Origin of the sequence: Brevibacillus sp. MER 51, assembly GCF_023714195.1 — a bacterium.
GTDB lineage: Bacteria > Bacillota > Bacilli > Brevibacillales > Brevibacillaceae > Brevibacillus.
Genome location: NZ_JAMAUS010000028.1, coordinates 1 through 42,025, shown reverse-complemented (window position 1 = coordinate 42,025; position 42,025 = coordinate 1). Strand labels below are relative to the sequence as shown.

Genomic DNA, 42,025 nt, shown 5'->3' with positions numbered 1-42,025 from the left:
ATACTAATCGGTCGAGGACTTATCCACACACTCTTAGCAATCATGCGTATTCAGTTTTGAAGGAATGAGATGAAAAGCTGTATTCCCGATTACTTGTAAAAGTAATGGAGAATGCAGCTTTTTTTGTTGTGTCATAGGTGTAACCGCGCAGATCGAATGCACGGTTTTTTGTTTTCTTTTTTTGTCCCTCTATTCTCCCTTACGCTACAAACAATGGAAGGAGGGGGAGAATGTCAATACATCCGTTACGACTGTTGGCTATATTGCTTTTCGCTACATGTATAGGTGTAGCGACCTACATCATTTTGAAGCCGCATCAAGTGACCTATATACAATTGCGTTCAACAGTGGAGAAAGAAAGTGGTCAATTACTTGAAGCAAGAGATATGGAGCCATTAACACTGAGACTGGGAGGGATCTTTCAACAACCCATTGCCCCAATTCCAGGCTTGATTCCATGGGAAGAAGGACAGAGTCTCGTCGGTTTAGCATTCACCCGTCAAGTGAAAGGAGGTCGACCATTATTGCAAAGTGATTTGGAGCAAACCAGTAATCCGCAAGACAGCGGAGTCATCACAGAAAAAATGACAGGTATGAGCATTCCCGTGGACAATGTTGCAGGAGTTTCACCGCATGTATCAAGCGGAGAAAGAGTGCATGTCTATGCTTCCTTTGAAGATGAGTCAGGAGCACATTCTGGACTTCTGTTGCAAAACATGCCGATCATTGGCATTCAACGCGAAATGGAAGGAGATCATCCCAATCTGGTAGCAGTGACTCTCTCCCTGACACGTGATGAGGCTGTTCTGCTAACACACGCACTTCATTATGGAAAAATCAGATTGGGCTTGGCTGCAGTGAAGGATGAGGGGAATCCAGGAATAGGAGACGCAAGATTCGCTTCAGAGCTAATGAAGACGAAAACACGCTGGGGTATTAAAAAGGAGGAGCATGAGTGAAAAGGCGTTTGCTCATAGTAGATGATGATCAAGAATCAGTTCGTTTGTTAACGGCGCAACTTGTAAATAGCAGATGGATCGAAGTGTGTGGGGAAGCACTCGGAGTGGAAGAGGCATGGGCAAAATTACAGGCAAACCAACCCCATTTGGTGTTGCTGGGTGGTATAAAGGGAACGGAAAGAGGTGTGTTGTGTCAGCAATTTCGGCTAGCCTTTCCTCATCTTTCGTTTATTGCTGCTTGCTCAAGCAATGAATTGATGTGGGAGCCTTTTTTCCGGAACTTAGGCTTATGGGTTATTGCCAAGCCAATTGAACCAGGGCAGATCGAAGCGTTAGCTATGATGATACAACCTTCAGGAATGGTAGCAGAATCTGCGCCACAACAACACCAGTATGTAATCCAGGAACAGACCAAGAGCTATCCGAGCCAGCCTCCTTCATTCTCCGAGCCGATTACAGGTAGTTTAGTTCCTGAAATGACTCGTCCCAAACAGCTTATAACTGTTTACGGTCCCAAAGGTGGCGTAGGAAAAACATTTATTTCTCGTGAGCTAGCGATTTTCTTTTCTACGCAAAAAAACGAGGGGGTCCCATTGCGGGTAATCGCTGTTGACTTCAATCTTGATCTCGGTACATTTGCGACTACTTTGAATCTCCCCCGTACCCCGAATCTTTTTACGTGGGTAAAGGATCTTGATGCTCAGTTGCATTCGTATATTCAGGGTCAAGGAAAAGACCCGTATTCCATTAGTAGTGAGGAATGGCAGGAATATGCACAAGCCTTGCCGTTATCTCCTCAACAAATCGAGAAATATGTGGTTGTTCATTCCGATACGGGATTGCATGTAATTACCTCCCCCCGTGATATTCGGCAAAGCTTTGAAATCCGTGACTATCATTTATATTTGATTCTCGAAACGTTAAAACAAAGCAACTACGACGTCGTTCTTATCGATACGGCTCCGGATACAACAGATGCAACGATTCAAGCTCTGTTTTTTGCAGAACATGTTGTGATGGTGGGAAATCCGGTAGTGGACTCCATTGAAAATATTCAACGATTGCTAAAACTGTTGAGAGAAGCAGAGTACCCTGAAGAGCGCATTCAAATTTGCATGAATCGTTTGCAGAGGAAAGAAATGTTTACTTTAGATGAAATTCGTGCCTATTTCCAGCTTCACCCTAGCAAAAAAATCTTCTCAATACCTGACGATGTGGAAGTGAAAAAGTCGATTAATACCGGAACGCCAGTCATGCTCCAGTCAGGGAGAATTCCGGCCAAGGAAGCCATTGAGACATTAGGAAAAGCACTGTTCCCCGTAGATGGAGAGCAAATGAAGGCTGCTGAAAAAGAGAAACCAAAAGAGAAAACATCTCTCTTCAAGTGGTTGTGGGGATAAGGGAGGGTGTCATGTTCGATAAAAAACAGTTACTAGGCATTACTAATCAAGTTCGCCCTGCGCAAGAATTACGATCAGCGGGCAGGGGAATGGCGGGAGTTCCTTCGACGCTTCACGAAAAAATGCAAGCCCCCGATCACGCGCGGACGAATGAAAAATGGGTCGGGGCAGATCGAGAAACGTCGATTCGTACCCAGATTGTTGAGAAATACGGAAAGCGATTATGGGAGGAAAAGCATTCTTCACTCTTTTTAGATGAGCTGACGACAGATATTCGAATGCTGCTGGAGTCGCAAACCACCCTAACGTCCATACAAATGGATGCAGAAGTAAAACGACTGCTGCATTCTTTGACGGGTTGGGGCCCATTAGACGCCTTATTAGAGGATAACGACATCACGGAGATTCTTTTTCATCGCTATAACTATCTCGTCATTGAAAGAAAAAGTACTGGTCGTCTTGAATCTCCGGACATTGCTGTTTTTCGTGATGAGGAAGAGCTGCTGCGCCTATTGGAACAAATTGCAGCGACAATGGGACGTGAATTTAATGAAACAAAAGCAGAGTTGCATACACAGCTTCCGGACGGTTCCCGGGTTGCTGCTACGCATCGCTCGATTTCTCCCGATGGACATATGCTCACGATCAGAAAACACCGCGAGCTACTCAGTGAGTCCGATTATTTGCGGTACGGTTCTATTTGCGAGCCGATGCTTCTCTTTTTAAACAGAGCCGTCGGTTTATCTCGTGCATCTGGCATTGTCAGTGGAGGAACAGGCTCAGGCAAGACACACATGCTCAATCTCATCTCCCAATATGTACCTGATCATTTGAGTATTATTACGATCGAGGATGTTTTGGAGATGAAGCTTCAGCATCCTTTTGTACGCAGATTTTTAGCGAAACCTGCAAATTACGAGGGGAAGGGTGGGTTTTCGATCAAGGATTGTGTTCGCTTGTCCTTGCGAAAAAGGCCGGATGTCATTATGGTCGGTGAGACACGAGGGGGAGAAATCGTAGATATGCTTTGGGCGATGAATACGGACCATCCTGGCAGCTGGAGCACAGCACATGCAAACTCACCGCGTGCTTTGATAGATTCAACATTGCCCATTTTATTTGGAAAAGCAGATGAAGGGTATAGTGCGGAAGAGCGCAATTTAATGATCGGTTCGGCACTGGACCTGATTGTTCAAGTAAAACGTTTTGAAGAAGATGGCAGTCGCAAGGTGGTAGCGATAACGGAGGTAGTGGGGACGGGTCAATCACATGAAGAATGGATAAAACGAGCTTGCAACATTAAACAGGTTCTCCCTGATCGGGTGTATTTGCAGGATATATACGTGTACGAAGCAACAGGCGTGGAGAATGGGAGAGTAAAGGGTCACTTCAAATGGACAGGCTACCGGCCAGAGCGACTGATTAAACGATGGCTAGAGAAAGGTTTGTCCCGAGAGGAGATTGAGCAAGTCTTTTTCACCACACCAATACCGCTATAGGAGGAGAAAGTATGGACATTAGCTTACCTGTTGCAATCGGGATGGGGATGGCCATCCTGTTATTGATCTTGCCCAACAAATTGTATATGCGAGAACCGACGGGGAAGCACGAAATCGTAGAAGTGTTGCAACAGGACAGGAAAACTATTTGGAAGCAGTTTGAGGAGAGGTTGGAAAAATCGCGCTCAGGGTGGGGGGTAAACCAGTATGTGACCCTCTCTTTTTTATTGGGAATCGCGTCCTTTGGTGTGAGTAGTCAGATCTTGCAGTCTTGGTGGATGTCATTGCCTGCTTTGCTGGCAGGGATTATGTTTACCGAACGATTAGTGAGTGTATGGGGGGCTCGTCGAAAGGACGAGTTCGAAGCAGGCAATGTAAAAGCAATTCGTCTTATGGCCAGTTCTTTACGTACCTCTCCATCGTATTTGCATGCGTTTGAACAGGTAGCAACTAGTCCATTCTTATCGGAAATCGTTTTAGAGGAATACAGGCGTATTGTAGAGCTATTGCGGGCACAAGTCCCGTTGGAGCACGTAATGAATCGATTCTTTGAACGCACAGGATCAGCGGATGTCAAATATTTAGCGACTATTGTCCACATTCAACGTGAGATGGGCGGAGATATGGCCAAAACGCTCGATTTGGCTGCCTCTTCAATATTGCGGCGCAGACAGTCGCTCCGTAGACAAAAAGCAGCTATGGCACAGATCGTGGCACAGGTGAATTTACTAAGTGTCATGCCGTTTGTTTTTGTCATTGCGTTGTATGTAAATAATCCCAATCATTTCGACCCATTAACGGCCACAATCGGGGGACGGTTTCTTATTTTGGGAAGCCTGACCTCTATTTTGATTGGGGGAGAAGCAATTCGTTATGTTGCGCATAAAAGCATAAGCAGGGGAGCATAGGAGAGGGTGCAATGTTCGTTCTCGTTCTTAGTCTATTGGTGAGTGTTGCTATATTTCTGTACGGCTTGCCGTCTTGTGTGAGTAAGGGAGAACCAATCTCGGCCACCCTTTTGGGCAGGATTGACTCCGTGAAACAAGCCAAGCTTGAGAAATCGTTTCAACAACGACGAAAAAGGTGGACACTGGTTCAAAGCTTGGAGAAAAACCAGGTACTGCTACAGCACTTCTACAAATTGACGGGTGTCGATAAGAAAAAAATAGAGGAAAGATTGGTGCGTTTGGGAATCGATATAAGCCTGACTGAGATTGTCTTGTTCCGGCTCATCAGCATGTGTTTCATCGTTTCATCTCTAGCTTCATTGTCGATAAGCATGGTTAATGGGGAAAAAATCGGAACGATGAATGGGCTTCCCTTAACAATTAGCTTATTTTTGTACTTGCTGCCGAACATGCTGCTAGATCGGGCGGACAAGCGAGCAAAAGCTGAAATTCGAGAGCAGGTCCCTATCTTTTTTAGCATTGTACAGTCATTGGTGGATGCTGGCATGCCATTGCAACAGGCTGTAAAGCAGACAGCGAGGCGTTTTGATGCCAGACTTGGCAGAGAACTCGCGAGCCTGGAAATGGGAGAAAAAAGGCATGGAAACTGGCGAAAGGCGCTTGAAGAGTTGGCCTTTCGGTGGGAGGTAGATTCGTTGACTACCATTGCGCTGGAGATGAACGAGGCGATGAAAAAAGGGGTTAGCATATCGCAAATGTTGTCTGTCCAAGTAGAGGAGCAAGTGAGACAACAAGAAGACGAGGCTGCTACCCATATGAATCGGTTAAATATTAGGTTATTGCCTTTTGTCATTTTATTAATGGGACTACCGTTGCTGTTTTTGGTGATGGGCCCTGCATTCATCGGCATCGGAGAAAGCTTGTAGCAAAATTAGCGCATGTAAATATTTTTGCGAGAGGCACTGTCTTTTGGCAGAGTGAAAATAGAACCAAAATCTCAATGAGGAGTGAATGGAATGGGAGCCATCGCAGATTATTTCAACCGTTTTTGGTATGAGGAGGACGGTGTCACGATCGTAGAAATGGTCATTATCATTGCCGTCATCTTGATTGTGCTTATTCCGACACTGACACAACTAGGTACTGCCGAAGACGAGAAGCTGAAGGAACTGCAAGAAAAAATAAGCAAATGACTAACGTAATCTTGCTAGGCGTATTAGGAGCGGCCGCATGGATGGATTGGAGACAAAGGAAAATACCGAATACTCTTGTTTTTCCGGCGATTGCTGTCGGCTTATGGTATCAGTGGGAAGGTGAATTTTTAGGAGGAGCCTTACTAGGTGTGGCTGGAGCCTTTTTGTTGACAGTTGGTCCCGTAATCTTAAAAGGGATGGGGATGGGTGATCAAAAGCTACTAATGGCTGTTGGGGCTTGGACGAGTTGGAGTGTGGTGTATTCTTTGTTTTTGCATTCTATCATCTTATGCCTTGTTGTGATGGTGTTCTATCCGCAAAATTGGGCTCGCCTTTGCAACAATCTTCAAATCATAGCAGCCGGATGGACAGCACATCGACAAGTTTGGCTTCCAGACAGGGCAAAAACAGCCTTTTCATTCCCCTACGCCGTATATTTGCTGGGTGCTTTTGTGTTCCAATCCGTACGAGATGTCATCGGAGCAATCGGATGATTACACGCTTGGGACGAGTGATACGTGCGAGGATGAAAGATGAGCGAGGCAGCCAGATGATTGAGTTTATTTTGGTGTTTCCTTTAGTTTGGATCTTGATCGTATTCTCCTTTGACCAATTCAGCATGATGTACAACAAGCAAAAGGCATTGGCGGCTGCGTATGAGGCAGGGAGAATTGCTGCAGTGCAGCCCAATTTCGGTTTGGCCAAATTCCATGCGAAAGAGCGAGGCACATCGGAATTAGCACAAGGTATTGGAGTCCTTCACAAAGATGTCCAGCTGGAGCTTGATGGGAACGGCTGGAGAAAGGGCAGTCATGTAAAAGCTGAAGCAACAGTTTCATTTCGGCTTCTCGCCACGGGAGAATTATTCGAGATAACTGAAAGCTATCACATGATGGTCGAAAATGCGGAGGAGAAGCAATGAATGATTCGTTGCATCATTTTTTGAATCGAGTGAAGGAAGAGCGCGGGGCAACTATGATTACTGTGCTCTTCTTTCTCTTCTGCTTGGGCAGTCTGCTTTCTATCCTGTTATTTTTGGAACAGACAGATTATCTAAAAATGAAGATGCAACATACAGCGGATTTGATTACTAAGGGAGCACGTGCGGCTGGAAAATGGGAGTACGTGGATACAAACGGTGATAAGCAAATCAGATTGTTTGCGACAACAGAAGAAGCGGAACGGCGTGATGCGGATATCATTCGCGGAGCACGTGAAGAAGCGGGGATTCTTTGGAGATTAAACAGGGGGAATCTGGAGGGAACAAGTGATGAGGTCTCTGTTATTCACCAAAAAGGTGAACGACCTTATTTGTACTTGCAAGGAATCTATCATTTAGAAGTAAAGCTTGAAAAGGACATACCTGTATTTTGGGATGAGCTTTTTGTAAAAATGAACAGAGTCTCCCAGTCTGGGGTCTATGAATAAAGTCACAATTTTGAACAAAGGTACTGTTATTTTTGTCCTAATCCCGCGTGGTAATTTAGTAGTATATTCCAAAAATGGGGATAGGAGTGATATGACAGTGCCCTCAAAAATAGTCGATCGGTACAAACGGATTCTTAGCGGAGAGCAAAAGCGTTTTTCCCCGTATGAGTTCGAAGATGTGCAGTACCGGAAGCAAAAAGTCCAATTAGTTGTTAGATATGCGATTGAAAATGTAAAAAGATGGACTCCTGAGCAGGCGAGACGTGAATTGAGCTTGCAGGATGTCAAAGAACTGAAGCTGCATTTGGTGAGAGAATTTATTGAGCCGCCTATCGAGGCAAAGGCTGAGGATGTGTATTACTTCGTCGAATTCGCTTATCCGTATTTACCTCGACTTTCAGAAGAACAACGAGTGTTATGGGTTTACCAAGAAGTGCTTTCAGGCATAAGACGTCATTTTCCCCCAGCTTATTTTCAGAGCATAAAGGGGGAGGAACGGGCAAAAATATGCGTCGACTATATGTGCAAGCATCTGCTAAAGCTGGCAGATTTGCGTCAACTGCCAAGTATTTTCAGCAAAACAGAGAGAGCCTATACGCTCCTGAAAACATATAAACTCAAGATTCTCGTCGATACGCTCTACTTTTCACCATTTGATATGGTCACTGAAATGTATCCCGAGCTTAGTGATCCCTCGTATTGGGACGAGTTATAAAAATATTTGCACAACCCTGCTGTCTTTTTTTACGGTAGAGATAGTTTCATAGGCTTATAAGCAGATGAAACGGCCGTACTCTACAGGTGAGAGAAGGAGGCGTTGCGTATGGCAACAGTAGAGGCTCACCAGAAATGCTCTGCATCCGTGGAGCAGCTTCTAGGGCGACAAGTATGCTACCAGAAGCACAAACCCGGCAGACATCTTTCAGTGGAAAGAGTTCCGCAGGGAGCGTTCCAGATCGAATCCGTACTTCGATTTGGAGACAGAGTAGTACTCAATGACGGGCTAATTGTAATGGAGAATGCTCCAACCGTCATGGAGCGCGCGGGAAGGATTGCTCTTCTTTTCGCGACCGGAGAAGAACTTTACTTTGTAACTGAGTAGGTTCTCTTAATCGCCTTGCACGGTTGCGTGTGAGGCGACCCATAAAGCGAACTGCCTGGTTTATCAGGCTAAATAAGATTCGACGAGTCGAGAATGCTGTTGGAGAATATCAATCGTTCTATAAAAAGGAAAATGGGGGTATTTTGACGTGTTGGCAAAGAGTGCAATCGAATTAGTCAACCGCTGCTATGAGGAGACAAACAAGCTGACATTGTTGTCATTGGAAGAGTTTAAGGAATCCTTTATTGCTTTTGTTTTTGGAGATTACCAGGAAGAGTTTATGGTTCAGTATGATCTGGAAGAGTTTTATGAGCATTTGAATCAGCTTCAGTTATCGAATTGCCGGAGAGATTTTGATCGGGCAGTTGAGGAATGGTACATCACAGAGTATGGAAGCGGGTATAAAGGCGTCAATTATCATGACATTTTGTTTACGCTAGTAAAGGAAGCAGTCGTTCAATACCAATCGCCAAATCGGATAGCACTCATCCGAGACGTAACCAAACTCCTAACTATGCCAAATGGATTTCTCGCCCGATGGCAAAATGGGCAGATACGTGAACGTCCCATCCCCACATATTTTAAATACTTGATGAAGCTCGGAGTACGTACACATGAAGATATTGAAACGCTGGTAGACATGTGGCTGGTAGAGTACCCAAACGCATTTAATAAAAAACAGCAGGAGCTCTTTGCTAATCCACCTAGAAGAGGAAGACCTAACAACGTCGAGCTTGCTCTATTAATCGAGCTAGCCATGAAAGTGAGACCAGAAATGACAGCTCAGGAAAGGGAGCGATTGCGCAAAATATACTATTATCACCGCAAGTCCCTCACTGTTCGAGAGATGGTTGAAAAATTTGAGAAATACATCGCCAGTAAAAATAAATCAAATGATTCCCAGGTGGGATAATCATGTTTCACCAAATGAGCCGCTTTGTCTCCAGGTTCCGTGATTTGGAGCAGCAGGAGTTTTCACATTCTATTGAGGAAGAGCGGCAATGGAAAGTACTTAAAGAAAAGCTTGCTTCTCCACAAATAGTTGAGCAACAGGAGTCGTATCAGCGTAAATGTATTGTCGTTATGAGTTTGTACGCACAGGCTGGAGCTAGTTTTCTTGCAAGTAACCTAGCGTATGCATGGTCAGGAAAAGGCATTCCTGTTACCCTTTCCGAGTTGCCAAAAGTAACATCCTATTATTATTTTGCTCTTGATTTTGAACGTCGAGCTCGAAAGACATCATTGCTCCTCATGCAAAATAACCATCTTCGCATCCAGATAGAATCCCCAGCACAAATTCAGCATGAATCTTCTCAAACAGATACAGCCAACTGGTTACTACGGATTTGTAAGGATAGTCCCATTGTTGTCATTGATGTTTCTTCCTACTGGAATGATATCCACTCCAAACAAATTTTTGAGCATGCCGACGAAATATGGGTAGTTTTTGATGCCGATTTGGCTAGACTAACCCGTTTGTTCCTGCTAGAGCCAGTCCCTGCTTGGTGGAGGACAGAAAGAAGAAAAATAAAAATGATAGCAAACAAGTGGAATAGCCAATTGTCTCGGACAAGCATCATGAAAAAAGTAGAAGGAACGCTCTCCCTATGGGATCAGCAGCCTGTAGCTGCACGGGTAACTAACATGATTCCGTTGATGGATGGAGAGAAAACAGCAATGGCAAGCGCCAAAGCCAATCTACTTTTGGAGCTTTTCCCCGAGGAAGAGAGTGAATTTCAGTCATTGATTCATGCTTATAAAGGAAGGATGTTATGAAGAAGCAAACATTGCTTGTCATTTGCTTAATTTCGTTTCTGCTAGCAGGATCGTCCTTTTATGCAGCGACTCAATATATTGACGCGATGGCTGCGGAAAAGCTGTTTGCCCCAGTCGTAAAGGTAGCTGCAGGGAAAGAAATATCAGCCTTCGAGCCGATTACACAAAACGACGTGATACTTGTACAGGAAGAGGTAGATGAAATTCTTCCAGGTTCAGCGCGTGATTTGGATACCGTTCTGGGGAAAAGGAGCACGCAGACTATATACGAAGGCGAGCAATTATTATTGGAAAAGCTGACAGATTCACAGCTTTTACCGGAAAAAGGGGAGGCGCGTTACGAGTTCCCCCTACTATCCATTTATCCTTTAACGGAATTACGCAAAGGTGATCATGTGAAAATTTGGGTCAAATACAAGAATCCCTCGGAGCTGCAAGGCTATCCTGCACCACTGCATTTTCAAAAAACGAATGATACGGCAGATTTGTTATTTGAAAGTCAGCTTGCAAGCGTGAGGGATAGTAATGGTATTGAGATCTATACATTAAAGCCTAGCTTGTTGCCATCGCCTGATCAGATGGATTCCATCTTTCATGGATCACGAGAAAAGCTGTTGCAGAATGGCGAAAAGCGATATCGTGACTACCGAGTTCAGCCAACAGCACTACCTGCTTTTATCGGCTTTAATTTGACAGACGAGGAGTATGTGATAGTGAGCGAGGCAATGTCATATGGGATGCTTCAGGTTGGTCATATCATGGGTTCGAAGGAGCAAGCGTCATGAAAATTTTAGTTTGTTATCCGATGAAGTCACTCGCCAAAACGTATATGCCTATGTACAGTGATGTGCTGGTAGCCGAGTCGGCGGAGGAGTTTTCACGGCTTGTGCAGCTTTATATGCCAGAAGCTTCCGTGATATTTTCCGAAATGTTCAACACTCCCGTTTGGGAATGGCTGCCGGCACTGAAAGCACAACTCCCGTCCAACTCACCGTTAATTATTGTTCCCCTCTATCGGGATGAGAAGATGATTGAGAAGGTAGCTGAGGAGTCCGGGCTAGAGGACGTATACCTGTTATCAGCCCATTTATCCCAAGAAGAAATACGCCATCAAATCAGTCTGATTCTAGGCTTCGTGCAAGAGTGTTCAAATATTGGATCGTCAAAAGAAAAGGGGCTCGTCTACGCTTTACTGAGCTACGGTGCTTCTGGCATCACTACTTTTTGTATTAATTATCCCGTCATACTAGGGAGGCAGCATCCTGAAAAGCGAATTGTTGTACTTGATATGAATGACGCTAAGCCCGATTTATCACGATTCTTCAAACTCCAACAACATCAATTATCTTTATTTCGTCCTGACTTTATCGATATTCAAACAACTGCCAAGCGTAACTGGAGCAATGTCTGCAAACAGAGCGCGCACTTGCCTAATCTGTATTACGCACATGCTGCTAGCAAATGGAAAAGCTCAGAATTAAGCAATCTAATTAGTGTGTTTCGCATGCAATTTGACTATGTATACATCGATTGGGGTTACTGCTTTCCTGAGTCTGAGACTCTACAGCGGTTGCTTCATACTGTTGACCGCAATCTGTTATTCGTGAGAGCTGATCCCTTTAGTATCGATAGTGCTAGAGAGTGGCTGCATTACTGGAGAGAAAGAGGAGTGAAATGCGAGGTTCTGCTCAGTCATTTAGATCCTGGGCAACCCTTTCGAATCGGGGAGGATGTTTCGGTCTATGGTGTTGTACCACGCATTTCGGAGAGCAGGCTCATGCAATCTCATCAAAGCTGCAGCGTATTAATAGAAGAGTTTTTCGCTCCCAAATCGTACATCAGCAGTTTGAAGGAAATTGCTAAGGCACAATATGTGGACAGAAGTGCGGTGTTTTGCTGATGAGAGGGATAGAGCGAGAACAACCAGTTAAATCGGACATCCAAACCATCGAGGACATAAAACAGGTAGCAAGAGATTATTTAAATCATTTTGGCAAAACTCGAGAAGAAAAGCTAGAGATGCAACGCATTCTCGCTTTGGCAGAACAGGGAGATCGCGATAGTCACAACCATATTATTCTTCGCTTACAGCATTATTTTGAGGAAGTCCTCCAACGACCAGTAACCGAACAGATTTTGCCGCATGTTAACGGTTACGAGGGGCTCACCTTTTCTACTTACGGGTGGGGCATACTTGATGCCGTCCTCCATTTGTCTCCGTGGGTAGAGGAAGTGCGAATTTCTGCAAACCGCAACATTGCGTACCTGGAGCAAGGAGTCAAAAAATTTCTCTCTTACACACCAAGCTGGAAAGAGGTTGAAATCCTCCAACAAAAGTTGACCAATACAGCGGGCCTATCTTTTAACGAGAAAAAACCTAGATTGAGCGGGTACCTACATTCGCTAAAAGCAAGATTAACCATGTTCACTTTCCCTTATTCCAGAGTACCGACCATTCTGGTTAGACGATTTACAACACCTTCTTTTTCGCTCGACCAACTCCGTACACAGCAACAGCCAGCCTTCGACGAAAGAATTCAATGGCTAATCGAACAGCAAGTGTACGGACGCAGCAATGTGCTGGTTATTGGACCAATGGCTGCAGGGAAAACAACGTTGATGATGTGTATGTTGAAGCTGAAAGACCCTCGGACAGAATATGTCACGATCTTTGAAAGTGAACACGAGATGCGATTTGGTGATATTTGGCCGGGGGAAGTGATTGAACTCCAAAACGTGGAGGAAATCGGCATTGAATTAGAGCATTGTTTCAAAGACATGTACCGGTCAACCGCAAATACGATCTTGATTGGAGAAATTCGCGAGCCTATAGAAGCGTACCATTTTATAAATGCCGGAATCAGAGGGACAGACGCTACAATCGGAGCGATGCACGAACGATTTGCTCACAGGGCGTTACATGATTTGACCGATCTTGTTTATCAATACGGAGGGCGAAGTGTCGAGCTGACCCAGGAGAGAATTAGCAGGGCAGTCAATTTTGTCAATTCGCTTACATACCGTAACAGTGGTCACCGTTTTATTGATGCTATTCATGCGACGGAGTGGAATTCATCATTTAACCGAGTGGAATCTATTCCCCTTGTAGGTCGTAACATGCAGACGGGAGCCTATGAATGGACAGGGAATCAATTGAGCTCACAGTTAGTTGAATACATGTGTTACGTCGGCAAAGCAGACATTGAAGTGTTGAAAGAGCTACGTCTTACCGATATAGGCAGGCAGCTATGATGTACACATTTCTTTTCCCGGTGTTACTATGTCTCTTCTCTGGTTTTCTGTTTCTCGGCTTACACCTGTATAAGGGATGGAGAAGTCCCCGCGTGTTCTTCCCGCGTACAGTTGAGGTATGGAGAGAGAAATTTTTAAACCATTCTACCCGACGCATGATGTATGAACGCTTTGATCGTTGGTGTCAAATCGTGGGAGGTACACCAGAAGGGTACGTATTACTATCCCTGATTGGCGGGATAGCGGGATTCATATCGGGTATTTTGCTAGGGAATATGATTGTATCCTTATCGCTTTTTCTCCTATTGCTCTTGCTGCCAACACTGATTCTATACGCACGCTATACGGTACAAATGAATAAAAAAATCAGCTCATTTTGTCGTTTCGTAGAGTTGTTTGCCCGTTATTATAACAGTCGCAAAAACATCGTCCTTACCTTTCGCGAAATGATAGAGGAATGCCCCAAAGAATTATTGCCTGACCTCCTTCTGCTAAACAATAGCCTTTCGGATGGGGGAAACTCGGTTGTGGCAGTGGAACAATTTGCGCAGAGACTGGACCATCCGTGGGCATTTGATTTTGCAACATATATTTCCAGTGGTTTGGAAGGAGAAACAGAAGATATTCAATCACCTCTAAATCGGTTAACAAATGAGATGTTTGTACAACAAGATGAAAAGCATGAGCGTGACAGTGAAATATACTCCATTTGGATCAGCCTCCTAATCGTCATAGCAATTTGCATTTGCTTGATCCCCTACAATCAAGGGTTGCTTCAAGATTCTTATCGTCTCTATTTCTACACGCCAGATGGACAAGCCATATTAGCGATTGCGGTGACTGTGTGGATTTTTTCGATCCTATTGGCTTTTATTTGGGGAAGGAGGTATCGCTAATGCCAATGCTAATTATGTATACCTACCTTGGATTAGGCGCTCTATTTGTTTTTAGTGCAGCGTTTATGATCGGAAAGTATTTGTTTCACAAGCAAAAGCCAAAACTGTTTGTTTCTGGGGTGTGGTGGGAAAAGTGGGAGCAGGCACTCAAGCCTGACGAAGACGATAAATGGGAGCAGTTACTATCGCGAGCAGGAAGGCCTTTTGGATGGGGTAAACCAAAGTGGGTGTTTCTGCAATTGTTGACTGGAAGTACCGTTTGCATCCTGATTTTTTTGTGGGTCGTCGTGAGTCGAATGGAATCATTTCCACTGCTATCGATGTGCCTGGCATCTGCAGGCAGTTACATGCTACCGTACATGGGCTTGAAGATGTGGGCAAATCACAGGGAGGATATGCTGAGCACAGATATCGCCAGATTTATCAATCGCTATGTGACCCTTTTAGAAAATCAGGTGCCCATTTACAATGCCATGGTCAAGGCAGCAAGACCGACTAGAAAGCTAAAGGAGTATATCCCTACCTTATCTGAGTGGAACAGAGACCCTAATGAAGCACTTGAGAGCTTTAAATACAAAATTGGTGTCGACGACGGAATTATCCTCGTATCGAGCATGCGTACAATTGAGACGCTGAGCGAAGGACAAGTAAGTGCTACTATGCAACGAATGGAATGGGCTGTCGATCACCGAAGAATGTTTCGTCATCGAAAAAAGATAAAGTCTTTAGGGATTGGCTACACGGTCATTGTCTACCCGGCTTTTTACATGGGGTTATTGGTAGCCATGTTTCCTTGGTATAAGCTGCTTACAGAAATACTGGATAAATATTTGACCTGAGGAGGAGCAACTCATGACGAAGCTATTATCTATCATCATGTGCATCGTTTTCTCTTTAGGAATAATTGTTTCTAGCCTGTCTGAAATAAACACATCGGTAGTAAGAGAAGACGGGCTGAGAGATCGAGCAGTTGGGTGGATCGATAAAGCCATACCTTAAATCACGAATGAGAAAAGGGGAAAATTGAGATGTCCAAAATGTTTTTTATATTTTTAGCATGCGTCATGGTATTAGGGATCGGTGTCAGCAGTTATGGTAATGAGTTAAGCCCTGCAGCAAACGATTCTGCTGAGAGCATTAACCAATCCATCACATCGCTGAACTACGATACTCGAAATGAAAACATCAACTTTAGGATGCAAAACGGAACATCCTATACGTCGTCAAACTGATGTTGCACATACACGTATTTCTGATCATTTCGACTATGGTAGGGAGCTTGTGCGCGGGGCTTTGGAATCTCCAACCAGAGGAGCAGCTTAAACAGACACAACGAGAAAGGGTGTATCGAGCAGCGACGGTGATCTTCCATTAAAGAAGAGCTGGCGTTTCTAAAACGATGGTGAAAGCAAAAGTCTTTCTTATATGTCTACTGGTCCTTCTAATGATCACTTCCGCACTGGGAGCTTACCACTTGTACGCAATGGAAAGGACTATTGCCCGTGGAATCTATGCTGACTTGCTGGATGATATGCAGGACATCGGGTATTTGGAGCCGACGTTAGCAAATTACTATCTTATGAAAATGAAAGAATTGGGGTGGGAAGTGACAGGGGATGGGTTTGACGGGAGCTGGCCTCGAACCGAGAGCGAGCGAGCTCGCAAAGAGCGGCAGGAGACGATTACCTTGTCGGTTACGATCCAACCTTCAAAAGTGACCCAATGGCTGCATAAATTTGTAGAGGGGGATACATCCTTTTCCTTTACGGGCAGCCGTCCGTCTGAATACTTCGATCCAGGGTGGTAGTGCATGAATAAAATGATTAGCATTTTGGCTGTAATGGCGATTGTTTTGCCTTTGACGGTAGGGTTGCTTCTCACTGGTCCGCAAAATCTGTTTTCCGCATGCACGCAGTTTTTCGGCGATTTGCTCGCGGAAGTAACGCGTTTTGGTACAGGATAATGGGTCAATTAATCGCTGCGATACTGAACATTATGGTTATGCTACTCGTTCCATTAGGACTGTTACAGGTACATACGGTTGTTCAGGCCAGGAACGAATTATTGGAAGTGAGCGCAGCCGCTACGAAATACGTTAGCAACCACGGGGGGACGAGTGAAGCCAACCTGCAACAAGAGGTTCGGGCATTGATCGCTCGGGAGCTGAGTGAGAAAAAGTTTTCCATTCCAGATCAGGACCTGTTTGTCAGTGTCACTCGGACTCGTTCACTTGATCCCGTTCTGTGGAGCCACGAAGATGAGTTTGTCGTGGAGCTGGCAATTCCATACCCCCGATTTACCTCTTGGATTCCAATGCCGGCTGATTCCTTGCAAGTCCAAAGAATAGGTACGGTTAACATCATGGACTACGATTTGTAAAAGCTCCAGTTAGGAGGCTATCGTTACGGGTATAAATATCTTATCCATTTCGACGATGCTATTCTTTTTGCTGGTAGGTATGTTTATTGTAGATGCAGACATCGCCATGCAGAAAAAAGCAGAGCTGAAGATACTCCTTGAGTTGTCTAATCATCACGCTACCTTTGCTGTTGATCCTGTATTGAAAACAGAGGGTGTGATTGATCTGCTAGAAGACGAGGCTCTTGAACGTTTTGATGATAGAATGTATGAGAATGGTGGCTATCGTCGTGAGCAAGCCATGTTCGTCCCTCAAGCAGACAGTGTGACCACGGATCCCATTCCTTTCTCGCGCTATTATGTGGATTTCCGTTCGTGGCGCAATGACCACCAATTACGCCTACAGTACAATGGGACAACCCTCGTGACAGAACGAGCAACAAAAGGGCCAACTCGTCCGGGAGGTGGTATGCTGCAGATTACCGTCATAACTGAGCATGGAGAAGAATTGCACCTCGCACCAAAAACAATGGTCGGTCCATCCCATGTCGTAGTTGCCTACATTGACGAGCGGCCGTTGCTGCCGTTGCTGCCGCCACATTCGTTTCCGGTCGTATCTGTAGAAGAACTGAAAGATTAGTCAGACTTATTTACAAATTGCAAATTCTTCTGGTACTATGTAGGAAAGTGCTTACCCAGCTTGCGATTGTGAGGAAGTCGCTCTCCGAACATCCCGTTTGCCGGTCCGTTAAGCATAGTAAAAGTGGGGTTATTGATTTGTTTGATAAAGATACCATTTATATCGTAGGCGATGCACAGTCCTCTTCGAACAATCCGATTACACAGCAATTCAGTGCTTTTTTTATCGGATTGGTAGTCGATACTTCTAACGACAAGATCGTAGATGCGGCCTGTTCCTCCACAGTCCAACTGACGTCTGATTTTGCTCGGTCGATCTTTATCGGTCATTCGATTATGGCGTCGGACGAAATTGGCGAAGAGATTCGTTTTCGGTATTTTGGATCTTCCCAAAAAACATTGATCGCAGCGTTTAAGGACGCGCAAAAGAAGTACAAACAAGCAGTTTCCACGAGAAATAAAGCCACAGTCACCAAATGAATACACCCGCTGCTTTATTTATTCGTATGCACGGCATACACGTAAGTAAAACCCAGCAAATGCCATGATCACGTGCATTTGCTGGGTTTTTTGCTTATTACGAGAGGTCAGTTTCTGATGAAAAGGAGGAGAGTCCTTGCTATCTTTTGTTTTCCGCAGATTTATCTCCATGATCGTGACGTTATGGCTCATCATTACCCTCACCTTTTTCTTGATGCATGCCGTTCCGGGATCTCCTTTTGAAAAAGAAGGAAAGGCATTAAACGAAGCAGTTGCTGCCAATCTCAATGCCTACTACAACCTGGATAAGCCACTACTCGTCCAATACGGGCTGTACTTGCAAAAGCTGGTGCAGTTTGACCTTGGGCCGTCGATTGCAAATAGCTCGGATACGGTCAACAAAATGATCGCCCGTGGATTCCCCGTTTCTTTTCAACTCGGTCTGATTTCTGTCGTCTTTGCGATTGTTACCGGTATTGCGCTTGGTGTGATCGCCGCGCTACGACATAACCGTCTCATTGATTACCTTGCCATGATTATTGCTGTTATCGGGATATCTGTTCCCAGCTTTGTTGTCGCCTCCTTATTAATCAAATATTTGGCGGTCGAATGGAAGCTGTTGCCGACCGCAACGTGGGGGTCTTGGCAGCATGTGATTATGCCAGCACTTGCATTGGCATTTGGTCCGATTGCGATTATCGCTCGTTTGACCCGTACCAACATGCTGGAAGTGTTGACCCAGGAATACATTGAAACTGCTCGTGCAAAAGGGCTGTCTCCAGCGACGATCGTGTTGAAGCACGCGCTGCGTAATGCGATTTTGCCTGTCGTCACGCTTTTAGGCGCACTGATTGCCAACGTTTTAACGGGAAGCTTTGTGATCGAAAAAATATTTGCGATTCCTGGGATGGGGAAATATTTCGTCGCTGGCATTAATAACCGCGACTATTCCGTCATTATGGGAACGACCGTCTTCTATAGCGCACTTTTGATTTTCCTGATGTTTGTCGTCGATGTACTGTACGGCATCATTGATCCACGAATTAAGCTGCATCGAAAGGAGAGCGAAGGATGATCGTTTCTGATGATTTATTTATCCCCATGCGCAAAGACAACCTCAATGCGGAAGCGATTGTGCGACCTCAACTGACGTTTTGGCAAGAAGCTTGGCTTCGTCTGAGAGGAAACAAGCTGGCTCTGTTGGGGTTGGTAGTTATTATCTTGCTGGGGGTTATGGCTACGATTGGACCGATGATCTCTGGTCATGAATACGCCAAACAGTCGATTATTATGAAAAACAAACCGCCGTCGGAAGTGAACTGGTTTGGTACTGATGATTTTGGCCGCGATGTGTTCACACGTGTTTGGTATGGTGCTCGCATCTCCTTGTTTGTCGGTTTGACGGCAGCTCTTATCGATTTTTTTATTGGTGTCTTGTATGGAGGAATTGCCGGATATTTGGGCGGGCGAATCGATAATATCATGATGCGCTTCGTGGACATTTTGTACGGCCTTCCGTATTTATTGGTGGTGATTTTGCTAATGGTCGTCATGGGGCCCGGACTTTTAACCATTATTATCGCCTTAAGTGCGACCGGTTGGATCGGGATGGCCCGGACTGTGCGCGGTCAGGTCCTGCAAATGAAAAACTCGGAGTACGTACTGGCAGCAAAAACAATGGGGGCAAAGCCTTTCTACATCATTCGTAAACATCTGCTGCCCAACACAATTGGCATCATCATTGTATATGTCACGTTATCTGTTCCATCTGCGATTTTTGCAGAGGCGTTTCTGAGTTTTCTCGGTCTCGGTATTCAGGCGCCAATGGCTAGCTGGGGGGTAATGGCGAACGATGGACTCCCCACCATTTTGTCGGGGCATTGGTGGCGGCTCTTTTTCCCTGCTTTCCTCATCTCGCTGACGATGCTCGCGTTCAACGTGCTCGGTGATGGCTTGCGCGATGCGTTCGATCCGAAGTCAAGGAGGTAGGCAACATGGATAAAACGGAAAAGCTGCTGGAGGTCAGTGGGCTTCGGGTCACATTCAAGACGCATGGTGGTGAAGTGAACGCTGTTCGGGACGTGAACTTTACCTTGAACAAAGGGGAGACACTGGCGATTGTTGGTGAATCGGGATGTGGGAAAAGCGTGACTGCAAGGAGCATTATGCGACTGATCCCGGAGCATATCGGAAAAATCGCAGGAGGAAGCATTCATTTTAAAGGGCAGGACTTGGCAAAGCTGCCAGAAAAGCAGATGCGCGAGCTGCGTGGGAAAGAAATCTCCATGATCTTTCAAGATGCGATGACGTCACTCAACCCGACCATCACCATTGGTGAGCAGATTATGGAGGGAATCATTCGCCATCAAAAGGTCACCAGAAGTGAAGCCAAGCGGCAAGCGATTGAAATTCTCACCTTGGTGGGGATCGCCACTCCAGAAAGTCGTCTAAAGCAGTACCTCCATCAGTTTAGTGGCGGGATGCGCCAACGGATCATGATTGCGATTGCGCTTGTCTGTAAGCCGTCCATTCTTATTGCGGATGAGCCTACGACAGCGTTGGATGTGACGATTCAGGCGCAAATCATCGAGCTGTTCAAAAGCATTCAGAAAAAGACGGGAGTCTCGATCATTATTATCACGCATGATTTGGGAGTCGTCGCCAAGATTGCGGATCGGGTCAACGTCATGTATGCCGGAAAAGTGGTAGAGTCCGGGCCTGTTCGCGACATTTTTTACAATCCGCAGCATCCGTACACCAAAGGCTTGTTGGCGTCGATGCCTCGTTTAGATGCGGATCGCTCCATTCCGCTCAGCCCAATACCCGGAACACCCCCGGATTTGTTCAGCCCGCCAATTGGCTGTGCATTCGCAGCGCGCTGTGACTACGCGTTGGAAGTATGTCGGAATTACCAGCCTGCGGAGACCCATGTCCATAGCAAACACGCGGTTTCCTGTTGGTTGCAGGACCCTCGGGCGAAGAAGTTGTTAGCGTCGATGCAACCGCCAACAGGGACCTGATTCAAGGCTGTCGAGGGCAGTGGTCAAGCCCGGCTTCATTCGTGTAAAAGAGGGTGTCGTCTGACGTCACTATCCTTTTACGACATACAAAAACAAAAAATAAGGGGGAAGAAACAGTGAAAAAACTATCAACATTGTTGCTGACAGCTACGCTGGGTGTTTCTATGCTCATGGCTGGATGTACATCGGGTCAACCAGCTGCACCAAGTGAGAATGCACCAGGCAACACGGCTCAGCCAAACGCTCCGACGCCGGGTGATCAAGCGGCAAAGCTCCTGTTGCTGAATAATATCAAGGAACCGACGTCATTGGACCCGCCGATTGGCTTTGATGAGCCGTCCTATAATATATTGAACAACCTGATGGAAGGCTTGACTCGCCTGGACGAAAATCAAAAGCCTCAACCAGCGGCCGCTTCCGAGTGGACAATCTCCGAGGATGGCAAAACCTACACCTTTACCCTGCGTGACAACAAATGGTCCAATGGTGAACCGGTAAAGGCTCAGGACTTCGAATTCGCGTGGAAACGCATGCTTGATCCTGCACTGGCATCTCCGGCGGCATCCCTCGCGTACATTATTGAGGGAGCGGAGGCATATAACAGCGGTAAAGGTCCGGCGGATGGCGTAAAAGTAAAAGCGGTGGACGACAAAACACTAGAGGTCGTGCTCGCTCAACCAGCTTCCTGGACGCTCCTGTTGGCATCCAACCCAGCTTTCTTCCCTGTACACAAAGCAACTGTAGAAAAAGATCCGAAATGGGCAGCAGAAGCAGCAAGCTTTGTCGGAAACGGGCCATTCAAGCTGACAGAATGGGCGCATGACAGTGAACTGAAAATAATGAAGAGCGATACGTACTGGGATGCAGCAAACGTAACTCTGCCTGGTGCTGTTTGGAAAATGATTGATGACGAGAATACCGAGTATCAAATGTTTACGAACGAAGAGCTGCACAGAACGACAACCGTTCCTGCAGACATGGCAGACCAATTGTTCAAAGATGGCAAAGTATTCGTGCGTGATGGAGCAGGTACAGAGTTTTATCGTTTCAACGTAACGAAGGAGCCATTTGATAATGCCAATATTCGTAAAGCCTTCAGCTTGGCGATTGACCGTAAGACGCTGGTTGACCTGGTGCTGATGCGTCAACAAAAGCCGGGAACTGGCTTCGTATCTTATGGTTTGCCTGATGCCAACGGTGAAGGACAATTCCGTGAGGTAGGCGGAGAATTGGTGAACTTCAACCCAGATGAAGCGAAGAAGCTCCTGGAACAAGGAATGAAAGAAAAAGGCTACACAAAGCTGCCGGAGGTTACACTCACGTACCGCAGCGGAACGGCCAACGAGAAAACGGCACAAGCCGCGCAGGAAATGTGGAAGCAGACGCTGGGCGTAGATGTGAAGCTGCAAAAGGTAGAGGGAAAAGTTTTGACGGATATGCAAAAGCAATTGCAGTATCAAATTGCTCGTTCTTCCTGGTTGCCTGACTTTGGTGATGCGATCAACTTCCTCGACATTTTCCAATCGAAGGCAGCAAGCAATCGTACGGGCTGGGGCAATGCACAATTCGACAAGCTGATCCAAGACGCATACAAGGAGCCAGACGATGCAAAACGTCTGAAGCTGCTTCATGATGCAGAAAAAATTTTGTTGGATGAAGCGCCAATCGCACCGCTTTATTTCTACAACACTTCCTTGCTCTCAAGCGACAAAGTGAGTGGTGTACAAAGCTCTTCACTGAGCTACACAGACCTGAGAAAAGCTGTCGTGAAGTAAGAAAGAGTAAGTAGGGAGAAGTCATTTCAGGTGGATGAAATGACTCTCCCCCTTTTTCGCTAGAATTTTTAATAGTGCTATAATTTAGTATGTCTATGAGAAAAAACACAACGAAAGAAAGCACGAGTGCTGGAGAAGATGGAGGAAAACATGATTATTCAAGCCATCGAAGTAAAACGAATTTCTGTACCATTGAAAAAGCCTTTTAAAACGGCTTTGCGTACGGTGCATAGTCTGGAATCGATTCTGGTGAAAATCACCTGCGATAACGGTATGGTCGGGTGGGGCGAAGCTTCGGCGACTGTCGTCATTACCGGAGACAGCATCGAGAGCATCGAGTCAGCGATTATGAATACGATGAGACCTCAGCTCATCGGCTTGAATTTGCTTGCCTATGAACGAGTTTTCCAAACCTTGCACCAATCCATGGTAGGAAATACGAGTGCGAAGGCAGCGGTAGACATTGCGTTGTACGACCTTATTTCTCAGCGCGCAGGAATGCCGTTGTACCAATTCCTGGGTGGCTACCGTGACCAATTGGAGACGGACTATACCGTTAGCGTGAACTCCCCGAAGGAAATGGGCGAGGATGCAGCTCTCTACCTCAAGCAAGGCTTTCACGTACTGAAAATCAAGGTCGGCAAAGACAATATCGAGGATGATATTTTGCGTATCCAGGAAATTCGCAAATCCGTGGGCAATCAGGTGAAGATTCGTCTTGATGCCAACCAGGGATGGAATGTAAAAGAAGCGGTCCAATCCATTCGCAAAATGGAGGACATGGGTCTTGGCATCGAACTCATTGAGCAGCCTGTAAAAGCGCATGATCTGGAAGGCTTGAAGCGGGTAACAGATTCAGTCGATACGCCAATCATGGCTGACGAGAGTGTGTTTTCACCAGCGCAGGCCCTGCAGGTGTTGCAAAACCGTGCGGCAGACATGATTAATATCAAGCTCATGAAGGCTGGTGGCATTTACAAAGCACAATTGATCAACCAATTGGCTGAAGAGCACGGTATTCCATGCATGGTTGGCAGCATGATCGAATCGCGTTTGGCTGTATCAGCAGCAGCTCATTTTGCGGCCAGCAAGAAAAACATCACCCGCTTTGATTTCGATGCCCCGTTGATGCTTTTGCACGATGGCATAGAAGGTGGCGTAACGTACGAGGGCCGCTTGATGCGCATGCCAGAAGAGTCGGGGCTCGGCATTCGTTCCGTCAGCCTGTGGGAGGGGGAGAACTAAGATGAAATCTGCTATAGTTTCTGTTTCTGTCGCCACTGTGTGGACCAAGCCGGAGTCGCCGCGTGATATTGACCAAGTAGCGCTCCAATCCCCGGTAGATGCACGAAGCTGGCTCGCTTCCCTTACTGTAGAAGAGAAGCTTGGTTTTTACGACAATAACGCGATTCAAACTCAAGCGCTGTATGGTACCCGCGTAGAGGTAGTCGAGGAGCATGGGGAATGGTCACAAATTCTGATTCCTGATCAGACAACGAACAAAAACGCAACAGGCTATCCCGGCTGGGTACCGTCTCGTCAGTTAGCACCGTGGTCAGATGCTTTTGAGGTACAGCAAGGCCAAAAGCTGGCAATGGTCACGGCGGCGTTTACCCATCTACATACAGCCGACCAAAAGCCAGACCTGGAGCTTGCGTTTTTGACCAAACTGCCGCTGATTGGGGAAACCGCGGACTGGGTAACGGTAGCGACACCGAACGGTACAGGACTTTTGCCAAAAGCAGACGTCCAAATCGTCAGAGTAAACGAGCCCATCGAGCTTTCCGGTAATCGTGGAGAGGCAATCGTAGAAGCGGGCAAGCGATTCCTCAACCTGCATTATTTATGGGGCGGCATGTCCTCTTACGGGTATGACTGCTCAGGATTTGCGTACAACATGCACCGATCTGTCGGTCTCCAGATTCCGCGTGATGCATCTGATCAGGCAAAAGCCGGACAGCTCGTGGAAAAAGAAGCGTTGCTTCCGGGGGATCTGCTGTTTTTTGCCCATGAAGAGGGGAAAGGCAGAGTCCATCACGTAGGCATTTATATGGGGAATGGTGAAATGATTCATTCTCCGGATTCGCGAAGTGCCATCGAGATCGTCAAGCTGGATGGCTACAAGCTCGAAAAGGAACATTGTATCTCCAGACGATACTGGTAAACGGATAACGGGGAGGAGTGGCCAGATGCAACGAAAGAAGCTGGTCCAGGTAAAGAACCTGACAAAAACCTTTACGTTGGGTAAAGGGCTCTCACTTACGGCAGCGGACAATGTTTCCTTCGATATATACGAGGGAGAAACGTTTGGACTGGTAGGGGAATCTGGCTGCGGTAAATCGACCACAGGCCGTACAATTATCGGATTGTATCAACCGACGACAGGTGAGATCATTTTTGACGGGCAAAACGTCCACCAGGCATCATCTGCTGAGCGGAGCAAGCTGACACGCCATATGCAAATGATTTTTCAGGACCCATATGCTTCTCTGAACCCTCGAATGAACATAGCGGAAATCATTTCGGAGGGCCTGCATCTAAATGGGCTATATAAAGGGAAGGAACGGATAAAACGTGTGATTGAGCTATTGGAGATGGTTGGTTTGCAAAAAGAGCATGCCAACCGTTTCCCGCACGAGTTCAGTGGTGGTCAGCGACAGCGGATAGGGATTGCGCGGGCACTTGCCGTCAATCCTACCTTCATTATTGCCGATGAGCCGATTTCCGCACTCGATGTTTCGGTTCAGGCACAGGTCGTTAACTTAATGAAGAAATTGCAGCAGGAACAAAAGCTGACGTACTTGTTTATCGCGCATGATTTGGCAATGGTCAAGCACATTAGCGATCGTATTGGCGTCATGTATTTGGGCAATATGGTCGAGATGACTGCCAGTGAAATCCTTTACGAATCACCGAAGCATCCTTACACGCAGGCGTTGTTGTCAGCTATTCCTGTCCCCGATCCCGACTTGGAGAAAAGTCGTGAGCGCACCATTATCGAAGGAGACGTTCCGAGCCCGATCAATCCACCTAGTGGCTGTGTGTTCCGTACGCGCTGTCCGGTCGCCAAAGCAGTATGTGCCGAAAAGAAGCCTATCTGGCAGGAAGTAGACACCAACCACTTCGTCGCCTGTCACTTGTATCAGTAGTCTTCGGTTTTATCAGAAGATTCGACATTGTCTTTTTGCCATCCTTGGTATTAGGGATGGCTTTTTCTTCATAAACTTTTAACTCTAACCTATGAAAGGGCTTTCATCAACTGTTCTGAGAGGAGAACTGTTAATATTCTGTTAACTGGCAGGAATCGAACGGGTTTTGTCGAAATACGGATACAGTAAAACATTCCGTGACTCACCTACTTCATCGTGATCTTCCATTCCAGAGAAGTGAGGGTTGCATATGACTCTGAGTACCTCCTCGTTCCATTCAACTCCCCGTCGCTGGCGGGAAGTGGAGACACAGTTGGGAATTGTTGTCCCTAGATCGCTTCGATCGGACACTTCTGCTCTACTGTTTTTGGAAAGCGTCGCTGCAACACCCATGTTGGACAAAGAAGAAGAGCTTGCTTGCCTGATTCGCTATCAAAGGGATGGCGATCTTGAAGCACGTGAAACGATTGTGCGCGCCTATTTACGATACGTAGTTAGTACCGCTTTGCGCCATTTGAAAAGAGGGATGCCGTTCCTGGATTTGATTCAGGAGGGCACGATAGGTTTGTTTACTGCGATTGACAAATTTGATGTGGGACGAGGCGTGCGTCTCTATCATTACTCGCACTGGTGGATTTCTCAAGCGATCACCCGTGCCATCAACGACAAAGCAACTTTGATTCGCATTCCTGTCCACATGCATGAGCAGATTCGCCAGTATCAGAAGCAAGTCCTACATCTCGTCCATGCTTTGAACCGGACGCCAGATCGACAGGAGATTGCCGTACTCTTGGATATTCCATTAGAAAAGGTGGAGGCCATTGAACTGGCTCTCATGATGAAGATGGAATCCATCGACGCTGAGCTGGACAGTGAGAAATGGCAGGCTTGGCATGAAGACGAGAGCTTGAGCTACGCAGAAATCATGGATGATGGGTTGTCCTCGCTGGATGACTGGATTGAAAAAGTAGACCTTCGCTCGCAAATGCGCGCAGCGTTGGAGCGACTTAGTCCCCGAGCCCAAGAAATTATCTCCATGCGTTATGGTCTCTATGATGACCAAGTGTATACGCTGGAGGAAGTGGGGAAAATGTTTGGGCTTACCCGCGAGCGTATTCGCCAAATTGAAGCGACGACGATTGACCGATTGCGAACACAAAAAGCTTCGCACGTATTAAAAGATTATTTAACCTAACATAGGATTGGTTATTACGGCCCCTCTTCGTACAGAGGGGTTTTTTCTGTCAGAAATGGTCGAATTCTCAAAGTGTCAGACTCACAGCGGGAGAAGCGTAGTCTTTTTCTCCTTGTGGTAAACTGGTAAGATAGCTTCATGATTTTTTCGCTATTTTAAAGAGGGAGTTCGAAAAGGAGGATCGCTATATGGGCGATTATATGATAAGAGCAACGGGTTTTAATGGGCATGTTCGTGCATTTGCCGCACGCACGACGGAATCTGTCGAAGATATGCGTCGTCGTCACGACATGTGGAATACAGCGACAGCAGCAGCGGGACGTACGCTGACTATTACCTTGATGATGGGGGCTATGTTAAAAGGAAACGAGAGCCTTCATGTCAAAGTAAAAGGAGGCGGACCAATCGGGCAGATCATGGCGGAAGCAAACGCACATGGTGAAGGAATCGCGTATGTATCCAACCCGCACGTCCACTTTGAGCTAAACGAAAAAGGCAAGCTCGATGTAGCGCGTGCAGTGGGAACAGACGGGTTTGTGTACGTAACGAAAGATCTCGGTCTCAAGGAGCCGTATCAAGGCAGTGCGCCAATCGTCTCTGGTGAGATTGGAGAAGACTTCACTTATTATTTTGTGATGTCCGAGCAAACGCCTTCAGCAGTAGGGGTGGGTGTACTGGTGAATCCAGAAGACCGTTCTGTTTTGGCGGCGGGTGGTTTTATTCTTCAGCTGTTGCCAAATACGCCTGAAGAGGTTGTGGCAGCAATTGAAGAGCGTTTGGGACAGCTTCCACAGGTTTCTCGCATGATTGGTGAAGGTTTGACTCCTGAAGAGATTTTGGCCCGCGTATTGGATGATCCAAAAATCTTGAGCCGCACGGAGATTCAATTTAGCTGCAAATGTACAGCGGATAAGGTTGTTCAGGCACTGATCAGCATGGGACGCGAAGAAATGGAAAGTCTGATTGAGGAACAGGGCGAAGCTGAAGTACACTGTCATTTCTGTAATGAACGTTACCATTATGACAGATCCGCGTTGGAAGACATCCTGAAAGACATGTAAGCGCGGCGTCAAGTAGGGGAGTGTTGGCATGACCAACGTAAAAGGGTTGTGGGCATTCATTGGGGCGCTTGTATTGTTGCTGCTTGCCGTTACCTGGGCATGGTACCAGGCATCAGGCAAGCTGCAGCCTGCCGCCATCGTAGGGGATAAGACGATTAGCAACGATGAGTATGTAACGGCGCTGAAACAAAAATTCGGTAAGCAAGTGCTAAACGACATGATTAATCGGGAAGTCGTTTTTCAAGAGGCGAAGCGATCCGGTATCACGGTTGATCCGAAGCAGTTGGAGCAAGAGCTTTCCCAGATTCGCGACAGTTACGGAAGTCGGACAGACAGCGAGTTTGAGGCTGCGCTGTTAAAACAAGCGGGGACGACAGTGGAAGCCCTGAAGCAGGAGATTTCTTATCAAATCCTGCTGCAAACCTTGGCAACGAAGGACATGACCATCAAGGATGAAGAGATATTAAACGTCTACAATAGCCGATCTGACCGTTATACCCGACCAATGCAGATGCGTTTAGGACAAATCGTCGTGGCTTCAAAAAAAGAAGCGGAAAAAGTTTTGGCTGATTTGAAAAACGGGGCCGACTTTCAGACGATTGCCAAAGAGCGTTCGATTGATGCAGATACAGCGGCGAGTGGCGGGGATGTAGGCTGGGTTTCCATCAAGGATAATCGATTGCCTGACGAAGCGAAGCCCATCGTAGAAAAGCTGGAGAAAGACAAACATAGCGAAGCGATCAAAATACAGGATCAATACGTCATTTATCAACTGATAGAGCGTAGGGAAGCCAGTCAACGGACGTTTGAAGAGGTAAAAGAGGAGCTGCGCCGAGAAATCGCATTTGCCCAGGTCGAGTCGCTGGATGTCGTGCTGGAGCGATTGCGAAAATCGGTAGGGGTCCAGATTTCTGGGCAAATGCCTCATTGACCAAATAGGCTACCGTTGATATAATTATGTCAATAAATCCTAGCGTTTTACTCGGTTATAAAAATAGGAGGGGCAGAACATATGCGCGTGGCTAATTCCATTACCGATTTGATTGGATTTACTCCGCTTGTAAAGCTAAATCGTGTTGTCACCGAAGATATTGCAGACATTTACTTGAAGCTGGAGTTCTTCAACCCGGGCAGCAGTGTAAAAGACCGAATTGCGTTGTCGATGATTGAGGCAGCAGAGGCAGACGGAAGTCTGAAACCGGGTGATACCATCATTGAACCTACGAGCGGAAATACCGGTATTGGACTCGCGATGGTTGCTGCTGCAAAAGGATATCGTGCTATTCTGGTCATGCCAGAGACGATGAGTATGGAGCGCCGTAACCTGTTGCGTGCGTATGGTGCAGAGCTGGTTCTCACACCAGGCAGCGAAGGGATGGGCGGAGCGATTCGCAAAGCGGAAGAGCTGGCGAAAGAAGATAGCTCGTATTTCATTCCGCAACAATTTAAAAACCAGGCAAACCCGGCCATTCATCGTGAGACGACTGCTCGTGAACTGTTGGACCAAGCCAAGGAAATCGGCGGCGTAGATGCGTTTATTTCCGGTATCGGTACAGGCGGAACGATTACGGGTGTAGGGCAGGTTCTTCGTGAACACTATCCGAATGTACAAATCGTGGCTGTTGAGCCTGCGGCTTCGCCAGTTTTGTCTGGCGGCAAACCAGGTCCACATAAGATCCAAGGTATCGGGGCTGGCTTTGTTCCAGAAATTCTCGATACTCAAATTTACGACGAAATCATTAAGGTAGAAAACGAGGACGCTTTTGAAACTGCGCGTCGTGTGGCTCGTCAGGAAGGCATTCTCGGCGGGATTTCTTCTGGAGCAGCGATCCATGCGGCTCTGCAAGTAGCAGCGAAGCTCGGCAAAGGCAAAAAAGTGATCGTTGTCATTCCTTCGAATGGGGAGCGTTATTTGTCCACACCTCTATATCAGTTCGAAGATTAATTGTAAAAAGATACCGCAAGACCACGGAGCCGCGTTGGCCACGTGGTCTTTTCTTTTTGTATCAGGCAACTATATAATGAACGGATAAATAGTGAAAACCGGAGCGTGAAGAGGAAGAATGTTCCCTACCTTTGCTGATTGTCAGACATATGCCTTATCTTATTCGTTGGTTCCCCTAGCCCTGCGTAGACCGTGGTCTTCGACGATTGATCCGTGGCAGGTGCTCACAAAGTTACAGCCTTCTCTGCAAAATGCTATCCTGCTGGAAAGTGGACGAGCTGGGCGGTATACCTTTTTGGCATATGAGCCTATCGCTACGCTGCGCAGTCAGCGAGGAGAAACAATCGTTTCGTACCCAGAAGGAAAAATTGAAAGCATAGATACTCACAACCCATTGAGTGCTTTGCGAGAGATGCTATCTCGTTACCGTACGCCTACGCTTCCAAGTATGCCGGATTTTTCCGGAGGGGCCGTAGGTTATATCAGCTATGAGATGAACCGCTTTTTTGAGCCCAGCTTGCCACAGATAGCGACTGACGACTTACAGTTGCCAGACCTGTATGTTATGATAATGCAAGACCTTCTTGTCTTTGATCATGAGACCCGAGAGATCATTTGCCTGACGCATTTGAACGCGGACAATTTGACTGAAGAGAGCTATCGACATGCAGAACTCCAGCTGGAAAAACGTATGGACTCGATTGCTTCATTGGCAATGGAGCGGGATGAGACAGATTGGGAAGCGTTGCGCAAAAGACCGCTTGCCAAGCTAGTGCCAGCGTCCGTATCCTTTGCCAAAGACCAATTCGAGAATGCTGTTCGTCGGGTGCAGGAGTACATCGCCCAAGGGGATGTTTTTCAGGTCAATCTGTCGGTACGGCAGAGCAAGCCAGTGCAGGTGACTGCCCCAGAAGTGTACGATGTGCTTCGCAAGCTGAATCCGTCTCCTTATATGGGCTATCTGAGCTTCCCTGAATTTCAATTGGTTAGTGCCTCGCCAGAGCTACTTGTAAAGGTAAAAGGCAAGGAAGTGCATACTCGTCCAATCGCCGGTACACGTCCGCGTGGAGTAACGGACGAGCAAGACGATGCGTTGGCACGTGAGCTGATCGATAATGAAAAGGAACGCGCAGAGCATGTCATGCTGGTTGATCTGGAACGTAATGACATGGGCCGCGTCTGTCGCTTTGGCAGTGTGGAGGTCAGCGAATTCATGGTCGTGGAGAAATATTCCCACGTCATGCATATCGTCTCTCACGTCAAAGGAGAGCTGGCAGCAGGCAAGGATGCGCTTGATGCGATCGAAGCGACTTTTCCGGGAGGAACGATCACCGGAGCGCCAAAAGTTCGCACGATGGAAATCATCGAAGAGCTGGAGCCAGTCAAGCGAGGCGTCTATACGGGATCAATCGGCTGGTTTGGCTTCAATGGCGATATCGAGGTCAACATTGCCATCCGCACGATGGTGATCAAGGATGGCGTAGCTCATGTGCAGGCTGGAGCGGGTATCGTGATTGATTCGGTTCCAGAGGCAGAGTACGCCGAGTCATTGAAAAAGGCAGAAGCGTTGTGGAAAGCGCTTGAGTTGAGCGAGCAGAGAACGATGAGTTGAGAGGAGACGAGTGTACGATGATTTTGATGATTGATAACTACGATTCCTTTACCTACAATTTGGTGCAGTATGTGGGAGAGCTTGGGGAAGAGCTGCAAGTGTATCGCAATGACAAAATTACACTGGAAGAAATCGAGCGATTGGCACCTGATTATTTGATGGTGTCTCCAGGGCCGTGCACGCCAAATGAAGCGGGGATCAGCATGGATGCGATCCGCCATTTTGCCGGAAAAATTCCGATTATGGGTGTTTGTTTGGGCCATCAGTCCATTGGGCAAGTGTTTGGCGGAAAAGTCATTCGGGCCGAGCGCTTGATGCACGGAAAAACGTCTGAGGTTTTCCATGATGGCAAAACGATCTTTCAGGACATCCCTTCTCCTTTTACAGCGGCACGCTATCATTCCTTGATTATTGAGGAAGCGTCCATTCCGAGTGAGCTGGAAGTAACCGCCCGGACAGCCGAAGGAGAAATCATGGCTGTGCGCCATCGGGAGTACCCAATTGAGGGCGTCCAGTTCCACCCTGAATCGATTATTACCGAGCACGGCAAGCAATTGCTGAAAAACTTCCTTACCGCATACGCGCGTCACACGACAGGTTGACACATAGATACGACAGGAAAACCGCCTTTTTTCGAGGGCGGTTTTTTATTTACATACTCTTTATATAACATTCATGGTTCCTCGATATACGGCTTGTACAATGAAACCGAAGAAGGCAAAAAAGGAGAGATAGTAAATGGATGTAAATCGTCGACAGTTTTTGACTTATCTCGGTGTAGGGACAGCGGCGTTGGCTTCGGTAGCAACAGGAATTCCTGCCCTGGCAGCTGGTGGTACCCTATCAGGAAAAACGGCCGATCATCTGTTTGGTCTCGATACAAAGAAGCATAACTTCAATCCGAAATTCAAAGAAATTCATCCGACTACAAAAGACGATGTTGTACTGCCGGACGGTTTTAAATACGATGTAGTGGCTTCCTATGGCGATAAGATCAATGCGGCAGGAGATACCTTCGGGTTCAACAACGACTTCACCTGTTTCCTGCCAATCGAAGGCAAGTCCGATCATGGCCTCTTGTGGGTAAATCACGAATATTTAGGTGAATTGGAATATTACGTAAACGGTTATGACTATCTGAATGCTGATTCTAAGGACAACAAACGTACCCCTGCACAAATCGAAAAATACTTGTATGCACTTGGCGGTTCCATTATTGAAATCAAAAAAGAAAATGGCACATGGAAGCTTGTTTCCGATTCCAAATATGGTCGTCGGGTAAGCGGGCTGACCAAGCATGTGCTGACGGGTCCAGCAGCTTCCATTGCTAAAGAAGTAACCGGAACATTTGCGAACTGCTCCGGCGGCGTGACGATGTGGAATACAATTCTTTCCTGCGAGGAAAACTACATGGACGTCGTCGGTGATTGCAAGCTGCCTGAAGCCGAGCACTATGGCTGGGTTGTTGAGGTAGATCCATTTGATCCGAAATCGACTCCGAAGAAGCATACAGCATTGGGCAGATTCTCCCACGAAAACACGGCAATGGTTCTGGCTCCGTCTGGACAACTGGTCGTCTACATGGGAGATGATGCGAAAGACCAATACGTGTATAAGTATGTATCCAAAGGTAAGTACGATCCGAAGGCGGGAAAAAGCAATTCCAAGCTGCTTGAAGAGGGGACATTGTACGTTGCCAACTTCGGTAAGGGTAAATGGATTCCGTTGGATTTCGCAACAAATGAAGCGCTGAAAAAAGCAGTCGATGCAGATGGCAAACCGATGTTTGCTTCTCAGGCTGACGTGCTTCTCAACTGCCGAGATGCATCCAAAGCAGTAGGGGCTACCCCGATGGATCGCCCAGAAGACCTGGAAGTTCATCCGATTGATGGTTCCGTCTTCATTGCCTTGACCAACAACGACAAGCATGGCAACTTCTACGGACAAATCGTTCGTCTGTTCGAGAATGACAACAACCATGCAGGTTTGGAGTTTACGTTTGAGATTTTTGCAGCAGGTGGACCACAAAGCGGTTTTGCGGCGCCAGACAACATGGCTTTCGACAGTGCGGGTAACCTGTGGGTCGTGACAGACATCTCGTCCTCGTCGATGAACAGCGGCATTTATAAATCCTTTGGAAACAATGGTGTGTTTTTCATTCCAACAACGGGTAACAGCAAGGGAGAAGCCGCACAATTCGCGTCTGCACCAGTAGGCGCTGAAATGACAGGTCCTTGGTTTACTCCTGATGAAAAAACACTGTTCCTGGCGGTGCAGCATCCAGGTGAAAACCTGAAGTCGTACGACAAGCCAACCAGCCACTGGCCTAAAGGCGGAAATGCAGTAGCCATGCCGAGCGTGATTGCTATTACAGGTTTCTAGGACAAGGAGTGTAACAGACTATGCTGTCGAGCATCGGTATTCCTGGATTAATTCTGATCCTGATCATTGCTTTGGTGATTTTCGGGCCGAGTAAACTGCCAGAGATCGGTCGTGCTTTTGGACGAACCTTGACCGAATTTAAAACCGCAGCAAAAGATTTGACCAAAGACGATGATGAAAAAGAGAAGGCTCCAGAAGAAGCGTTGAAACGAATTAACTAATCCGGCCTGAGTGAAGGCGGTGCGTACACGAGACGCACTGCCTTTTTCCGCGCATGAGGAGGAGTTCGAGTGAGCAAAGAGATGCCTATACTTGAGCATGTGACAGACCTGCGCCGCAGAATTTTGATTGTGCTGTCCGTTCTTGTTGTCAGTATGGTTATCTGCTTTTTATTTGTGGATCATATTTATTTGGCGTTAGCGAATCATTCAGGGGAAAAGCTGGCGATCCTTGGGCCGGGAGATATCCTGTCGATCTATGTAAAGCTGGCCGCAGTCGGTGCGCTTGCGATTACAATCCCGGTTGCGGCTTATCAAGTTTGGCGCTTTGTGGTGCCCGCATTGGAAGAAAGAGAGCGAAAAGTGGCGCTCATGTATATCCCGGCTCTATTCCTGCTGTTTATTTTCGGGCTTTCCTTCGCCTACTTTGTGCTATTTCCGATGATGTACAAATTTGTGTTGGGTTTATCCAACGGGAATTTTGAACTGGTCATTACAGCGAACGATTACTTCACCTTTATGCTCAATCTTTGCCTTCCGTTTGGGTTGCTTTTTGAACTGCCGGTTGTCGTTTTGTTTTTGAGCCATTTGGGGATTCTCAACCCGCATCGCTTGGCTAAAATACGCAAACCGGCCTATTTGGTGCTCGCGATTATCTCGATTACTATTACGCCGCCTGATTTCCTCTCCGATATTATGGTAATTGTGCCACTTATCGTTTTATATGAAATCTCCATTACTATCTCGCGTTTCGTACACGGCAAACGCTCGGAGGAAACGGAACTTTCTTCGGAAGTGTGATATGATGCTCTCGACTATATTATCGGGAGAGAGCGCAGATGCACGTTTATGCTAACGGGACGATTTGTCCGGCTCATGAGGCTACAGTATCGATATTGGATCACGGGTTTTTGTACGGTATTGGTTTGTTTGAAACCTTACGTGTATACGACCGCAAGCTATTTCTATGGGATGCTCATTACGCCCGGCTTTGTTCCGGGCTTTTTGCGTTGCAGATTCAACCTGCTTGGACAAGGGAAGAGCTGGCGGAAGCCATTTTGATGACCATCGATGCAAACGAGTTGCGTGATGCTTACGTCCGCTTGAGTATTACGGCTGGCGCAGAAGGGGTGGGCTTGGTAGCAGAGGGCTACGAGCGTCCGTCCTTATTTGTATTTGCCAAACCTGTAGCACCTCTGGCAGTACCTCCTCCGCCAAAACGATTGCAGACATTGGCGTTGGCGAGACAGACAGCGGAAGGCAAGCAGCGCTTTAAATCGCACAATTACTTAAACAATGCTCTTGCACGTCAAGAACTCGGCGCCCGTCCGGATGTGGAAGGTCTGTTTTTGACGCATGATGGCTTCGTGGCGGAAGGAATTGTGAGCAATGTGTTCTGGGTCAAGAATGGCAAGCTGTTTACCCCTTCTATTGATACAGGCATTCTGGATGGTGTGACGCGGCGACATGTTTTGACTTTGGCACAGCAATTATCCATGCCTGTCGAAGAAGGTCGATATCGCCTGGAAGAGCTGCTCAACGCCGATGAAGTCTTTACGACAAATTCCGTGCAAGAGATCGTTCCGATTTCCGAAATTGACGGGCAATCCCTCCCTTCGACATATGGTGCATATTCGTGCGAACTGCACCGCGCCTACCGTCAGTCTGTAGCGGCTAGCGAGTAAATTATGGTATGCTACTATTCAATGTGCGAAGACGGAAAAAGGGAGTTTGATCATGAAATACAATTCATTTCGAATCCATGCTGCGACCTTCGCTGAGATGGTATCGGAGCTTGTCAGAAGGGGAGTTCCTGTTCCAGAAGCGGAACGCATGACGGAAGCGGAGACGAGCCTAAAGATTCATACGGAAAACATGAGTGTGGCAACAGCACAGGGTCTGAGAGAGATTATGCACTCTTTCGATGCGGAAGCCGTTATCTCAGATCAACCAGGTACTGCCGACAAAAAATACGTGCTGCTGTTGGCTTCACACAAGAAGATGGATTTGGCGTTGGATTATATGAAAACCCAAACAGAAGAACTACGAGCGTTGGCGGCAGAGGTACGGGAAGTTTTAGCTATGCCTGCCAAGCTTCGTGCGCGGCGCGAGCTAAACTGTGGTCAGTATGTCCTGCCACTGGGGGAGCGCACGCTAGTCATGGGTATTTTGAATGTGACACCGGATTCATTCTCGGATGGCGGTCGCTATGTCGATGTGGAGGCAGCACTGGCACAAGCACGTGCAATGGTTGAAGCTGGAGCCGACCTGATTGATATCGGGGGAGAATCGACACGTCCGGGGTCGGAAGCAGTCGATGAGGCGACGGAGTTGGACAGAGTGCTGCCAGTCATTCGGATACTTGCACAGGAATTGTCTGTTCCGCTGTCCATTGACACGTACAAAGCGGCGGTTGCAGAACGGGCCATTTCGGAAGGGGCACATATCATAAATGATGTATGGGGAGCAAAGCGTGACCCGCGGATGGCAGAGGTCGCTGCCCGTCTCGATGTACCCATTATCCTGATGCACAATCGCGAAGACACGGACTATCATGACTTTTTCCCTAACTATATCAAAGACCTGCGTGAGTCAGTACAGATCGCCTTGCAGGCAGGGGTAAAACAGGAGCGAATCATCCTCGATCCGGGGATCGGGTTTGTTAGGACTGTCGAGCAAAATCTCGAAACGATGCGCAGACTGGATGACTTGGTAGGGCTGGGCTATCCCGTTCTGCTTGCCACTTCACGCAAGCGGATGATTGGTCATGTTCTCGACTTGCCTGTAGATGAGCGTGTCGAAGGTACAGCAGCGACAGTTGCTCTCGGGGCGGCAAAAGGCTGTCATATGGTACGGGTGCATGACGTCAAAGAAATGAAGCGTGTTACGAAGATGATGGATGCGATGCTAAAAGGGGGCATTTAACCTTGGATAAAATCTACTTCAATGGCATGTCTTTTTACGGATATCACGGTGTGTTTGGAGCAGAGGCTGAACTGGGCCAACGGTTTTATGTCGATTTGGAGCTATCGCTTGATTTATCCAAAGCCGGAGCAAGTGACGATCTTCACGATACAGTCAATTACGCCGATATCTTTACTTGTGTGCAAAAAATTGTCGAGGGTGAACGGTTTCATTTGGTAGAAAAACTGACTGCTGTGATAGCAGAAAGTCTACTGGAGCAATTCCCTTTGCATGAAGTCAAAGCAAAAGTGACCAAGCCGAATCCGCCGATCAATGGGCATTACGAGTCGGTTGCGATTGAGATGATCCGTAGAAGAGAGGATTTTGCTTCATGACAGTTTGTGCGTATTTGGCGCTAGGCTCCAACCTCGGGGATCGGGCACAGAACTTGCGCCGGGCGATACAGAAGTTGAACGAGCAACCTGGAATTCGCGTGCTTCGTGTCTCTTCTGTTTATGAGACTGATCCATTTGGTAACGTCGAACAAGACGCATTTCTTAATATGGTGATCGCTGTGGAAACAGAACAGACCCCGGATCAGCTTTTAGAGACGGCATTGTCAGTAGAGCGAGAGCTGGGACGTGTGCGAACGATTCGATGGGGACCGCGCACGATAGATATTGACTTACTGTTGTACGGGACATCTCGTGTTTCGCAAGACAATCTCATGATTCCTCATCCTGGGCTGAGCGAGCGTGCTTTTGTACTCGTGCCGCTTCGAGACGTTTGGGAAGGCGGCGTTTTACCTGAGCATAACCAGACCATTGATCATTATCTTTCCTTATTGGTAGAAGATCACAAGGGGGTACGTGAGTGGGGAGCAATCAACTGGGAAACCGAATCCGGTCCTTCCGAAAGCTAAAAGGGTATACACAACAGTCCCTTTCGGAAAAGATGGGAGTGTCACTGTCGTTTGTTGGATCACTAGAGAGAGGGACTCGTACGCCAACAGAGCCTGTATTACGGAAGATCGCCAGCACTTTACAGGTAGACTACGATGAATTATGTGCTATAAATAAGTGATGTAATGAAGTTTGGATAGGATTGTCCTCTCCAAGACCCCGACGAAGCGGGAATAAGGAGGCGAAAATAGATGAAAATCGGTAATATCGAATTAAAGAACAACGTAGTACTCGCTCCAATGGCAGGTGTCTGTAATCCTGCTTTTCGTCTGATTGCCAAGGAGTTCGGTACCGGATTGGTTTGCGCTGAGATGGTAAGCGACAAGGGCATTGTGCATGGAAACAAAAAAACGATGGATATGTTGTTTGTCGACGAACGCGAAAAACCACTAAGTTTGCAGATTTTTGGTGGAGACAAGGAAACCTTGGTGAGTGCGGCGAAATATGTAGACCAGCATACGAACGCGGATATCATTGATATCAACATGGGCTGTCCTGTGCCGAAAATTACGAGCTGTGATGCAGGTGCGCGTCTGTTGCTCGATCCGGATAAAATTTACGAAGTTGTTTCGGCTGTGGTCGATGCGGTCGACAAGCCGGTTACTGTGAAGATGAGATTGGGCTGGGACGAAGATCATCTGTATGTACTGGATAACGCCAAGGCAGTAGAACGTGCAGGCGGCAAAGCGATTGCTGTTCATGGACGCACCCGTGTACAAATGTACAAAGGGAAAGCGGACTGGGACTGGATTCGTCGGGTAAAGGAAACCGTTTCGATCCCGGTGATCGGAAACGGGGATGTGGCTACTCCTGAGGATGCGAGACGCATGCTGGATACAACGGGTTGCGATGGTGTTATGATTGGACGGGCTGCCCTCGGAAATCCATGGATGCTGTATCGCACCATTCAATACCTGACGACAGGCGAGCTTGGTCCAGAGCCAACCGCACGTGAAAAGATGAATATTTGTTTATTGCATGCAGAGCGTTTAATCGCGCTGAAGGGTCCGAGAGTGGGAGTCCTTGAGATGCGCAAGCACGCGGCGTATTACTTGAAAGGCTTGAAGGGCTCGACGCACACGAAAAATCTCGTGAATGCGGTTGAGACAGAAGAGGAGCTTCGCAGCGTCCTCATGAACTTTGTCGACTGGATTGAAAACTACGCAGATGACAGCGAAGAACCGCTGGAAACAGCACGTGATGAGGCTGTCAGCTACTAAAATTGGTGGTTCATTCCAGACATTGACAAGGGTTCCTTCATATCCTATAATACTCCGTAATATTGGGAGCCGAGCTGCCAGTCCACACTGGCAGCTTTACCTTTGAACCTCACAGACGATTGCATTCTGCTGTATATTGTATAGAACATCTACATATAATCCTTTGTACTTTACCCAGTATAAATGGAATCATTTTTTAAAACGGGGGAATTGAACCATGTCTGAAAAAGAAGTCATCCTTACACCGGAAGGTTTAACAAAACTTGAACAAGAGCTTGAAGATTTGAAAACGGTTAAACGCAAGGAAGTAGCTGCTCGTATTAAAGAAGCGATTAGCTTTGGAGATATCAGTGAGAACTCTGAATACGAAGAGGCAAAGAATGAGCAAGCGTTCATCGAAGGCCGCATTCTGACGCTGGAAAAAATGCTGCGCAATGCCCGCATCATCACAAATGAAGATGTAGATACAGGTGTTGTAAGCGTTGGTTCCCGTGTGAAGCTGAAAGACCTCGAGTTCGGTGATGTTGTCGATTACACGATTGTAGGTTCAGCTGAATCCGATCCGATGAACAACAAGATTTCCAACGAGTCCCCGGTAGGTCAAGCGCTTCTTGGCAAAGCAAAAGGCGCGATTGTTGACGTTAACGTACCGGCAGGAGTCATTCAGTACGAGATTCTTGATATTAACCTGTAAGCAGTCGATCTATGGCGTACCTTTTGCGAGGTACGCCGTATCGCTATTATAAAAGTCTGTACAAAATTGTTAATGCAGGCATTTTCTAGAGGAGTGAGAGTAAAATGGCAAACGAGCAAGACCTTCAGCAAGAAGAACAGCAACAGGAAGGGCTCCACGAGCTTCTTCAAGTGCGTCACGACAAAATGAATCAATTGCGTGAGTGGGGCTTTGATCCGTTCGGTAAAAAATTCGAGCAAACGCATCACGCTGCGGATATAACGAAAGCTTTTAGCGAAAAGAGCAAGGAAGAGCTGGAAGCGGAAGAGAACGTGGTTACGATTGCAGGACGATTGATGGCGAAACGCGGAATGGGTAAAGCGAGCTTTGCTCAACTGCTGGATCGTTCCGGTCAGATTCAAATCTACGTTCGTCAGGATACCGTTGGCGAAGAGCTGAGCAAAGTATTTGATTTGGCGGATATCGGTGACATGATCGGTGTAACTGGTGTTGTTTTCAAAACAAAAACGGGCGAGCTCAGTGTAAAAGCAAAGGAACTGTCCTACCTGACGAAATCACTGCGTCCACTGCCTGAGAAATACCATGGTCTCAAAGATATCGAGACTCGCTACCGTAAGCGTTACGTGGATTTGATTGTAAACCCGGAGGTTCGCGATACATTCATTACGCGTAGCCGCATTCTGACTTCAATGCGTCGTTATTTGGACAACCTTGGCTACCTGGAAGTAGAAACACCTACACTTCACGCGATTGCCGGTGGTGCATCTGCTCGTCCATTTATCACGCACCACAATGCTTTGGATATGCAGCTGTATATGCGTATTGCAATTGAGCTGCACTTGAAACGACTGATTGTCGGTGGCTTGGAAAAGGTGTATGAGATCGGTCGCGTATACCGTAATGAAGGGATCTCTACTCGTCACAACCCTGAGTTCACGATGATTGAGCTGTACGAAGCATATGCGGACTACCAAGATATCATGAGCCTGACTGAAGAAATGGTTGCTCATATCGCACAGGAAGTATTGGGCACCATGAAAATTCAGTACCAAGGCAATGAGATTGACCTGACACCAAAATGGCGTCGTGTACACATGGTCGATTTGATTAAGGAAAATCTCGGTGTCGATTTCTGGAAGGAAATGAGCGACGATGAAGCGCGTGCTCTGGCAAAAGAGCATGGCGTATCCGTTGAGCCTCACCATACGTTCGGACATGTAGTGAATGAATTCTTTGAGCAAAAGCTGGAGCATACACTGATTCAACCTACATTTGTTTACGGTCATCCTGTGGCGATTTCGCCATTGGCGAAGAAAAATGACCAGGATCCGCGATTCACGGATCGTTTTGAGCTGTTTATCGTAGCTCGTGAGCATGCTAATGCATTTACAGAGCTCAATGATCCGATTGACCAGCGTGAACGCTTTGAAGCACAGCTCTTGGAAAAAGAAGCTGGTAACGACGAAGCGCATGATATGGATGACGATTTCATTGAAGCGCTTGAGTACGGTATGCCGCCAACTGGAGGATTAGGAATCGGAATTGATCGACTGGTAATGCTGTTGACCAACTCGCCTTCCATTCGCGACGTACTGCTGTTCCCTCATATGCGTAACCGCGACTAGTCTTGCAGAATAGAACCATCTGAGAAAAACTCAGGTGGTTTTATTTTTTTACTTGCACTTAAAAAGGTTAAGTGTTATATTAATACCTGTTCTTCTTTTTTACTTAATCGATCACAAAAATGATGTGAAAATAGTTCTTGCTTTTCCTTCAAGATATGTGATAGATTAATGAGGTCGCTGAAAAACAAGTTAAAAAAACTTGTTGACACGGCATGGACAACCTGATAAGATGAAATGGTTGTTGTGAAAATGCTCTTTGAAAACTGAACAGCGAAAGCGTTAATGAGTCTATCATTAAATGATTTGCCAGCTTTGAACCAGTAACAAACTTTATTGGAGAGTTTGATCCTGGCTCAGGACGAACGCTGGCGGC

49 protein-coding genes are annotated in these 42,025 nt (G+C 46.9%); 48 read left to right on the top strand and 1 reads right to left on the bottom strand.

Annotated features, from left to right (window positions below):
- The first annotated feature begins 230 nt into the window (after positions 1–230).
- The 48 genes from cpaB to lysS all read left to right on the top strand — a co-directional run bounded on the left by cpaB (position 231) and on the right by lysS (position 41,652).
- On the top strand, positions 231–959 hold the full coding sequence (cpaB, locus tag M3630_RS29775) for a Flp pilus assembly protein CpaB (RefSeq protein WP_251254576.1): 729 nt from the start codon (positions 231–233) through the stop codon (positions 957–959).
- On the top strand, positions 956–2,359 hold the full coding sequence (locus M3630_RS29770; RefSeq protein ID WP_251254575.1) for a CpaE/TadZ family protein: 1,404 nt from the start codon (positions 956–958) through the stop codon (positions 2,357–2,359). The genes cpaB and M3630_RS29770 overlap by 4 nt, the downstream gene beginning before the upstream one ends.
- Positions 2,360–2,370: 11 nt before the next feature.
- Positions 2,371–3,858 (top strand): TadA family conjugal transfer-associated ATPase, encoded by a 1,488-nt coding sequence (locus tag M3630_RS29765; protein WP_251254574.1) that lies wholly within the window; start codon positions 2,371–2,373, stop codon positions 3,856–3,858.
- An 11-nt stretch (positions 3,859–3,869) separates the two neighbouring features.
- Positions 3,870–4,766 carry a type II secretion system F family protein gene (locus M3630_RS29760; RefSeq protein WP_251254573.1) on the top strand — a complete coding sequence of 299 codons (897 nt, stop codon included), beginning with the start codon at positions 3,870–3,872 and terminating at the stop codon, positions 4,764–4,766.
- A gap of 11 nt (positions 4,767–4,777) precedes the next feature.
- The gene (locus M3630_RS29755) at positions 4,778–5,692 is read left to right on the top strand and encodes a type II secretion system F family protein (protein ID WP_251254572.1); all 915 of its coding nucleotides are present in this window, start codon (positions 4,778–4,780) and stop codon (positions 5,690–5,692) included.
- 90 nt (positions 5,693–5,782) lie between these two features.
- Positions 5,783–5,959 carry a pilus assembly protein gene (locus tag M3630_RS29750; protein WP_173612439.1) on the top strand — a complete coding sequence of 59 codons (177 nt, stop codon included), beginning with the start codon at positions 5,783–5,785 and terminating at the stop codon, positions 5,957–5,959.
- A complete protein-coding gene (locus M3630_RS29745) occupies positions 5,956–6,453 on the top strand; it encodes an A24 family peptidase (RefSeq protein WP_285863011.1) in 498 nt (165 codons plus the stop codon). The genes M3630_RS29750 and M3630_RS29745 overlap by 4 nt, the downstream gene beginning before the upstream one ends.
- Positions 6,450–6,881, top strand: coding sequence for a TadE/TadG family type IV pilus assembly protein (locus tag M3630_RS29740; protein ID WP_251254570.1), 432 nt, complete (start codon positions 6,450–6,452; stop codon positions 6,879–6,881). The genes M3630_RS29745 and M3630_RS29740 overlap by 4 nt, the downstream gene beginning before the upstream one ends.
- Positions 6,878–7,387: a hypothetical protein gene (locus tag M3630_RS29735; RefSeq protein ID WP_173612442.1), complete on the top strand. Its 510-nt coding sequence runs from the start codon at positions 6,878–6,880 to the stop codon at positions 7,385–7,387. Before M3630_RS29740 ends, M3630_RS29735 begins: the two co-directional genes overlap by 4 nt.
- Before the next feature lie 97 nt (positions 7,388–7,484).
- Positions 7,485–8,102 carry a DUF4046 domain-containing protein gene (locus M3630_RS29730; protein ID WP_173612443.1) on the top strand — a complete coding sequence of 206 codons (618 nt, stop codon included), beginning with the start codon at positions 7,485–7,487 and terminating at the stop codon, positions 8,100–8,102.
- A 108-nt stretch (positions 8,103–8,210) separates the two neighbouring features.
- Positions 8,211–8,489 carry a hypothetical protein gene (locus M3630_RS29725; RefSeq protein ID WP_251254569.1) on the top strand — a complete coding sequence of 93 codons (279 nt, stop codon included), beginning with the start codon at positions 8,211–8,213 and terminating at the stop codon, positions 8,487–8,489.
- Between the two features lie 148 nt (positions 8,490–8,637).
- Complete coding sequence (locus M3630_RS29720; protein ID WP_047074825.1) at positions 8,638–9,402, top strand: hypothetical protein; 765 nt, start codon at positions 8,638–8,640, stop codon at positions 9,400–9,402.
- 2 nt (positions 9,403–9,404) lie between these two features.
- Positions 9,405–10,265, top strand: a complete 861-nt coding sequence (locus M3630_RS29715) for a CpaE/TadZ family protein (protein WP_251254568.1) — start codon at positions 9,405–9,407, stop codon at positions 10,263–10,265.
- On the top strand, positions 10,262–11,050 hold the full coding sequence (locus M3630_RS29710) for an SAF domain-containing protein (RefSeq protein ID WP_251254567.1): 789 nt from the start codon (positions 10,262–10,264) through the stop codon (positions 11,048–11,050). Before M3630_RS29715 ends, M3630_RS29710 begins: the two co-directional genes overlap by 4 nt.
- Positions 11,047–12,165 carry a P-loop NTPase family protein gene (locus M3630_RS29705; protein ID WP_251254566.1) on the top strand — a complete coding sequence of 373 codons (1,119 nt, stop codon included), beginning with the start codon at positions 11,047–11,049 and terminating at the stop codon, positions 12,163–12,165. The genes M3630_RS29710 and M3630_RS29705 overlap by 4 nt, the downstream gene beginning before the upstream one ends.
- Positions 12,165–13,517: an ATPase, T2SS/T4P/T4SS family gene (locus M3630_RS29700; RefSeq protein WP_251254565.1), complete on the top strand. Its 1,353-nt coding sequence runs from the start codon at positions 12,165–12,167 to the stop codon at positions 13,515–13,517. Before M3630_RS29705 ends, M3630_RS29700 begins: the two co-directional genes overlap by 1 nt.
- Complete coding sequence (locus M3630_RS29695) at positions 13,514–14,413, top strand: hypothetical protein (RefSeq protein WP_285863002.1); 900 nt, start codon at positions 13,514–13,516, stop codon at positions 14,411–14,413. The genes M3630_RS29700 and M3630_RS29695 overlap by 4 nt, the downstream gene beginning before the upstream one ends.
- Complete coding sequence (locus M3630_RS29690; protein ID WP_251254563.1) at positions 14,413–15,252, top strand: hypothetical protein; 840 nt, start codon at positions 14,413–14,415, stop codon at positions 15,250–15,252. The genes M3630_RS29695 and M3630_RS29690 overlap by 1 nt, the downstream gene beginning before the upstream one ends.
- Positions 15,253–15,265: 13 nt before the next feature.
- Entirely contained in the window at positions 15,266–15,412 is a 147-nt protein-coding gene (locus M3630_RS29685; protein ID WP_007725181.1) for a hypothetical protein, read from the top strand.
- Between the two features lie 484 nt (positions 15,413–15,896).
- Positions 15,897–16,220 carry a hypothetical protein gene (locus tag M3630_RS29680; RefSeq protein ID WP_251254577.1) on the top strand — a complete coding sequence of 108 codons (324 nt, stop codon included), beginning with the start codon at positions 15,897–15,899 and terminating at the stop codon, positions 16,218–16,220.
- 3 nt (positions 16,221–16,223) lie between these two features.
- Complete coding sequence (locus M3630_RS29675; RefSeq protein WP_012683926.1) at positions 16,224–16,376, top strand: hypothetical protein; 153 nt, start codon at positions 16,224–16,226, stop codon at positions 16,374–16,376.
- The gene (locus M3630_RS29670; RefSeq protein WP_251254562.1) at positions 16,376–16,792 is read left to right on the top strand and encodes a hypothetical protein; all 417 of its coding nucleotides are present in this window, start codon (positions 16,376–16,378) and stop codon (positions 16,790–16,792) included. The genes M3630_RS29675 and M3630_RS29670 overlap by 1 nt, the downstream gene beginning before the upstream one ends.
- Before the next feature lie 55 nt (positions 16,793–16,847).
- Positions 16,848–17,411, top strand: a complete 564-nt coding sequence (locus tag M3630_RS29665) for a hypothetical protein (RefSeq protein ID WP_251254561.1) — start codon at positions 16,848–16,850, stop codon at positions 17,409–17,411.
- Between the two features lie 137 nt (positions 17,412–17,548).
- A complete protein-coding gene (locus tag M3630_RS29660) occupies positions 17,549–17,890 on the top strand; it encodes a DUF3870 domain-containing protein (protein WP_173612455.1) in 342 nt (113 codons plus the stop codon).
- A 136-nt stretch (positions 17,891–18,026) separates the two neighbouring features.
- Complete coding sequence (locus M3630_RS29655; protein ID WP_172143247.1) at positions 18,027–18,965, top strand: ABC transporter permease; 939 nt, start codon at positions 18,027–18,029, stop codon at positions 18,963–18,965.
- Between the two features lie 26 nt (positions 18,966–18,991).
- Positions 18,992–19,879 (top strand): ABC transporter permease, encoded by an 888-nt coding sequence (locus M3630_RS29650; RefSeq protein WP_396475814.1) that lies wholly within the window; start codon positions 18,992–18,994, stop codon positions 19,877–19,879.
- A 5-nt stretch (positions 19,880–19,884) separates the two neighbouring features.
- Positions 19,885–20,910: an ABC transporter ATP-binding protein gene (locus tag M3630_RS29645; RefSeq protein ID WP_251254560.1), complete on the top strand. Its 1,026-nt coding sequence runs from the start codon at positions 19,885–19,887 to the stop codon at positions 20,908–20,910.
- A gap of 116 nt (positions 20,911–21,026) precedes the next feature.
- Entirely contained in the window at positions 21,027–22,685 is a 1,659-nt protein-coding gene (locus M3630_RS29640) for a peptide ABC transporter substrate-binding protein (RefSeq protein WP_251254559.1), read from the top strand.
- Positions 22,686–22,835: 150 nt separating this feature from the next.
- Positions 22,836–23,930, top strand: a complete 1,095-nt coding sequence (locus M3630_RS29635) for a dipeptide epimerase (RefSeq protein ID WP_173612459.1) — start codon at positions 22,836–22,838, stop codon at positions 23,928–23,930.
- Between the two features lies 1 nt (position 23,931).
- Complete coding sequence (locus M3630_RS29630; RefSeq protein WP_251254558.1) at positions 23,932–24,849, top strand: C40 family peptidase; 918 nt, start codon at positions 23,932–23,934, stop codon at positions 24,847–24,849.
- Between the two features lie 25 nt (positions 24,850–24,874).
- A complete protein-coding gene (locus M3630_RS29625) occupies positions 24,875–25,834 on the top strand; it encodes an ABC transporter ATP-binding protein (protein WP_251254557.1) in 960 nt (319 codons plus the stop codon).
- A gap of 250 nt (positions 25,835–26,084) precedes the next feature.
- Positions 26,085–27,029, top strand: coding sequence for a sigma-70 family RNA polymerase sigma factor (locus M3630_RS29620; protein WP_088910250.1), 945 nt, complete (start codon positions 26,085–26,087; stop codon positions 27,027–27,029).
- Between the two features lie 188 nt (positions 27,030–27,217).
- A complete protein-coding gene (gene hslO, locus M3630_RS29615; protein ID WP_173612462.1) occupies positions 27,218–28,090 on the top strand; it encodes an Hsp33 family molecular chaperone HslO in 873 nt (290 codons plus the stop codon).
- Between the two features lie 28 nt (positions 28,091–28,118).
- Complete coding sequence (locus tag M3630_RS29610; RefSeq protein WP_251254556.1) at positions 28,119–29,021, top strand: peptidyl-prolyl cis-trans isomerase; 903 nt, start codon at positions 28,119–28,121, stop codon at positions 29,019–29,021.
- A gap of 81 nt (positions 29,022–29,102) precedes the next feature.
- On the top strand, positions 29,103–30,035 hold the full coding sequence (gene cysK / locus M3630_RS29605) for a cysteine synthase A (protein ID WP_251254555.1): 933 nt from the start codon (positions 29,103–29,105) through the stop codon (positions 30,033–30,035).
- 118 nt (positions 30,036–30,153) lie between these two features.
- A complete protein-coding gene (locus M3630_RS29600; RefSeq protein WP_251254554.1) occupies positions 30,154–31,647 on the top strand; it encodes an anthranilate synthase component I family protein in 1,494 nt (497 codons plus the stop codon).
- A gap of 17 nt (positions 31,648–31,664) precedes the next feature.
- Positions 31,665–32,249, top strand: a complete 585-nt coding sequence (gene pabA / locus M3630_RS29595; RefSeq protein WP_012683942.1) for an aminodeoxychorismate/anthranilate synthase component II — start codon at positions 31,665–31,667, stop codon at positions 32,247–32,249.
- A gap of 136 nt (positions 32,250–32,385) precedes the next feature.
- Positions 32,386–34,029, top strand: coding sequence for a PhoX family protein (locus M3630_RS29590; RefSeq protein ID WP_251254553.1), 1,644 nt, complete (start codon positions 32,386–32,388; stop codon positions 34,027–34,029).
- Between the two features lie 20 nt (positions 34,030–34,049).
- Positions 34,050–34,250 (top strand): twin-arginine translocase TatA/TatE family subunit, encoded by a 201-nt coding sequence (gene tatA, locus M3630_RS29585; protein ID WP_017247013.1) that lies wholly within the window; start codon positions 34,050–34,052, stop codon positions 34,248–34,250.
- Positions 34,251–34,319: 69 nt separating this feature from the next.
- Positions 34,320–35,048, top strand: coding sequence for a twin-arginine translocase subunit TatC (tatC, locus tag M3630_RS29580; protein WP_173612467.1), 729 nt, complete (start codon positions 34,320–34,322; stop codon positions 35,046–35,048).
- Between the two features lie 38 nt (positions 35,049–35,086).
- Entirely contained in the window at positions 35,087–35,932 is an 846-nt protein-coding gene (pabC, locus tag M3630_RS29575) for an aminodeoxychorismate lyase (protein WP_221869326.1), read from the top strand.
- 52 nt (positions 35,933–35,984) lie between these two features.
- Positions 35,985–37,172, top strand: coding sequence for a dihydropteroate synthase (gene folP / locus M3630_RS29570; RefSeq protein ID WP_251254552.1), 1,188 nt, complete (start codon positions 35,985–35,987; stop codon positions 37,170–37,172).
- A gap of 2 nt (positions 37,173–37,174) precedes the next feature.
- Entirely contained in the window at positions 37,175–37,546 is a 372-nt protein-coding gene (folB, locus tag M3630_RS29565) for a dihydroneopterin aldolase (RefSeq protein ID WP_251254551.1), read from the top strand.
- Positions 37,543–38,073 carry a 2-amino-4-hydroxy-6-hydroxymethyldihydropteridine diphosphokinase gene (gene folK / locus M3630_RS29560; RefSeq protein ID WP_251254550.1) on the top strand — a complete coding sequence of 177 codons (531 nt, stop codon included), beginning with the start codon at positions 37,543–37,545 and terminating at the stop codon, positions 38,071–38,073. Before folB ends, folK begins: the two co-directional genes overlap by 4 nt.
- Positions 38,025–38,234, top strand: coding sequence for a helix-turn-helix domain-containing protein (locus M3630_RS29555; protein WP_047074774.1), 210 nt, complete (start codon positions 38,025–38,027; stop codon positions 38,232–38,234). The genes folK and M3630_RS29555 overlap by 49 nt, the downstream gene beginning before the upstream one ends.
- 70 nt (positions 38,235–38,304) lie before the next feature.
- The gene (gene dusB, locus M3630_RS29550; protein ID WP_221869329.1) at positions 38,305–39,333 is read left to right on the top strand and encodes a tRNA dihydrouridine synthase DusB; all 1,029 of its coding nucleotides are present in this window, start codon (positions 38,305–38,307) and stop codon (positions 39,331–39,333) included.
- A gap of 217 nt (positions 39,334–39,550) precedes the next feature.
- Positions 39,551–40,027, top strand: coding sequence for a transcription elongation factor GreA (gene greA / locus M3630_RS29545; RefSeq protein ID WP_047074771.1), 477 nt, complete (start codon positions 39,551–39,553; stop codon positions 40,025–40,027).
- A gap of 104 nt (positions 40,028–40,131) precedes the next feature.
- Complete coding sequence (lysS, locus tag M3630_RS29540; RefSeq protein WP_012683951.1) at positions 40,132–41,652, top strand: lysine--tRNA ligase; 1,521 nt, start codon at positions 40,132–40,134, stop codon at positions 41,650–41,652.
- A 148-nt stretch (positions 41,653–41,800) separates the two neighbouring features.
- On the opposite strand, the gene M3630_RS29535 is transcribed toward lysS, so the two are convergent.
- A partial coding sequence (locus M3630_RS29535; protein WP_251254549.1) for a hypothetical protein occupies positions 41,801–42,025 on the bottom strand: 225 nt, incomplete at its 5' end.

Bases quoted from the DNA above. Each gene is read 5' to 3' on its own strand.
- M3630_RS29755 (WP_251254572.1), top strand. From the start codon at position 4,778: ATGTTCGTTCTCGTTCTTAGTCTATTGGTGAGTGTTGCTATATTTCTG.
- M3630_RS29715 (WP_251254568.1), top strand. From the start codon at position 9,405: ATGTTTCACCAAATGAGCCGCTTTGTCTCCAGGTTCCGTGATTTGGAG.
- M3630_RS29625 (WP_251254557.1), top strand. From the start codon at position 24,875: ATGCAACGAAAGAAGCTGGTCCAGGTAAAGAACCTGACAAAAACCTTT.
- lysS (WP_012683951.1), top strand. From the start codon at position 40,132: ATGGCAAACGAGCAAGACCTTCAGCAAGAAGAACAGCAACAGGAAGGG.
- M3630_RS29670 (WP_251254562.1), top strand. From the start codon at position 16,376: ATGGGTCAATTAATCGCTGCGATACTGAACATTATGGTTATGCTACTC.
- dusB (WP_221869329.1), top strand. From the start codon at position 38,305: ATGAAAATCGGTAATATCGAATTAAAGAACAACGTAGTACTCGCTCCA.
- M3630_RS29760 (WP_251254573.1), top strand. From the start codon at position 3,870: ATGGACATTAGCTTACCTGTTGCAATCGGGATGGGGATGGCCATCCTG.
- M3630_RS29620 (WP_088910250.1), top strand. From the start codon at position 26,085: ATGACTCTGAGTACCTCCTCGTTCCATTCAACTCCCCGTCGCTGGCGG.
- M3630_RS29600 (WP_251254554.1), top strand. From the start codon at position 30,154: ATGTTCCCTACCTTTGCTGATTGTCAGACATATGCCTTATCTTATTCG.
- M3630_RS29675 (WP_012683926.1), top strand. From the start codon at position 16,224: ATGAATAAAATGATTAGCATTTTGGCTGTAATGGCGATTGTTTTGCCT.
- M3630_RS29690 (WP_251254563.1), top strand. From the start codon at position 14,413: ATGCCAATGCTAATTATGTATACCTACCTTGGATTAGGCGCTCTATTT.
- M3630_RS29610 (WP_251254556.1), top strand. From the start codon at position 28,119: ATGACCAACGTAAAAGGGTTGTGGGCATTCATTGGGGCGCTTGTATTG.
- M3630_RS29680 (WP_251254577.1), top strand. From the start codon at position 15,897: ATGGAAAGGACTATTGCCCGTGGAATCTATGCTGACTTGCTGGATGAT.
- M3630_RS29735 (WP_173612442.1), top strand. From the start codon at position 6,878: ATGAATGATTCGTTGCATCATTTTTTGAATCGAGTGAAGGAAGAGCGC.
- M3630_RS29665 (WP_251254561.1), top strand. From the start codon at position 16,848: ATGCTATTCTTTTTGCTGGTAGGTATGTTTATTGTAGATGCAGACATC.
- M3630_RS29765 (WP_251254574.1), top strand. From the start codon at position 2,371: ATGTTCGATAAAAAACAGTTACTAGGCATTACTAATCAAGTTCGCCCT.
- M3630_RS29650 (WP_396475814.1), top strand. From the start codon at position 18,992: ATGCGCAAAGACAACCTCAATGCGGAAGCGATTGTGCGACCTCAACTG.
- pabC (WP_221869326.1), top strand. From the start codon at position 35,087: ATGCACGTTTATGCTAACGGGACGATTTGTCCGGCTCATGAGGCTACA.
- M3630_RS29740 (WP_251254570.1), top strand. From the start codon at position 6,450: ATGATTACACGCTTGGGACGAGTGATACGTGCGAGGATGAAAGATGAG.
- M3630_RS29685 (WP_007725181.1), top strand. From the start codon at position 15,266: ATGACGAAGCTATTATCTATCATCATGTGCATCGTTTTCTCTTTAGGA.
- cpaB (WP_251254576.1), top strand. From the start codon at position 231: ATGTCAATACATCCGTTACGACTGTTGGCTATATTGCTTTTCGCTACA.
- M3630_RS29750 (WP_173612439.1), top strand. From the start codon at position 5,783: ATGGGAGCCATCGCAGATTATTTCAACCGTTTTTGGTATGAGGAGGAC.
- tatA (WP_017247013.1), top strand. From the start codon at position 34,050: ATGCTGTCGAGCATCGGTATTCCTGGATTAATTCTGATCCTGATCATT.
- M3630_RS29705 (WP_251254566.1), top strand. From the start codon at position 11,047: ATGAAAATTTTAGTTTGTTATCCGATGAAGTCACTCGCCAAAACGTAT.
- pabA (WP_012683942.1), top strand. From the start codon at position 31,665: ATGATTTTGATGATTGATAACTACGATTCCTTTACCTACAATTTGGTG.
- folK (WP_251254550.1), top strand. From the start codon at position 37,543: ATGACAGTTTGTGCGTATTTGGCGCTAGGCTCCAACCTCGGGGATCGG.
- M3630_RS29710 (WP_251254567.1), top strand. From the start codon at position 10,262: ATGAAGAAGCAAACATTGCTTGTCATTTGCTTAATTTCGTTTCTGCTA.
- M3630_RS29645 (WP_251254560.1), top strand. From the start codon at position 19,885: ATGGATAAAACGGAAAAGCTGCTGGAGGTCAGTGGGCTTCGGGTCACA.
- hslO (WP_173612462.1), top strand. From the start codon at position 27,218: ATGGGCGATTATATGATAAGAGCAACGGGTTTTAATGGGCATGTTCGT.
- cysK (WP_251254555.1), top strand. From the start codon at position 29,103: ATGCGCGTGGCTAATTCCATTACCGATTTGATTGGATTTACTCCGCTT.
- M3630_RS29590 (WP_251254553.1), top strand. From the start codon at position 32,386: ATGGATGTAAATCGTCGACAGTTTTTGACTTATCTCGGTGTAGGGACA.
- M3630_RS29635 (WP_173612459.1), top strand. From the start codon at position 22,836: ATGATTATTCAAGCCATCGAAGTAAAACGAATTTCTGTACCATTGAAA.
- M3630_RS29725 (WP_251254569.1), top strand. From the start codon at position 8,211: ATGGCAACAGTAGAGGCTCACCAGAAATGCTCTGCATCCGTGGAGCAG.
- M3630_RS29700 (WP_251254565.1), top strand. From the start codon at position 12,165: ATGAGAGGGATAGAGCGAGAACAACCAGTTAAATCGGACATCCAAACC.
- folP (WP_251254552.1), top strand. From the start codon at position 35,985: ATGAAATACAATTCATTTCGAATCCATGCTGCGACCTTCGCTGAGATG.
- greA (WP_047074771.1), top strand. From the start codon at position 39,551: ATGTCTGAAAAAGAAGTCATCCTTACACCGGAAGGTTTAACAAAACTT.
- M3630_RS29630 (WP_251254558.1), top strand. From the start codon at position 23,932: ATGAAATCTGCTATAGTTTCTGTTTCTGTCGCCACTGTGTGGACCAAG.
- M3630_RS29745 (WP_285863011.1), top strand. From the start codon at position 5,956: ATGACTAACGTAATCTTGCTAGGCGTATTAGGAGCGGCCGCATGGATG.
- M3630_RS29695 (WP_285863002.1), top strand. From the start codon at position 13,514: ATGATGTACACATTTCTTTTCCCGGTGTTACTATGTCTCTTCTCTGGT.